The sequence below is a fragment of the Bradyrhizobium iriomotense genome, assembly GCF_018129405.1.
Taxonomy (GTDB): Bacteria; Pseudomonadota; Alphaproteobacteria; order Rhizobiales; family Xanthobacteraceae; genus Bradyrhizobium; species Bradyrhizobium iriomotense_B.
On sequence record NZ_JAFCLP010000023.1, the window covers coordinates 1 to 56,695 of the forward strand.

Below are 56,695 nucleotides of genomic sequence, written 5' to 3' on the forward strand. Positions count from 1 at the left end.
CACCGCAAGCCCGGCTCGCGAAAATGACGACCACATGATCGCCCCTCAAGGATGAGCCGGGATGGGCGACACATACGCTAAATCCGAATTTCGGTAAAGTGGAATATTTTTGCGGGAAGGGGTTGACGGGGTGGCGGGTGTTTTGCCCGACGGGATGGTCCAGCCCCAGAGTGAGACAACGGTGATCGCTGTAAGGTTAAGTCCACTGCCGTCTTCATTTGAAGTGAAGCCCCATCGAAGTCTTCCACCTTCCAAGATTCTCGCCTCATCTTTTCACTGTGTGATGCAGGTCACAGCAGAATCGAATGTTTCGCCTTACAAAGACCGAGCATGGCCGCAAACAAGGTAACGGCGGTACGCACGAGAGTGTCGAGCGATCGACAGCTACGGACTGTTCGAAGCCGCCAGCGTGAAAACCCGGCGGCTTTCTTCTCGCCCGCAAGGCCACGTGCGATTGGTAGCGGGGAAACGCTACCGCTTCTCCCCACGCCCGCCGAACGTGCGACACCTTCTTCAATTTTCCGCATGACACGATTGGATCAAAAGCATGAGCCCCGGACCGGGCCGGCGCGCACGCAGAAGCCACTCACGCCTCTCGACGACACCCCCTTCTAGATCACAAGGCAAAGTCCCGAAAACAGCAACAAGCCCAGGATAATTCGTTTGAAGGCTGCTTCGTTGACCCGACCGAACAGCAAGATACCTACAGCCGTTCCCGCAGCTAAGGCGGGCAGAGAAATGCCAAAGTCGATCAAGACCTTCAACGAGAGGCTTTGGTGCGAAAGCATGAGAGCGAGGGCGAAAAGTTGCATGACGCCTATGTAAGGCTGAACCAGACCGCGCTGCTGATTTTTCGGGAGACCGTGGATGTCGCACCAGATCGCAGGAAGTGCGCCGGGCATCGCTGTCAGGCCGCCGACCAGCCCGCCACCAAATCCGACCAGCGCGTTCCTGCTCCGGCTGTCCATCTGACGCAAGTAGGCAGCCGTCGGCCGCACCAGGGCATATGCTGCGTAAAGCGATACAAGCGTTCCAAATCCCAGTCTGAAAATGCCTGTATCCACGTTCTGCAGGAGATAGATCGCGATCGGAATGCCTAATAGTCCACCAGCGATGAAAACCAGGCTGGTTTTCCATTGCATGTTCTTGCGTAGCGCATACAGATTGGCCGCTTGTACGGTGATGCTGCAGGCCATCATCAATGGCACAGCTTCTATGGGCGGAAACACGTGCAGCAGGATGGCGCCGGCGACCGCCGAGAACGCAAACCCGGAAAGGCCGGAAACGAACGCACCTGCAAAAACCGCCCCGCTTAGCACAAGATAAACCGCTATGTCGGACATGACATCGCTTCCTGAAGATGGTGATCGTCGTCGGTGGCGGGACAGCGTGGGGTCGTCCGAACCCACTCAAGTGACAAACAACCAATCCATCTAGTCGCCGTGGATCGCCGCCATTGCCGTTTCGATCGGTCGAATACTCGGCGCCTGATGCAGCATGCATTCTCCGACGACGTGCAAAATGCCGAAGCCAACCAGGACAGCCATTGTCCACGCCTTGAGAGGTGGCGATGGTCGCCGGGCGTGGGAGCTATCGGCAATTGCCATATCCAAATTTCGCCTTGTGCGCGTTCGAAAATTCAACGAAGCGCAGTCCTTCGCAATCAAATGCCGGTATTCTCCGATTGCGTGCATCGCCCTAAGGCGCCGTGATACGTGAAGGGGGACGAGGAGATCTTTAAGGACGCTTCGCACCTTTCTGTCGAAAATTGATATTGAGGGAAATAGATCGCGCGATTGATGACAGATCGTCTGCTTCTCATATGGCGTCATGCTGTAAACTCGAAAATGGACTATCGCTGCTGGGCGAAATAGCACCGCTTCCCTGGCGACGGCGGCGATGACATCCACATGGATATCACTGGGGCAATCCGCGAGCGATACGGCAGATGTCGTATTTCGTGGTCGGCAAGAGGGGAAAGCCGAACGGCCTTTGTCGCCACAGGTAGCGGCGCCGTGGGCGTCCGCGCGGAGCTACAATCTCAACCGCGGCCGGTTGATCGCCAATTTTGGGGGCAGCTACACGTCCTTTGAGCAAGCACCAATGATTGATGCCTTTCCGTCAACACAGGCTGCAATGATCGCTTCGTGCAATTGCTCGCCGGTGATCGGCTTGTGAAGAATACGATGACCGCTGGCGGTGGCTTCCTTGATGCGCGCCGGCGAGGTATCGCCAGTCACGATAACGGCAGGCAAGGACCGGCCGATATAGGCGCAAAGAGCCTCGATTGCGTCCTGGCCGGTAGCGCCATCTCCGAGGCGATAGTCGGCGACGATCAGATCGACGGGCGCATCGCCGGCCGCGATCGCCTCCGCATGAATCTGTTGCACCTCGGCGGCAGATCGGCCGGCATAGACCCGATGCCCCTGCAGCGCGAGCAACTGCACCATGATATCGAGAACATCCTCCTCGTCTTCCACGACCATGATGCTGAAAGTGATGTCTGCAGGTGGTGCTCTTTGATCGGGCGGGGAAGGCGCCACTGCACTGGCTTGCGGAACCGTAACGGAAAACATCGAACCGCGGCCGACGACGGAGACCAGCCTCAGAGGATGTTGCAGCAGTGCGGCAGTGCGGCGAACGATGGCGAGGCCAAGGCCAAGGCCTTGCGTGCGATCCCTCGCCGGGTTCTGCAACTGCACGAATTCCTCGAAGATCATCGCTTGCTGATCTGCGGGGATGCCGGGCCCGGTATCCCATATCTGGATTTCCACCGAAGCACCGCGCCTGCGGCAACCGAGCAGGACGCCACCGGATCTCGTGTATCGAAAGGCGTTCGACAGCAGATTGCCCAGGACCCGTTTCAGCATCATGGGATCGCTGTCCACGTGGAGACGGCTTTCAACGACACGCCAGTCAAGGCCGCGATCCTTCGCCTCCGCGCCGAATTCGTTGCTGACCTGGTTGAAAAGCTGGGACAGGTTCACCGTCTCCTTCGCAACAGTGACGACGCCGGCATCGAGCCGGGAGATGTCGAGCAGTCCGTTCAGAAGGGCGCTGAGGTTTCCGACGATGGATTTTGCCTTGCCGGCGAGATCGCGCGCATCGCCGGATAGGACGGCGCCGCGGCGACCCAGCGTCGCGAGCGTGGCAATCAGCAGACTCAAGGCATGGATCGGCTGGCGCAAGTCGTGACTGGCGGCCGCGAGGAAACGCGTTTTCGCGTGATCGGCCGCTTGCGCGCGGTCGCGCTCTTCCTGGAGGTGACCAACCAGCTCGACGTTTTCCAAGCGCAGCCTGATGGTCTCACGCAGCATGCGGTGCGTCGTGCGGCAATAATAGAGGTTGATGGTCACAAGTCCCGTAAGCAGGGCGAGATATGCGCCGGAGGTATCACCTCCATTCATAACGGCGCGCACCATGACTGGCAGCACCGTTGCGATGATCGAGCCGACCAGCGCCGGCGGAAAGGCCGAAAGCGATGGAACCGTGCCGCAGACCAGGCCGGTCAAGGCAACAATGGTGAATAAAAAAACAACGGGCTGTTCGGGAATGAATCCGACCCAGCCGAGCATTCCCCACAGCAGGCCCGACACGCAGGAAAACGCAGCCGCGAGCCACGCCCATCGCGACACAGACGCTGGTTCTCGATTCCGGCTGAAGAACCGGCGCGCGGCCAGGACGCGTATGGCGGTGAGCAGATACAGCGCACCGAGCCATCCGACCAACCAGTTCGCCGGTACGGTGCTCCTCAGTACGTATGCCGCCGCCAGGGAGATGAGGACGTTGGAGGCCACTACTCCATAAGAATTGCGATACAGGAGCTCTACGAGCGCCTCGCGTATCTTGTCTTCTTGCATCGAGACCTCTCCGCGCGCCGGCAAGTGCAGCGGGAATTGCCGTTGCGCTACCCCGCTGGAAGGCCGAGACGGACCGCGTAAGCCGTCAGTTCCGCACCATTGTGCAGGTCGAGCTTCCGCATAAGATTCTCGCGATGTTTTCGGGCGGTAAGCAGGCTGATGCCGAGACGGCTGGCGATGTCGCGGTTGGTGACGCCGTGAGGGATCATCGCCAGGATTTGCCGCTCACGCCTCGTCAGCGTGACCGGAGATACGATCGCTGCCGAGGGCTCCGGGATTTCGCTCGGGCCGTCATGGTGGTCCACCGCAAAGCGGACCTCCTCCGCTACATAGGCATGGCCTTTTCTGATGGCATCGATCGCAGCGACGAGTTCGGATGGATCGCCGCTCTTGGTCAAATAGCCGTTTGCGCCCGCGGAAAAGGCTGCCCGAACGGAACGCGGCTCGACATTGGCGGTGAGGACAAGTACCCGCAGCTCCGGCCAAGCAGTTCTCAGGTGAGCTATGAATTGAAAGCCGCTCACACCCGGCATGCCGAGATCGAGGATGAGAAGATCGGCGGGGCCTTCGTTCAGCAGCCGATGAACAGCCTCTGCGTCCGCTGCTTCTCCGCTGACAATGAGTTCGTCCACGGTCGACAGAAGCTGCTTCAGACCTTCCCGCATAATCGCGTGATCGTCAGCAATGATCGTCCGCACCAGTCCGCACCTGTGTTGCCCGTCAGTAACAGTAGTAGGGTATCAATCAACTCCAATCAAGGATTGGGATCCACAAATCCATTTGCCGGATGTGGTCGCCTGGGCAATTTCGCGGTGACGCTCGCGTTCCGGCTTTCCAAGCGCGGGCTCATTGCTACCCCCGGTTGTGCGTGATATGCGAGGCGTGGTTGCCGGATTGCGCGACTGTGGCAGCCAACCGATTGCCCCCTTCGGAGGCTGATCTACTGGCGCGGCCGCTCCTCCTCGCCATGCTGCCGTAGAAGATCGAGCAGGCGCTTGCGCATGATCATGCCTGGACGGTCGGACGGCATGTGCATCTCGATCTTGCGGCCCATATCGACGATGGCATCCGGATCCGTCGATTCCAGCATGTCGCGATCTTCGGCAATGATCGCGGCATCCCAATCGATCAGCTCCTGCGTCGAGCAGTCCGCCTCGCTGTCGTTGCGGAACAGCAGCTGGACGACCTGGATCTGGCCATCCGAGATCGGCGTCGCGCAATTGAAGATGATGTGCCGGATGCCGGACGGATATTCCATGTCGAGACGCCGGCAGAACGGCATGAACCATTTGTTGCGCTGATGCCGCCTGGTCATCGGCTCTTTCGTTCCGGTGATCCTGTAGGCATTGGGCGGATTGCGAACCGTGATGATGGTCTCGGCATCGAAGCCGGCTTCGGTCTCGACGATCTCGTACTTCTCGGGCTTTGGTTGATTGATGTCGCCGAAGGTGCCCTTGTGAACAAAGGCGAAGTGGGCATTGTCGAACGAGTTTTCCATCAGCCGCAGCGCCGCCGTGTTCCATTTGTCGTAGAACTGGTTGATGCGGCGATAGCCGGGCATGCCGTCCTCGGGAATTTCGGGGATGTCGGCCAAGGGCTCGTCGAGCGCAACCCAGACATAACCGTAGCGGGCCTTGGCGCGGAAGGAGCGCGCTTTCGCATCAGGTACCGGCTGCTCGAATGGAAACTGCGGGATCATGACCAGCTTGCCGTCGCGGTCATACTCCCATCCATGATAGCCGCAGACGATGTTGCCGTTGTTGCACCAGCCCTTCGAGAGCTTCGCCGTGCGGTGGCAGCAACGGTCTTCCAGCGCGGCGGGCTGGCCCTCGGCGTCGAGGAACAGGACGATCGGCTCGCCGAGCAGCGTAAACGGCTTTGGTCCATCCTCGAGGTGATCGAGCGGCATCAGCGCGTACCAGAACCGGCGCAGCACGGGCTGTTTCGTGCTCAACATGATGATCCTCCGCGATCAGGCGGCCAGGCGCGTGACCACGCGCGCGGCGTCCGATTTGAGCTTTTGCAGGTCGAGGCCGGGAATGGCACCGTCTGCGACGACGATGCGGCCGCCTATCAGAAGATAACGAAGTTTCGCCGATCCGCCGCAGGTCACCGGCGCGATCAGGGGATCGTGCATGCCGAAATGCCTGATGTCGTCGAGCTTGAAGATGGCAATGTCCGCCTGCTGCCCCGGCGACAGCGTGCCGACGTGAGGCATACCGAGCACGCGCGCGCCGCCCGCGGTCGCCCAGTGCACGACATCCTCGGCCGTCACTGCGCTCGCGCCCTTCACGGCGCGATGGGTGTGCCAGGCACTGTGCATTTCGCAGAGCATGTCGGCCGCCTCGTTGGAAGCTGCCCCGTCCACGCCGAGTGAGACCGCGCCACCGAGGCGCGCCATTGCGTCGGCGGGCGCGATGCCGGAGCCGAGGCGGCAGTTGGATTGCGGGCAATGCGCCATGCCGGTCCCGGTGCTCGCGAGAATGCGTACCTCGTCGTCGTCGAGATGCACGAGGTGCGCGAACCAGACGTCCTCGCCCAGCCAGCCGTGATCGGCCAGCCAGTGCACCGGACGCCTCCCGTGTACCGACAGGCAGAACTCGACATAGTCGGCAGTCTCCGACAAATGGCTGTGCAGCCGCACGCCCATGCGGCGCGCCGCGGCAATGACCTCGCGCAGCTCGCCCGGATCGAGCGACCAGGTCGGCGTGGTTGGCGCCAACGCAACGCGCGACAGACCGTTCGGCGACGCATCGTGGAAACGCTGCGCGCAGGCCTCGACCGACTGCAACATACGATCGAGCGTTTCGACCGGCATGGCCGCAAACCTGTCGGTATCGACATGGCGCGCCGTGGTGCCGCCGCCGCGGCAAAACACCAGGCGGATGCCGAGGCTTCGCGCCACTTCAAATATCACCTGCGCCGGGTCGAAGCCGAACGTGTCGCTGAAGAGATAATGATGGTCGGCAACCGTCGTCGTTCCCGAAAGCAGCAGCTCGGCGAGCCCGATCCGGGCCGCGACGGCAAGCGCCTCCTCGTCGAATTTCGACCAGAACCTGTAAGGCACGGCGCGCAGCCAGCCGGCCAGCGGCAGGTCGATGCCGGACCGCACGCCCTTCAACACACTCTGGAACAGGTGATGATGGGTCGAGACCAGGCCGGGATAGATCACTCCGCCTTGGGCATCGAGGCGTTGCTCGCCCGGCTCTAGCTGCAGTGCGCCGATCTCGACAATGACGCCGTCACGAATGCGGATCTGGCCGGCGGCGCGCATGGCGGCTCCCGGCAGGCCGGTGAAGATGCCGGCGGCATTGTCGATCAGCATGGCGGTCATGCCTCGGCCTTGGTCTCGCTGTCGTGCCAATCCGACAAAGCCCACTGCGACAGCGCGACCATGGCCGCGAACAACAGAACTCCGGTCAAAGTGATCAGGAACAAAGCCGCGAACATGCGAGGAATGTCCAGCGTGAATCCCGCATCGAGAATTTCATAGGCAAGTCCCGATGAGCGCCCACCAGTACCTGCCACGAACTCGGCTACCACCGCACCGATCAAGGCCAGGCCGCTCGATATCCGCAAGCCGCCGAAGAAATAGGGCAGCGCTCCCGGAATGCGCAGCTTCACCAGCGTCTTGAAGCGGCTGGCACGATTCATCCGGAAAAAATTCGCAAGTCCCGGGTCGACGCTGCGCAAGCCCAACGTCGTGTTGGAGATGATGGGAAACAGCGCCACCAGGGTTGCGCAGATGGTCAGCGACAGCTGCGTGTTCTTCACCAGGATGATGATGAGAGGCGCAATCGCGACGACCGGCGTCACCTGGAGGAGCACCGCATAGGGAAACAGGCTGACCTCGATCGCCCGGCTCTGCACGAACATGAAGGCGATCAGCGTGCCCAGGATGACGGCTGCGACGAAGGCCTGCAAGGTGACGCGCAAGGTCACGAGGAGTGCGCGCAGGAGCGAGGGCCCATTATGCAGGAGGCTTGCGAAGATGTCCGTCGGCTTTGGAAACAGGTAGACGGGAACGGAGGCCAGCCGAAAGCCGATCTCCCACACCGCGAACAGGACGATGCCGACCGCAACCGGGGCGGCAATCCGCACGAAGGCTTCGGATTCGAACAACGGCTTCATGATCCGCCTCCGCCTACTGATTGCAGCGATGCCTCGGCAAGCCAAGTCGACAATTCGCGGCAATAGGCCGCAAATTTCGGGCTGTCGCGGAAACCCTGGTCGCGCGGCTGCGGCTGGTCGATGGTCATGACGCGAAAGATGCGACCGGGGTTCGCGGCCATGACGATGATCCGGGTCGAGAGGAACACGGCCTCGTAGATCGAATGCGTCACGAAGACCGTGGTCAGCTTGCGCTCCCACGACAGGTTGACGAGGTCGTCATCCAGCTTGTTGCGCGTGAACTCGTCGAGGGCCCCGAACGGCTCGTCCATCAGCAGAAGATTGGGATTGGTGACCAGGGCACGCGCGATGGAGACGCGCATCTTCATGCCGCCGGACAGCTGCCGCGGGAAGTGCCGGTTGAACTTGGAGAGACCGACACGCGCGATGGCATCCGCAACCTTCGGCTCCGCCGTGGCCCGCGGCATGTTGCCGAACTCCAGCGGCAAGCGGACGTTGGCCTCGACCCGGGCCCAGGGCATCAAGGTCGGCTCCTGGAATACGAAGGCAAGGCGCCGTCCCTCCTGCCCTACCTGCGCAAAGTCGCCGCGCCACCACAGCAATCGGCCGTCGGATGGCTCGATGAGATTGGCTATCAGCTTGAGCAGCGTGCTCTTGCCGCAGCCGGACGGACCGATCAGGGTCAGGAACTCGCCGTCGGCGATGGACAGATCGATCGGCGCCAGTCCGCGCGCGCCGTTGGCAAACACCTTCTCGGCGGACAGGACCTCGACGGCCGGCGCGCCATCGGCTGCAGCCGTGGTTTGCTTCGCCGTCTGGTCGAGCGGTTCAACGGGCAACAACACCCTCATCACGGCTCCTCACTTGACGCCGATCTTCAGATTCCTGACGAAGCGGTCGTCGAAGGCCTTGTGCCAGTCGACCTTCGGGCTGAGCAGGCCGTTCGTGACCAGGAAGTCGTAGGTCTTCTCGTAGCGCTCGGCCGTGATGATCCCGACGCCGAGCGTTGCCGCATCGCCACTGTCGATGGCCTTCATCGCCCGTAATCTCTCGAGTGCGAACGCGAGCTGTCCGTCCGTCATCTTGGCGTTGTCGGCCTTGATCAGGGCATTTGCCGGCGCCGGGTTCTTCACATAGTCGCGCCACCCTTCGAGCGAGGCCTTGACGAAGCGCGATACGAGCTCGGGCTTGTCCGCGATCATCTTCTCGGTCGTGACGATGGTCGAGCCGTAGGGCGGATAGCCGCCGTCGGCGAGCGGGAAGAATTTGACCTTCACGTTCTGCTGCTCGGCCTGATACGGCTCGGACGACGGATAGGCCTGCTGCGCCACCGTCTTGTCGGCGAAGAAGGGCTGCAGGTTGAAGGTGTAGGGACGGATCTGGTCGTCGGTGAAGCCGTATTTGGCTCGCAGCCACGGCCAGAATGTCGTGCGCGACGATCCCGCGATCAGGATCGGCCGGCCCTTGAGCGCAGCGAGATCGGCCACATCCTCATGCGTCATGATCCCCTGGAGGTCGAACTGAAACGACGATGCGACCGTCACCAGCGGCAGGTTCTGCTCACGGCCTTTGAGGACCTGGATGTCATAGCCCATCATGAAATCGGCATCGCCAGCCAGCAGAAGCTGGGAGCCATTCACCTGCGGGCCGCCCATCTTGATGGTGACGTCGAGACCGGCATTGTCATAGAGCCCGGTGGCTTTGGCCTGGTAGAAGCCGCCGTGCTCGGCCTGCGCAAACCAGCTGGTCATCAGCGTCACCTTGTCGGCGGCTCGGACCGGCGGGAGCGAGACAGCCAGGGCGACGCTTGCCGCAAGGCCGGCTACGAGCGTTCGGAACAGAGTTTTGATCGCCATGCGGGGGGCCTCTCGTGTATCGCGCCGGTCATTGCCGGCGACCTCTGCGCTGCGAGACGTTCCAAGCCTTGACGATGCACAGGCACAGTGTCGCCTTGAAGCATTTTTATTCGAGCGATCCGTTGCCTTTCGAGCAATGCCGATTTCATGGGCAATGAGCTGCCGACGACGCATGCAGAACGATGGCGATCGGCGGCGCTTGGCGTCATCGAGAGCCATATCAAGGCCTCTCGCTCACGAAGCTTCGCATTTTCCCGGGGTTAAGCAGGCCATGCGGATCGGCTTCATGCTTGAAGCCGAGCTGATCGGCATCGGCGCGCTTGTACCGGCTGCCGTCCTCGACCGTGAAGACATGCGGGTTGGCAATGAAGACACCGCGCTCTTCATGCAGCCGCATGATCTCGTTCAGCCGATCTGCATCGGTGTAGCGGATCACCGGCAGGCTGCTGCAGGTGACGCGGCCGCCGAAGCGGATGAATTCGAGGTGCTGCAGCACTTCGTCCGGAAACAGCTCCCGCATCTCGGCAACCTTCTCCAGGACGCGATCATGCGGATAGAGACATTGTAGGTACGTTACGGAACGATCGCTCTTCAGCACCTGGAGCGTGGTGTGGTTCCAGCAATATTCGTAGAGCGGGACCCGGCTGGGGCTCTCATCCGTCGGTGTCTCGAGCGTGATCGTGCCGCGACTGCCGAGCAGCGACTTGAAGCTGTCGAGAGAGGGCTCGGCGATCATCGCCATGAGCACGCTCTTTCCGTCGGGACAGGAGGGCTTCAGCGCACCGAAATAGGAAGGCAGCGGCCAGGTGATCGGCGAGAGCACCTTCTTCACGATCCCGTCGGCCAGGGCCGCCTCATAGCCGAATGTTGCGGCCTCGATGAAATCGTCGAAGGCCACCACGACGTCGATCCATTTCCATGCAGGCGCGAGCGGCATTTCGAGCGCTGTAATGATGCCGGTCGTGCCATAGGCGCGGTTGACCTTCTGCGCCGCATCGCCGCGCAATTCGATGATGCGCGGCTCTTCCTCGACCGTGACGACGCGCGCGGCCAGGATGTTCCCGGGATCCCGCAGGCCGCCATAGGTGATGGAGCCGATACCACCCGACCCGCCTGCGACGAAGCCGCCGATCGTCGCCATGCGCTTCGTTGATGGATGCATCCGCAGCTCCCACCCCTGCGCCTGCGCAGCCGCATCGATCGTGTGCATCTTGGCGCCGGCGCCGACGCGCATCGCGCCTGGCCTGATCCACTCGATGCTTTCGAGCCCCGAGATATCCAGCAGCACTCCGCCCTCGAGCGGCACGGCCTGGCCGTAATTGCCGGTGCCGCCGCCACGCACGGTGATCGGCATGCGATGACGCGCGCAGACGGACGCGATTCGGATCACGTCCTGCTCGTCGCGCGGCAACACGATCAGGTCGGCTGATTTGCCGTCGAGCTGTGCGTTGAGAATGGGGCTATACCAGAAGAAGTCGCGCGAGCGACGGCGCACGACCTTCTGCTCGGTCACCACCGGAATGTCGCCGAGATCGGCGACCAGCCGGTCCAGCGCATCAGATGCGAGGTCAGTCACGATTGGCCATCCTTCGGTGCACGATGCACGAGCTCCGCCGCGATCGCTTCGGAGCCGACGACGAAGCCGAAGCATTGGTTGACGTTGTAGACGGTGGCGGCCATGCAATAGTCGGGTGACGTCGTGGCCGTGCAATCCTCGAGGAGCAGGCAGTCGTAGCCGCGAAAGTTCGCGTCCTGCAGCGTGCAGAGCACGCACTGATCGGCGTTGACCCCCGCGAACATCAAGGTGTTTACGCCGAGATTGCGAAGAATGCTGTCGAGCTCGGTATCCTGAAAGCCCGACATCCGGTACTTCGCGACGTGGATATCCGTCGGCTCTGCCGAAAGCTCATCGACGATGGCCGCCGACCAGCTGCCCCGCTCCAGCACTTTCGCGCCCGAGCCCGGCAGTTCATCACCGAGGCCAATGCCGGCGCCGCTCGGATTGTACACATGCAGCAGCGACGGGCTGAGATTGAGCCGGTCGGGCCGGTTGCCCCAATTGAGCCAGATGATCGGCACGTCGCAGCCGCGCAGCAGCGGCAGCAATCGCCGCAACGGCGCGATCGGGCGCCGTGCCGGCGCGACGTCCACGCCGATATGCGCCAGCCACCCCCTGGGATGGCAGAAGTCGTTCTGCATATCGACGATGACGAGCGCGGTGCGCGCGAGGTCGAAGGTGACGAGCTTGCCCTGGGCCTGGACCGTCGCCGGTCGCGGCAGGATCGGCTGGCGCACCAGATTGGCCCGCCCCTCGGCGACCATCCAGCAATTCGCGCGGCTCGAGCCGAGCGGCAGCAGGTCTTCGTTCACGGCAGGATCGGGTGATGCGACGTCCATCGCCTAGAGCCCCTGCAGGACGCGCATGTCCTCGGCGTCGAGCTGGACGGGCTCACCGCTGCGGATCAGCTCGGAAAAGCCTTCGTTGGGCGTCATCACGGTGAGCGTGTAGAGCTTGCCCGGCCCGGTGTTCTCAATGACGTGCTCGGAGCCCGGGTGCAGCAGAAGCGAGTCGCCCTTCTTGATCGGCAGGGTCTTGCCGTCGCAGCGCGCGACACCGACGCCGTGCAGCACGTGAAAGAATTCGTGCGCCGCGGCGTGCTCGTTGGGTGGCGTAGCCCCGCCAGGCTGGAAGATTTCGATGACGAAGATGTTGCCGATCCGATCCGTCACCTGATCGAACAGGACTGCGAAATAGTTGGTGTCCTTCGGCGCGATGCGGAAGACTTTCGCATGCGTGAGATCGGCGACGCTGAACGACATGGGATCATTTTCCTCGAACGGTGCGCACTCTCGTCGTGACGGATGTCGCACGCCAAGGCATCGCCTCAAAGCGCTTTAATTCGACAGACCTGTTGCCTTTTCGGCAACGAGCCACCATCCTGCGGAAATCGATCGGGGCCAGAACTATGCTTCACAGCCGGCTGTTGAACTACATTGACGAGGTTGCCCGCACCGGCTCGATCCGCAAGGCGGCAGACCGTCTCAATGTCGCAGCGTCAGCAATCAGCCGCCAGATTCTCGCACTCGAAACGCAATTGGGAACGCCGATCTTCCAGCGTCTTCCGAAGAAGCTGATCCTGACCGCCGCGGGGGAAGTCCTGATCGGGCACGTTCGCCAGACGCTCAAGGAGCTGACCCGCACCCAGGTCAAGATCGAGGAGTTGAAGGGCCTGCGACGCGGCGAAATCACACTGGCGATGATGAGCGGCCTCGCCTCCAACCTCGTCCCGAACAAGGTGAAGGAGTTTCGAGCGGGCAATCCGCGCGTCAAGCTCAACCTGACGCTTTTCAATACCGGAGCGGAAATTCAGGTTGCTGTCGCCAGCGGCGAAGCCGATCTCGGCATCGGGTTCGATTTCGGCAAGGACACCAATCTGAAGGTCCTCGCGCGCGCCGTCGGCCGGCTCGGTGCGGTCATGACTCCAAACCATCCATTGGCAAAGCGAAGCAACGTCCGTCTCAGCGATTGCATCGACTACCCGCTCGTCATCGCCGACAGCACGAGTGCGATCCGGCCTTATCTGGAGGCAGCTTTCGCGCGGGTCGCGATCGACCTGCAGCCGGCGATCGAGACCAATTCGATCGAGATCATGCGACACGCGGTCATCCTGAATGATGGCATCACCTTCCTGACCCCCTTCGACGTGGAATCCGAGCGGCGTGCCGGGCGGCTTACCTACGTTCCCGTTCGCGAGCTTGCGCAGGATGCGCAGGCACTGATGCTGATCGGACATGTCCGGGGCACCAGCGCGATCGCGAGCGTGCTCGCGGAGATGCTGAAGGCAATGATCCGCGAGGTCGCCAGCTGAACCGGCGAGGACGGCAGCGACGATCATCGCCGCCGTTGTCACGGCCCGCCCGGACCGCGTTGCCAAAAGGGCAACACAACAGACGAAATTAAGCGCTTTTCATGCTTCCGCGGATGTCCAACAATGATTGGCAGGCCGCTGGGCGACGAAGCCTCGCCGGCTTGTCCGCCAATTCGAGCCAAGGCAACCGAGATGAAACTGAAGTCGCATTGGTGGTGGGACCTGTCGGCCGAGGATTTCCGTCAGCTTGATATGAGCAGGATCGTCGCCGTGCTGCCGGTCGGCGCTGTCGAGCAGCACGGACCGCATCTGCCGGTTCGCGTCGATACGGCGATCGTCGATGGCATCATCCAGCACGCAGTTGCGCAGATGCCCGACGATTTCCCGGCCCTCATCCTGCCAACGATGTCGATCGGCAAGTCGAATGAGCATTCTGCGTTCCCCGGCACGCTGACGCTCTCGGCGGAAACCCTGGGCCGCGTCTGGTACGAAGTCTGCGAAAGCGCCCACCGAGCGGGGATTCGCAAGGTCGTCTTCGTCAACTCCCATGGCGGCCAGCCGCAGGTCATGGAGATCGTCTGCCGCGAATTGCGCGTCAAGCTCGGCATGCTGGCCGTCTCCTCGCAATGGTCGCGCTTCACGGACCTGTCGGACCTTTTCAGTGCGGCCGAACGCAAGCATGGAATTCACGCCGGAGAAATCGAGACCAGCGTGATGCTCCATCTGCATCCTCGTCTCGTCGACATGGCGTTGGCAGAGGATTTCAGGGCGCTGTCTCAGACATTGGAGACGGAATGCGAGATCCTCATGCCGGAAGGCCCAGTTGGTTTCGGCTGGCAGATGCAGGACATCAACCCGAAGGGTGCCTGCGGCAATGCCGCTCTCGCTGACGCCGAGCGCGGCCGTACGTCCGTCGAACGCGCAGCCAGCCGCTTGATCAAGCTGATCACGGAGGTCGAACAGTATCCGATGTCACGGATCAGATCGGCAACGAATTAGCCGACCCCATAGTCGGGATTTTCGACACGCCGCGCCTTTGAACGCATAGATTCACGGTGAAGCTTCTGTAGATGTCAGCAAAATCACTTCGATTGCCCGTCTTGCCCCCGCAAATCGAGACCATGACGCTGAAGGATGGCACGCGGCTCGATGCCGACGTGTACCGTCCGGCGGCGCCGGGACCCTATCCGGTTCTGCTTCAGCGCCAAGCCTATAGCAGACGCATCGCATGCAGCATCTGCTACGCGCATCCTTCCTGGTACGCCTCACATGGCTATATCGTCGTGGTGCAGGACGTCAGAGGACGCGGCACATCGGAAGGGACATTCCGCCCCGGTGAAACCGAGGTCGAAGATGGCGCGGAGGCAATCGAATGGGCGGCCCGTCTCGATGGTGCGAACGGCGACGTCGGGATGTACGGCTTTTCCTATCAAGCCTACAACCAACTGCTTGCTGCTGCGGGAGACTGCCCGTCGCTGAAGGCCCTCGCGCCGGCGATGGGGCCGTGGAATCCCGCGCATTGGGCCTACGAGAACGACGCCCTCCAGATGAAGCACATGATCGGCTGGGGCATCCAGATCACGGCAGAGGCGGCGCGACGCGCTGGCGACGACGAGGCGTTCAGCGCCCTGCAAGCCGCCGGGACCAACCTGCCGCTTAGCGGCCCTATCGCGGCAATGCCACAGCTGCTGCAAAAATATCGGCATTATTCGCACGTCATGGACTGGCTCGAAACGCCCCCCGATTCTCCATACTGGGACAGCATTTCGCCTGCGACACACCTCGACGCCATTCGTACCCGCCGTTTGCCGATGCTGTTCGTCGGTGGCTGGTTCGACCCTTTCCTGCCGGCCACGATCGAGTCCTTCCGGGCGGTCGCAAGCAGCTGCGATGACACCAGGCTGATCGTCGGACCCTGGATCCATTTTCCGTGGACGCGGAAAGTAGGCTCGGTCGACTTCGGGCCAGAGGCGGACCGCAATGTCGACATCGATCACATCCGGTTCTTTGACCGCATCCTCAAGCATTCGTCGAGCCCGGCTAAAGACCAACGGATCGAGTTGTTCGATATGGGTTTGAAAAAATGGCGGCAGTATCAGGATCTGCCGGCAAACTCGCAGGAATTATTCCTCGGTGGCGCCGGTCGAGCATCGCTGGATGCTCACGACGGCACTCTCGGTCTTCGGCCGGGCCCGGAGATGGATGTCGAGCACATCGTGCACGATCCCTGGCGACCCGCGCCGACTGTCGGCGGCTACTATGGCGCTCCGACGGGGCCAGTCGACCGCCGGGTCGCCGATGAACGCGGCGACGTCTTGACCTTTACGACGGAGGCTCTCGAAGACGCCGTCGAGGTGGCCGGCGAGCCCGAAGTCGAACTCGAGCTGAGTTGCGACCGTCCGAGCTTCGATCTTTGCTGCATCCTTTCACTCGTTACTTCTGACGAACGGGTCCTTCAGATCTCGAGTGGATATGCGCATTACCGCGCAGCGACAGCCGGCCGACACAAGCTGAAGCTGGCTACCACGTGCGCGACGCTCAAGAAGGGTGAGCGGCTCCGCCTCTCGATCGCGGGTGCTGACTTCCCGGCCTACCCCGTCAATCCGGGCACGGGCGAAGACCCGGTGAGCACTCCAAAGACGCACGCCGTGGTTATTACCATTGGGGTCTGGCATGGACCGTCCTATCCATCGCTTCTCCGGTTGCCCGTCAGGCCCGGCTCCGAAATCGCTGTCGCGGGATCGTAGGCCTAGCCTCGTTTCACCACAGCAACGCCCCCACTTGGCAATCAAGACCGAACTTCCCAGGCGCGCTTAAGGCAACTCGTGCTTCGCGAGGCGATTGCGGCCTTATGCCGACCAAGCGGAATGCTAGGAGATCTCGGGCTGCAGATCGGGTAAGACAACCTCTGTCGCAGAAACTCGATCGCCGGTTGCCGTCATCGTACGTTAGCACGCCAAGGCTACCGACTCGCCGATAGGGCCGTCCGAAGTGGAGAGATCGTTCAGGGGCGCGAGCGTGGTACGACCTCTGTCACGCATCGAGAATGAGGTCGGTCAGAGGAATGGCCTGACAGGTTAGACAGTGCCCTTCTTCCAAATCAAGGCTGTCGATCAGATGACGGACGCGACCTTCCTTGATCGGCACGCAACAATTCTCACACTGACCGACGCGACATCCGCTCGGCAGCGAAAGACCTGATCGTTCCGCTGTGGCCAAAATGCCGCCTGCCGGGGTTTGAGGAAACCAAGTGACAGTTTTTCCCGAACGCGCAAAAGTGATCCGGCGGGGCGATGGATCTTCCGGCATTGCGGTGACGGGCGAGTGGAATCGTTCCGTAAAGATCTCGAAATCCGGTACGCCACGCGCTTTCAGGCCATCCCTGACGTCACGCATCATCAGGTCGGACGCGCAGATATAAAATCGCGCGCGCCGGCGCAGCAGATCCGGCTCGATGTCCGATACGGTGAAACGGCCCCGGCGATCAAAGCGATCACCTTCTGCGGGCTGGCTGAGATGGGTCATCAAAGTCAGATTTGGCAGCCGTTGCCGGAGTACCTCCAACCGTTCGCGGAACGGCTGGCTTGCTCCGTCACGGCAGCCATAATGCAGCCAGATCTCGGGCTCGCCGCTGCCGCCCTGCAGCGTTTCCAAATAGGACAGGAACGGCGTGATGCCGATGCCGCCGGCGATCAGCACGATCGGAAATTCATTGCGCAGCGGAAGAACGAATCCTCCTCTCGGCGCCTCCAGCTCAACATGGGCGCCGGGCGTCAGTCGATGTCGGATTGCTCCCGAGACCAATCCGCCTTCGATGTGCCGCACGGCAATGCGATAGGCGTCGGGCTCCGCGATGGCCGCGCCGGTCAGCGAATAAGACCTGCTGGCGCCATCCACGCGAAAGCCGACATATTGACCAGGCCGGAACGGCGCCAGCAAACCGCCGTCACTCGGCCGCAACGTCAACTCGACGACATCTTTGCTGATCTCGCGGCGCCCGGTGACCGCAAACGATCTCCAGCCGGCCCAGGCCCGGGTGTCGCAACGTTCCACGTCGCAGGCGAACGAACGGAGCGCCAAGGCTCCGCTGAGCGGATCACGATCGTCCTCGGAAATCACCGCGTTGAAACTCGATCCGACCGGACGCGTATCGTCAGGCAGATAGCCGGGCAAACCGAGATCCGGCGACGGCTGCCACCAACCGTAATCGCTGGCCACGACATCCTCAGCCAGGGCGTCGTTGAATGCCGCCCGCATCCTGATGCTGCCCTTGCGGGTCCGCACTGTCATCCAGGCGCCGGCGGCAATTCCCTTGCGGCGCGCGAGCTCGGGATGAATCTCCGCCGTCGGCTCCTCGCGCTTGCGCCGCAATGTGGTGATACCGCGATGCTGGCTGTGACAGAAATAGCCGCTATTGGCCGAAAACAGCGTGAGCGGGAAGCTGTCGTTGCGGCGCTCGGCAGGTTCGACGAAGCGCGGCACCGCCGGATAGCCGTGGCGGTGCAACAGCTCCGAATAGAGCTCGGCCTTGCCCGTTTGGGTCGCAAATCCGCTGCTGCGGTATTTTCGATGATCGTGCTGCAGCGGCACACGGATGCCTTCAGGCTTCGCGCGCAGGGCCTCGACCGTCAACCCCAGAGGCGCGAGCAGATGTGCAAAGCCCCTCTCGATGTCCCCATCGAAGAACAACTCTCCCATTTCCAGGCGCCGCGCGAGCTGGAACACGATCCACATGTCCGAGCGCGCATCGCCCTGGCGCGGAATCATTGGCGGCCGCAGTTGAACCAACTCCTGCGCCTCCGGCGAGATTTCGAACCCAAGCCGCAGCGCCTCGTGTTCCCACGGACTGGAGACCGGCAACACGATATCGGCCATTTCCGCGGTTGGATTGAGAAACAGATCGCAGTGAACCTGGAAATCGAGTGCCTTCAGCGCCTCACGGCCATGGTCGGGCGCCGGGTGCGATACCAGCAGGTTGGAACCGAAGGCAAACAGCGCCCGGATCCGATAAGGCTTGCCGATCAGGGCCGCATCATAGAAATCGGTCGACGTGATCCAGCCGTCAGCCGGCGGACCAAGCGGCCGCTCGGCAAGACCAAGTGCGCGCATGCGGGTCTCGGGCTTGATCATCGAGATCGAATGCAGCGCCGGAGCCGGCAGAGCCGGCATGCGGACATTGCCGCCCACCGCGTCGAAATGGCCTGTCAGCGCATAGAGCGTCGCGATCGCGCGCTCGGTCTGCGAGGCGTTGGTGTGCTGCCCGACACCGGTCCAACCATGGTAGCAGATCGATTTGGCGTCGGCGACGGCGCGAGCAAGCTGCTCCACCTCGGCTGCTGGAATTCCCGTGATGTGCTCGACCGTTGCCGGATCGTAGGCTAAGGTCGCGCCGAAATAATGATCGAATGCGGTCCGGCAGGCGATGGTCCGGTCGGCCGCCACGATCTCAAAACGGCCTTCGAGCGCGGCGTCATTGAGGCCGTCCTCGGCAGAGGCCAGCTGATCGGACCGCGACGACCAGACCAGATAGCCCTCACCTGACCGGCCGACATCGGCCGGGCGCAGAAACCGTCCATCATCCTCGCGCACCAGGAAAGCAGCGTTGGTCCAGTGGCGGACGAACTCGGCGTCATATGCGCGATTGACGATCAACCAACGGGCAAGCCCGAGGGCGAGCGCCGCATCGGTACCCGGTCGAATGCGCAGCCAGAGATCGGCATCGCGTGATGATCCGTTGCGCCGGGGATCGATCGCAACGAGCTTCGCACCCTTCTTCCTTGCTTCGGCGATCGCCTCGGCTTGCGCCAACCAAACGTTGGCGGGATTGTGCCCCCACAGCAGGATCAGATCCGAGTGCCGATAATCGGCAGGCGGCAAACCACAGCCGAATGTGAAGGCATGGGCGTGGTCCTTGTGCCAGTTACATATCTCGGTCGAGAAGACCGTATTAGGGCTTCCGAAACCACGGACGAAGCGCTGGATCCAGTCGAGACTATCCGAGGTCGACGAGGACGAGCCGGACGTAACGGCGAACGCGACCGATTCCGGTCCCGTCTCGGCGCGGTAGCGTGCAAGCTTATCGGCGATTTCCGTCAGCGCCTCGTCCCAGGTGATCGGCACGAAACCAGGATCCGCGGCTCCCTTCGGCGCCGTTCGTCGCAGCGGCGTTTTCAGCCGACGCGCCGAATGTGCAATCTCCGGCGCGGCCCGCCCTTTCGGGCACAACGCCTTGCCGGTCGGATGCGTGGGATCAGGCCTGACGGCGACGAGCCGATCGTTCTCGATGACGTTCACGGTGCCGCACCGCGATCGACACAACGTGCAGAAGCCCGGTTTTTCGATCGTCGGCATTGCCTTTCCCTTTCGAGCGACGCAGCTTACGACGAGGCTCCGCCCGCCACGGAATCCCATCCACCGACGAGCAGCGAGGCGGCGGCAAGATCCTCGGATGCAGCGCCGACCGACTTGAAGATCGTGATATCGCTTTCGTCGAGGCGTCCCGATCGCGCGCCACTGGTTAGTTCGTGCAGATCACCACAGATCCTGTCGGCGTGCCAGCGGCGCGCGGCGATCGGCTGGAGCAGATCGCCTGCCTCCGCGAGCGCGCCGCCATAGGTATCGACAAAGACGCGGCTACGGCAGATCGCATCGTCGTCGCTCTCGCGCATGTTCGGCGTGAACGCGCCGACGAGGTCAAGATGTGTCCCGGGCCGCAAGTAGCGCCCCAACACGATGGGTTCGCTCGATGTCGTGGCACAGCTCACGATGTCCGCCTGAGCCAAAGCCTCGGTCAGGTCGGCGACAGGTTCGGCGGCGAACCCCTGGTGACAGAACGTGCCTGCAAACACCCGCGCGCGCTCCGCATTGCGTCCCCAGACAAGCACCCGCTCGATCGGCCGCACGGCGCGATGCGCAGCCGGCAGGCAGGACGCGATGCGGCCGGTTCCGATGACCAGGAGCGTGTTGCTATTCCGTCGCGACAGATATCGCGACGCCAGCGCAGAGGCGGCCGCCGTCCGCCGGTTGGTCAGCGCTTCACCGTCAATCATGGCGCGAGGCTGGCCGGTTGCCCCGTCGAACAGCGTGTAGAGCGAGGAGACCGAGCCGATTCCGCGGGCGGCATTGGCGGGAAAGACCGTTACGAGCTTCACCCCGAGCGCCTTGCCGCGCTCCCAGGCCGGCATCGTCAGGAGATGCCCGGGCTTGTCCGGCGTTCCAAGCTCGTAGCTTTGTCGAACCGGCATGGCCTCGCCGCCGCGCCGAAAGGATTCGGCCAGAGCGTCGATCAGCCTGACATAGTCGAGGCCGGCTTCAACCTCGGCTGCCGTATAGTAACGCAACAAGACTTCCTCACTTCCTTTATTCGATCGACGCGATACCCGTGCAGGTCCAGATGATCTCTGCGTCCTCCCTGCTCAGGGATATGATCGCATGCCCCATCTTGCTGTCGAAATAAGCGCTGTCGCCGGCCTCGAGAATCACGGGCGCGTAGAACTCCGTGTGAAGCTGGATGCGGCCCGAGAGCACGCAGAGGAACTCCTCGCCCTGATGGCGCACCCAGTTTGGAAATTCGTCCAGGCTCCGCGCGACCACCCGCGACTTGAAGGGCAATATCTGCTTGTGCGCGAGATCGGTCGCGAGCAGTTCGTAGTGATAGGTCGCCGTCTGATGCGACCTGCCCTCGCCGCGCCGCGTGATGCTGCAGCGCCCGAATGGAGCGCTTTGCTGGCGCGTGTCGAACAGTTCGACGATGTCCAGTCCGGTGCCGCGAACGATCTTCTGCAGCACGTCGTATGTCGGCGACATCTGGCCATTCTCGATCTTGGAGAGCGTCGAACGCGATACACCGGTGCGCTGGCTGACGTCTTCCAACGTCCAGCCATTGTCGAAGCGCATGCGCTTCAAGCGCTGGCCGAGATCGACGGACGTGTCCTCCTTCGCCGGTCGTGGCGCGGAAAACCGGGCCGGCACCGGCGGCGAGAGCTGCGCCGCGGCGCTGGTGCGGGGTTTGATCGCTTTCTTGGCCACGGCCGTTCCTTCTCGGGACCGTCACGGGCGGCGCTGATTGCGCCGCCCGTGACGTGGTTCATTTCTTTACGAGCGAGCACTCGCTCTGGCTGAGTGGCAGGAATACCTGATCCCCCGGAACACTTGCCACAACATTATAATAGTCCCACGACCCCTTCGATTCGGAAGGCTTCTTAACCTGGACGAGCAGCATATCATGCACCATTCGCCCGTCCTCCCGGACCTTGCCGTTCTTGGCAAAGAAGTCGTTGACCGGCAGCTCGCGCATTTTGGCGGCAACGGCCTTGGCCTCGTCGGTCCCCGCCGCCTGCACCGCCTTCAGATAGTGCAGCACCTCCGAATAGACGCCGGCCTGCAGCGCGGTCGGCATGGTCTTGCGCGCCTCGAAGAAGCGCTTGGCGAAGGCGCGGGTTTCGTCGTTCTGATCCCAGTAGAAGCCCTCGAGGAACGACATTCCCTGCGCGCTGGAGAGACCGAGCGCATGAATGTCGGTCAGGAATACCACCGGAGCGCTGAGGATCTGGCCGCCCGCGGTGATGCCGAACTCGCTGGCCTGCTTGATGGCCGTCGTCAGATCCTTGCCCGCAGTCGCGAGCAGGATCACCTTGGCTTTCGAGGCCTGCGCCGGCAGAAGGAAGGCCGAGAGGTCGTTGGCGCCGAAGGGATGGCGTATGGAACCGACGAGCTTGCCGCCATTGGCCTTGATTGCGTCGGTCGCGATCTTCTCCAGCGAATGTCCGAACGCGAAGTCGGCAGTGACGATGAAGAAGGTGTCGTTGCCCTTCTCGATCAGGGTCCTGACCGGACCGACAACATTGGAGTAGTTGTCGTAGACCCATTGAAAGCCGGTCGGTGAGCAGGCCTTGCCGGTGAGATCGGTCGTGCCCGGCGAGGAAAACAGCGCGATCCTGTTGGTCTCTCGCGTCAGCTGCTGAACCGCCAGCGCAATGGCGCTGTTGGTGACGTCAACGATGGCGTCGACCTTCTCGCTTTCGATCCACTGCCGCGCAATGCCGAGGCCGACATCGGCCTTCTGCTGATGGTCTGCGCCGACCACCTCGACCGGCTTGCCGAGCACGGTCCCGCCGAAATCGGTGACGGCCATTCGCGCGGCAAGCAGCGAACCCGGGCCGTTCATGTCCGAATACTGGCCGGACATGTCCGTCAGCACGCCGAGCTTGACGATCTCGTCGCTGGCTTGCGCGAACGCCGTTCCCGCCTGACCGAAAGAACCGAGGATGGAGAGCGCTACAAGCCCCCGCATGAATCGCCGATGCATCTTCAATTGCCGCTCCTCTTCACTGCACCACTTCAAGCTCACTTGCCCGACGCAGCCTGCACGGGCGCCGGCACCGGACCCGCGCCATGCGGCTTGCGCCGGCGCCACCACGCCGCGGCCTCGCCGACGATACCGCGGCGGAACGCAAGAACGCAGACGGCGAAGATCAACCCGTGGATCACCGCGACCCATTGGCCGAGGCCGGCCAGATAATTCTGCATGGCTACGACCACGAACGCGCCGATCACCGGCCCCAGGAGCGTGCCGACACCGCCGAGAAACGTCATGAGCAGGACTTCGCCCGACATCGACCAATGCGCATCGGTGAGACTGGCGATCTGGGTGACGATCGCCTTGGTCGACCCGGCAAGGCCCGCCAGGGCAGCTGACAGCGTGAACGCGACGCATTTGTAGTGGTCGATCTCGAAGCCGAGTGACTGCGCGCGAGCCTCGTGATTGCTGATCGCCCTCAGCACGCGTCCGAACGGCGAATCGACCAGGCGCATGATCAGGACGAAGCCGCCGAGAAAGATCACCGTCACGAAGACGTACAGATTGACGGGGTTGGACAGATCGATCCAGCCGAACAGCATGCCGCGCGGAACGCCCTGCAAGCCGTTCTCGCCACCCGTGAAGGGCGCCTGCAACGCGACGAAATAGATCATCTGCGCAAAGGCAAGCGTCACCATGGCGAAGTAGATCCCGCTGCGGCGGATCGCGAGCCAGCCCGACACCAGTCCGAGCAGGGCCGCCGTCGCGGTCCCGGTCAGGATCGCGAGTTCCGGCGTCAATCCCCACACCTTGGCGGCGTGCCCGCAGACATAGCCGGCCGAGCCCAGAAACATCGCATGCCCGAAAGACACCAGGCGTCCATATCCGGCGATCAGATTGAAGGCGGAGGCAAACAGCGCGAAGATCATCGCCTTCATCATGAAGCCCGGATAGATCACAAGCGGCGCCACGATCAGGCTCGCGGCGAGCGTCACGACGAGGACCATCTGCGTGCGGGGCGATGACGACGGCGCCTCGGCGGGGGCCTCATGAGGCCCGCCCGCATTGTCCAGCCTGGAGCCGAACAATCCCGCCGGCCGCAGCATCAGCACCACGGCCATCACCAGAAAGACGACCGTGCTCGACAGCTCGGGATAGAACGCCTTGGTCAAGCCTTCGATCAGCCCCACCAGGAAGCCGGTCACGATCGACCCCATGATCGAGCCCATGCCGCCGATCACGACAACCGCGAACACCACGATCAGCAGATCGGCGCCCATGCTGGGGCTGACTTGATAGACCGGAGCCGCCAACACACCCGCCATCGCCGCGAGCGCGACACCGGCCCCGTAAGTCAGCATGATCATGCGCGGCACCCTGATACCGAAAGCTTGAACCAGCATCGGGTTCTCGGTCGCCGCGCGCAAATAGGCGCCAAGCCTGGTGCGCTCGACCACGTACCAGGTGCCCAGGCAGACGACGAGCGAGGCGGCGAGGACCCAGGCCCTGTAATTCGGCAGGAACATGAAGCCGAGATTGCGGCCACCGGCGAGCTCGGCGGGAATGGCATAAGGCTGACCGGATGAGCCGAACCAATTGCTGAGCGCGCCTTGGGCCATCAGGGCCAGCCCGAACGTCAGCAGCATTCCGTAGAGGTGATCGAGACCATAGAGCCGCCGCAGCAAGAACCGCTCGACGGCGATGCCCATCAATCCGACCGAAAGAGGGGCGATGACCAGTGCCGACCAGTAGCCGATGCCGAGAAAATTGAACAGCAGCCATGCCAGCATCGCTCCCATCATGTACTGCGCGCCATGGGCGAAGTTCACGATGTTCATCATGCCGAAGATGACCGCGAGCCCCAGGCTGAGCATGGCGTAGAAGGCGCCATTGACGAGGCCGAGCAACAATTGCCCGAACAGCACCGCCGAAGGGACGCCGAAGATTGTCGTCATGCCACTGCGTCCTTCATCAGGCTGTCTCAGAGTCCGAGATAGTTGTTGACCGATTCGAGTCGCCGCTCGAACTCGTCACCGGCGATCTCGTCGACGACGCGCCCCGTTTCGACCACGTAGTGCCGGTCGGCCAGCCCGCAGACGAAGCCCGCGTTTTGTTCGACGAGGAGGATCGTGAAGCCAAGCGACTTCAAATGCGAAAGCATGCGGCCGATCTGCTGGATGATGACCGGCGCGAGTCCCTCGGTCGGCTCGTCGAGCAGGAGGACGCGTGCACCGGTGCGCAGGATGCGCGCAAGCGCCAGCATCTGCTGCTCACCGCCGGAGAGCTTCGAGCCCTGGCTGTCGAGCCGTTCCTTCAGATTTGGAAAGAGGTTCAAGACCTCGTCGAGAGCGATGCCGCCCTCGGCGATCTTCGGCGGCAGCAGCAGGTTTTCCCGAACGCTGAGGCTGGCGAAGATGCCGCGCTCTTCCGGACAGAAAGCAATGCCCTTGCGTGCGACGTCGAAGGGCGCCGCGCCAATGATCTCCTCACCATCGAGGCGGATCGAACCTGTCCGCCTCTGCAGCAGCCCCATGATCGCCTTCAGGGTGGTGGTCTTGCCCGCGCCGTTGCGACCGAGAAGCGCCACCACCTCGCCCTCACCGACGGAGAAATCCATGCCGTGCACGACCTTGGATTCGCCGTACCAGGCCTCGAGCCGGCGGACGCTCAGCGCCTCAGCCATGCGCACGCCCCGTATAGGCCGCGATCACATCCGGATTGGCGGCAACCTCGTCATAAGGCCCTTCCGCCAGGATCTCACCCCGCACCATCACGGTGATCGTATCGGCAAGCTGCGCTACGACATTCATGTTGTGCTCGACCAGCAGCACCGTGCGGCCCTGCCGCGCCTCCTGGATCAGCGCGGTGACGCGGCCGATGTCCTCTCGTCCCAACCCCGCCATCGGCTCGTCGAGCAGGAGAACCTTCGGCTCCAGCGCCAGGGTCGTAGCGAGCTCCAGCACGCGCTTGCGTCCATAGGAGAGGTTGCCGGCCATCGTCGCCGCGTGCTCGGCAAGACCGAAGCGACGTAACAACGCGGCCGCGCGCTCGGTGACGCCGGACCGCTTCGATATGCGACCGAGCACACTCCATGCGATGCCGCTGCTGCGCAGCAGCGCAACCTCGACGTTCTCCTGCACGGTCAGGCCGGCGAACACCGCCGAGATCTGGAAGGAGCGCACGACACCGCGCTTGGCCATAGCCGGCATTTTCAGGCGCGTGACGTCCTCGCCCTCATGCAGGATCGCCCCGTCGGTCGGGGCCAGATGCTTGGTCAGAAGATTGAACAGCGTCGTCTTGCCGGCGCCGTTGGGGCCGATGACCGCGTGCACGCTGTCGCGGGCAAGCCGGAAATTGACGTTCTTCACGGCGAAGAAGCCGTCGAACTGTCGCGTGAGATTCCGCGTTTGCAGAACGAACCGGGGATCTTTGATGTGCTCGGCAATCTCGGCCATTGCGCAAGCCTGGAACAAAAGTTTCCTATCGTCAACAAATTCTACGATGCTGCTTGCGGATATTCTCGGCAGTCGCCGGCCTAAAGAGGCAGCAACCGGGGCTGGCGCCGCAGCTGCGCTGGGTATTCAGTGACGCGACCCGCGCGCAGGCCGACGCCGACCAGGCGCAGGAATGCGCCCGGCCCGACTGCCGCGAGCGGCAGCGCGGAACGACTGATCAGAGCCGCGATTCAGTCAAATGAACGAGCTGGGAGCCTGCGCGGTACAGCGCTTCCTGCGCGGCGCGCCATCGCGGTGCCTCGACCGCTCCGACCGGCAGCGGGAGATCCTTGTCGCTGACATCGCCGAGCACATAGGAAGCCAGCGCGCGCCCAAACACCGTGCCCGGCGCGATGCCTCTGCCATTGTATCCGCTGAAGGCAATCACGTTCCGGCTGAGCTTGTGAAAACGCGGCAAATTGTCGGAAGTCATGCCAATCATACCGTACCAGGCGGCTTCGAACTCGACCCCAGCGAGTTGCGGAAACATGCGCCGCAAGGTGCGGATGGCCCACGCCTGGTGGATCGCCGCACCGCTCCCCTCGAGTGCGCCGACGCTGCCGAAAACGAGGCGGCCTGCGCGGTCGAAGCGAAACGAGGAGAGCACCTGCCGCGTGTCCCAGGCGCCCTGCCGTTCCGGCAGGATCGATGCCTTCAGATTGTCCGACAGCGGCCTGGTCGCGAAGTTGAAGTAAGGCAGATGCACCTGCTCCTTCCGAAGCTCGGACCAGGGCCCTCGCGCATAAGCATCGGTCGCCACGATCACCCAATCTGCGCGAACGATTCCCGCTTTGGTGTCGACCTGCCATCGGGAGCCGGCATCGCTTGCGGCGAGAACGGGACTCTGGGTGAAGATCTCGGCACCAGCCGCAAGCGCGGCTCGTGCCAGGCCGCGGACATAGGCCAGCGGCTGAATGGTGCCGGCCCGCTTGTCGAGCAACGCACCGGCATAGTTGCCGCCGCCGATCTTTCGGCGCGTTTCTTCGGCATTGAGCACTTCGACCGGCGCACCGCGGCGTTGCCACTGCTTTGCGCGCGTCTCGATCTCTTCCAATCCCCTGCGACCGACCGCGCAATGCAGTGTGCCCGCATGCACCGGCTCGCAGTCGATGCCGTGCCTGGCGATGAGATCGAACACTTCGCTCGGCCCATGCCCCAACAGCTCGATCAGGCGCTCGCCGAAGGTCTGCCCCAACGTCGATACCAGGACGTCGGGCATGACCCACATGCCCGCGTTGACGAGACCGACGTTGCGGCCGGAGCCGCCGAAGCCGATCTCGGAGGCCTCCAACACGACGACACGGACGCCTTTCTGGGCGAGGTGAAGAGCCGCGGACAAACCCGTATAGCCGCCACCGATGATGGCGACGTCGACCTCCATCTCACCCGCCAATGAACGGGTCTGAGGCGCCGGCGGCGCCGTCAGCTCCCACAGTCCGTGCGATTTCGCATCGCCCTCCATCAGGCAGGCTCCTTCAGCCGCAATGCATCTGCCGCCTCGGCAATTCGCCGACAGGCCTCCTCGAGTTCCGAGGTCGACGTGGCGTAGGAAATCCGGAAGTAGGGCGCAAGTCCGAATGCGGATCCGGGCACGACGGCGACGCCGGCCGTTTTCAGAAGATAGGTGGCGAAGTCGACATCGCTGCTGATCAGCTCATCTGACGGCGTGGTGCTGCCGATGATCCCTGCGCAGCTCGCGAAGGTATAGAACGCCCCCTCGGGGCGACGGCAGCTTATACCGCCGATCTGGTTCAACGCCGCCACGACGTGATCACGGCGCGCCTGAAACGACCGGCATCGCTGGCGCACGATCTCCATCGGACCATCGAGCGCTGCGATCGCGGCAGCCTGGCTGATCGACGACGGACAGGATGTCGACTGGCTCTGCACGATGGCCATGGCGCGGATCAGCGCACTTGGTCCGCCGGCATAGCCAATGCGCCAGCCCGTCATCGCATAGGCTTTTGAAATGCCGTTGACGGTCAGGGTTCGCGCGCGCAACTCGGGCTCGATCGCCACAGGCGTGACAAAGCGAAAATCGTCATAAACGATGTGCTCGTAGATATCGTCCACCATCAACCAGACGTGCGGCTGCGCGATCAGCACGTCCAGGATGGGGCGGTAGTCGGCCTCGGAATAGGCCGCGCCGGACGGGTTGGACGGCGAGTTCAGCATCAACCAGCGTGTCCGCGGCGTGATTGCGCGCGCAAGATCGTCCGCCGCCAGGCGGAAGCCGTTGGCTTCCTGGCATGGTACCAGCACGGGCCTGCCGCCTGCGATCAGCACGATGTCGGCATAGGTGACCCAATAGGGCGTCGGGATGATCACTTCGTCGCCCGGCTCGAGCGATGCCATCATCGCGTTGAAGAGGATCTGCTTGGCGCCCGCTGCGACCGTGATCTCGTCCAGCGCGAAATCGAGGCCGTTGTCGCGCCGGAATTTGGCGCGTATCGCGGCCTTCAGCTCGGGCGTGCCATCGAGCGCGGTGTATTTCGTCGCGCCGGCCTGCATCGCGCGCGCGGCCGCGTCCTTGACGTGCTCGGGCGTATCGAAGTCAGGCTCGCCCGTACCGAGGATGATGACGTCCCTGCCCTGCCGCTTCAGATCCGCGGCAAGCCCCGTGATCTTCAGAATCTCGGACACCCCGATCCCCGCCAGACGGCTCGACGATCGAAACTGTTGCGACCGGGCTTGCACGGGCGCATTCACGCCGGCTCCTCCTCACACCACATCGAACTTGACGCCTTGGGCGAGCGGAAGCGTGCGGCCATAGTTGATGGTGTTGGTCGCACGGCGCATATAGGCCTTCCAGGCGTCGGATCCTGACTCGCGGCCGCCGCCCGTCTCCTTCTCGCCGCCGAACGCACCGCCGATCTCCGCGCCCGACGGACCGATATTGACGTTGGCGATGCCGCAATCGGAGCCGCCAGCCGAGAGGAAGGTTTCGGCCTCGCGCAGATCATTGGTGAAGATCGACGAGGACAGGCCTTGCGGAACGGCATTGTGCAGTTCGAGCACGGAGGCGAAGTCGCGATACTTCATCACGTAGAGGATCGGTGCGAAGGTCTCGTGCTCGACCGGTCCGGTCTGTGCCGCCATCTCGACAAGGGCCGGGCGGACATAGTGGGCGTCGGGGGCGCCTTCGACAGCGACCCGTTCACCACCGTGGACCTTTCCACCAGCCGTCTTGGCTGCCTCGAGCGCGCTCTGCATGGCGCGATAGGCGCCTGCATCGATCAACGGCCCGACCAGCGTGCCGGTCTCCAGAGGTGAGCCGACGGTGACGGAAGCATAGGCCTGCTTCAGGCGCGGGACGAAGCTTTCATAGACGCTGTCATGGACGAAGAGACGGCGCAGCGTCGTGCAGCGCTGTCCTGCCGTTCCCATTGCGGCAAAGGCAACGCCGCGCAGCGTAAGATCGAGATCCGCGGTCGGCGCGACGATAGCCGCGTTGTTGCCGCCGAGTTCCAGCAACGCACGAGCGAACCGCTTGGCGAGCCGCGGGCCGACGGCGCGTCCCATCGCCGTGGAGCCCGTGGCCGACACCAGCGGAACCTTGGCATGGTCGACGAGCACTTCGCCGATCTCGCGGCCACCGAACAGCACCACTGCCAGCCCTTCCGGCGCGCAGCCTCCCTCCCGATTGAACCGCGCCAAGGCGCGGTCAAACAGAGCCTGGGTCGCAAGCGCAGTCAGCGGCGTCTTCTCCGACGGCTTCCAGACCAGGCTGTTGCCGCAGACTAGCGCCAGAGCCGCATTCCAGGCCCACACGGCGACCGGGAAGTTGAACGCCGAGATGATGCCTGTGACGCCGAGTGGATGCCAGCTTTCCATCATGCGATGCTCGCCACGCTCGGTCGCGATCGTCAGACCGTAGAGCTGCCGGGACAGACCGACCGCGAAATCGCAGATATCGATCATTTCCTGGACCTCTCCGAGGCCTTCAGAGGAGATCTTGCCAACCTCGATCGACACGAGTCGGCCCAGAGCCTGCTTGTTGGCCCGCAGCTCGTCACCGAACAAACGCACCAGCTCGCCGCGCTTGGGCGCCGGCACCAGCCGCCAGGCCAGGAAAGCCGTGTGGGCCTTCTCGATCAAGGCGAACGCTTCACTCGCGCTGTTCTCCGTAACCCGTCCGATGATCTGCCCGGTGATCGGAGTATGGACGGCGAGCGTGCCGGCGGTGTAGCTCGCTCGATTGACGCCGAGCCCGGCGAGGAGCTTGTCGGCATCGGCGGCGAGACCGGAGTTGCTTGCTTGCGGGTTCAGAGCTGATGTGACTGACATGGCCATTTTTCCGAAGGTCGACCCTGATTGTATCTCGTACGGCTGCGACGACGCGCTTGCGGCAACACTTGATCAGACCGAAATGACGCCGCGGTCAATGGTTATTCTCGTCCGGCCGTTGCCCGGAGCGGGCGCGACCCGAGCTGGCTCAATGCCCGGTCGAGCGAGGCCCTTTGGGCGTGGGCGTAAAGCTCGAATTCGCCGTGAACGGCAGCGCCGAGAGCGGCCTCGAACGCGGCACGGTTTAACCGTTCGGCATAGTCCTTCTGCTCGTCGGTACCGAGATTGGACTGGAAGATGCCGGCAGCGCTGACCGGAAGAAAATCCTCGTACACGATCGGATCGAAACGCAGGAAACCTCGCTCGATCAACTGGTCGACCGTCAACCCCGCGGCGTTTCCGTTCGATGCTATTCCGCCTTCCGTCGTCGAATAGCGAAAGTAGGCGAGGCCCCTGGCATGCAGCTGGGTCCAGTCATCCGGAAATGATGCAAAGCGCGCCGATAGCGCGGCGGCATAGTCGACTGCGTTAACGCCATCCGCCGCGACTTGAACATCACGACGGGCGGACGCGAGCAGATCGTCATAGAGCCCGCGGCCCTCAGGCGTCAGTGCGGCGCCGCGTTGTTCGATCTCGCCGAAACGCGCCGTATGCGTGCCGGCTGCGCCTTCGCCGTCACCTTCTGTGAAGACGATCGACTCCTGCAACGCCTTGAAGCTGGTCTGACGCAACAGGATCGGACATTGGCGCCGCGGCGGTCCCTCGATCACTGCCTTGGGCGCGATTCCATGTACCGGCATGGCAGCCTGCACGGCGTCGATATCGAGAGTACGCGGCGTCAGATGGTTGATGTGCGGCCCCCTGAAACTCACGACATCAGCAATCAGACGATGCGCGCGATGGAGCTTCTGGTACGTTGCGAGACTGACCGTCGCCTCGCTGTGCCAGCGGAACGTCTCCAAGATCTCGCGAACGAATTCGGCGGCTTCCTCCGCACGCAGTCCATTCTCGACCTCGCACAAGGCCACCAGCTCCAACGCGCGTGGCGTGAAGATTCGCCGCGCGGCGAGGATGCCCTCGGCCTCGGCGCGAAGGGCGGGATCGTCGATGAGATCAAGCCGCAGCAGCGAGGTAAACACCCGGAACGGATTGTGACGAAGAGCCTCGTCATCGATCGGGCGAAAGGCGGTCGAATGAACCGGAACGCCGGCGACCGACAAGTCGTAGTAACCGACCGGGTGCATCGCCATCACCGCGAAGACGCGACGAATATCGAACAGCTCCCGGGCCGTGCCAAGCCGGATGGCCCCGTGACGCTCGATGCCAAGTCGCTGGGCGTCGCCGCTTTGCGCAAGGCTCACCCGCAAATCAGGATCGCTTTGCAGCCGCTCGGCATTGGTCTCGGCGACCAGTCCCAGGAGTGTCCCATATTGCGGGACCTCCGCGCGGTACATCTCCGACATCGCGCGCGAAAACATGGTGCGGATGTCGTCAGGGGGAACGAACCGAGCTGCCATCGAGACCTTCCTCGCCGCTACCGCGGCCGCTTGACCGACTCGGCGGCCAATCATGCGCTTTGAACATGACAGCCTAGAATTATGATTGCATTTTCAAGCATTCAAACGAAGAATACTCAAGACATCATTCCAATTCGGAATATCTATGCAGCCGCCTCGCCGCTTTTTGCCGTCAACTGCCCTGCTCGCAGCGTTCGAAGCCGCGGCGCGGACAGGCAGCGTCACATTGGCGGCCCGCGAGCTTAGCCTCACCCAGAGCGCCGTCAGCCGGCAAATCAGGTTGCTGGAGGAGCAGCTCGAGGTCGAGTTGTTCGCCCGCGAGCGCCAGACGATCCGCCTGACGGCGGCGGGCGAAGCCTATGTGCGCGAAATCCGCGAGGCCCTGCGCAAGATCGGTACCGCATCGTTCAATCTGCGCGCCAACCCCAGAGGCGGCACGCTCAACCTTGCGATCCTGCCTACGTTTGGAACGCGGTGGCTTGCACCGCGGCTCCCCAAATTCCTCGCACTCAATCCGGGTGTCACCATCAATCTCGCGACACGCCTGTCGTATTTCGATTTCCGGACCGATACGCTGGATGCGGCAATCCACTTCGGACGACAGGACTGGCCCGGCGCAGAGATGGTCCTGTTGCGCTCGGAAGAGGTCATTCCCGCATGCAGCCCCGAGTTGGGAAAGCAACGCGGCTTTCGCTCAGCTGAAGATCTCAAGGCCACGACACTGCTCAGCATATCGACGCGGCCGACCGCCTGGGACCAGTGGTTCCTGGCGCAAGGCGTGCAGGCCGGATCGGGGCAAATCATGTATTTCGACCAGTTCGCAACGGTTGCCCAGGCGGCAATGGTCGGCATCGGCGTCGCGCTTCTTCCGACCTTTCTGATCGAGGATGAATTGGCCAGCGGCCGGCTCGTTCGCGCGCTCGACCTGCCGATGGAGAGCCCTGAACGGTATTATCTCGCGTGGCCGCCGGAGCGCTCGACCCATCCGCCCCTTGTCGCATTTCGAGACTGGCTGCTGGCTGAAACCGCCGACTATCGCGACATATGAGGAGAGTTATCCGGTCTACGTCTCGGCGCGAGCGAAGCCCCGCGACGATCCGGCGAAGATCGCAAGAGATCGTAGATTTGTGCCAGAAGCCGCGGTGCTTGAGAGCGGCGGCGGGGCGCAATGGCACTTCCGGACCGACCCCTCCAATACCAAGGCGTCGACCCGCGACGACCTCAACAACCTCGGCAGATACAGAGGTCTCCTTGTGGTCTCACCTTCCGACGCCTCAGCGGACGAAATGATCGCCGGCGATCTCAAGACTGCTGAGGATTTCGGCGCGAACGTCGTCGAGGTGGTGACGGCTGTCAAAGGCTGATCACCGGACGTGTGGTGGACATGCAGACATCGATCCGTCGATTTCTGCGCACCGGCGATTACGACGTACTGTCTCCCAACAAGGCGATTTCGAACGCAATGCGCGAGTTGCACCTACAGCTACTGCAATCCCCGCAGGACTGAGAGGCAGCGGTGTATCGCCGCCGCGCGGCCGCGAAAATCAAAATCACGCACGGGTGTTCGCCCCAGTGGTGACCATGAGAATCGATCAGAGGCCGTTCCGGATGTCTCAATGAGCCATCCCTCGCGTCGAAATTTCTATCGGCCACGTCTAGGAAATCAAAGGATTACGCTGGATATGGTAGCGGGGGAGGGACTCCCTACCAATAGTCAAAATTCCTGAGCAAAATCAATCAAAACGCATCATATGGCGCGGACTGTATCGTGTGTCGGTGGTACAGAAACAGCAGGATGGACGCAAGCTCTGCAGGCCAGCCAAAGGCGGTCAGGCTAAGAGCATTTGTCATTGTCCTCAGCCTTCGCCGTTGCGGCACACGAAGCGGCAACGGCGAGAACGGCACACGGAACATGGGGTGCGCGCGCGCAGCCGGTCCGTCCCTTTGGCTGTGGCGAACCGGCATGATCTCGCAGAATTGACGATCAGTCTGCTGGAGGACAACATGCCTCTTCCGAATCCGGCACGCCTTCTGGGGTTGTCGCTATCTTCCATTCAACTCGGCGACTATACCGAGCCGCAACTGGATTTCGGAATTTAAGGCGCGTCTTCAGACATCCGATCCTAGTTCACGCTGCCGAGATGTCTCCTGTATGCCTAAGAGCAGCTACATCGACCATCATTCGAGGTCCGCGTTGGGCCAAGTTCATAACCTGCCAGCTGCGACGGCTCATGTGCAAAATGGACGAGCGCAAATCCGCCTGCCATTCCATCGCAGGACCCAATAAACGAGCCGCCTCATTGAAAATCTCGCAGCAATCTTTCACCCCCGGATCCCTCGTTCACAACCTACGTTATTTTGGAGCGATCCAGAGCCGCAAGGCGAGCGAAATCAGCGCCACCGTGCCGACGCCACCGAGCCAGAGTGCTACGAACCACAACAGGCGTTGCGCGAGCGGGCGCGGATTCCGATCGGGTGGCATCAATGATACCCGCTTTCAGGCCGTACCTTGCCACGAAACACCCAATAGGCCCACGCGGTATAACCGAGGATCAGCGGGATCAGCACGGAGACGCCGAACAGCAAGAAGATCTGGCTATTCGGCGGCGCGGCCGCCTGCCAGATCGTGATGCTCTGCGGCACGATGAAGGGATACATGCTGATGCCAAGCCCGGCATAGGACAGCGCGAACAGTGCAAGCGACAGAAAGAATGGCTGGTAATCGTATTTGTTCGTGAGCGCGCGGAGCAGCAGTGCGGTGACAGCAGCGACCGCGATCGGCACTGGCGCGGTGAAGATGATATTCGGCCAGGTGAACCAGCGATGCGTGTATTGCAAATGCAGGAATGGCGTTGCGATGCTGACCGCAACGATCGCCCCCAACATCGCGATCAACAATAGCCAGCTCAGACGATAAGCGCGGTCGCGCAAGCTCCCCTCGGTCTTCATCACGAGCCAGGTCGCGCCGAGCAGCGCATAGCCGATCAGGAGCGACACGCCGGTGAGGATCGAGAACGGCGTCAGCCAATCCCACCAGCCGCCCGCATAATGTCGCGCCTCGACATGCACGCCCTGCAGGATGGCCCCGAGCGCGATGCCCTGCGCCAGCGCCGCAAGCCACGATCCGCCGGCAAAGGCGAGGTCCCAGGGATTACGTTCTCGTTGCGTGCGCCAGCGGAATTCGAAGGCGACGCCGCGGAAGACGAGCGCGATCAGCATCGCGATCATGGGCGTATAGAGCGCGGGCAGCAGCACGGAGTAGGCGAGCGGAAATGCCGCCATCACGCCGCCGCCGCCGAGCACGAGCCAGGTTTCATTGCCGTCCCATACCGGCGCCACGCTGATCATAATCACGTCGCGGTCGGCTTTCGCCGGAAACAGCGGAAACAGGATGCCGAGCCCGAGGTCAAAGCCGTCCATCACCACATAGACGAACACGGCAAAGGCGATGATGAACGCCCAAATTGTTGCGAGGTCGATGGCGAGGCTCATTGGGTCACCCCTTCGATCGCAGGCGTGATGCCCGCCGTACGTGTCGGCACCTCGTGGGGCGGTCCCGCTTCACCGGCGTGCGGGGGCTGCGACATCAGCCGCAACAGATAGGTCACGCCGGCGGCATACACGACGAAATAGACGATGACAAAGGCGAGCAGTGAGGAGCCGATGGCAGGGGCCGCCAGAGGTGAGGCGGATTCAGCAGTCCGTAGCAGATTGTACACCGTGAAAGGTTGCCGCCCGGTCTCGGTGGTGATCCAGCCCGCGAGCACGGCGATGAAGCCGGCCGGTCCCATCAGAACCGCAAAGACATGCAACAGCCGCGAGTCGAACAACGTGCCACGCCAGCGGCACCAGAGGCTGAACAGGCCGAGGCCGAACATCAGGAAGCCCATGCCGACCATGATGCGGAACGACCAGAAGGTGATCGGCACCGGTGGCCAGTTTTCACGTGGCACGGTGTCGAGGCCGGGCATCGGCGCATTCGGCGAATGTTTCAGGATCAGCGAGCCCATCTTGGGAATCTCGAGGGCGTACTTGACCCTGCCTTGCCGCTGGTCGGGCAGGCCGAACAGGATCAGCGGCGCGCCGTCAGGATGGCTTTGGTAATGGCCTTCCATACCCATGATCTTCACGGGCTGGTGCTCAAGCGTGTTGAGGCCGTGCTGGTCGCCAGCGAGAATCTGGATCGGCGCCACCAAGGCGGCCATCCACATTGCCATGGAGAACATCACGCGGGGGCCAGCGATATGTGGGTCGCGCAGAAGATGAAACGCGCCCACGGCGCCGACCACCAGCGCCATGGTGAGGTAGGCCGCCAGCACCATATGCACGAGGCGATATGGAAACGACGGATTGAAGATCACCTCGAGCCAATCAGTTGGAATGAACTGGCCGTCGGCGTTCACCGCATAGCCAGTTGGGGTCTGCATCCAGGAATTGGAGGAGAGGATCCAGAACGCCGAGATCAGCGTGCCGATCGCGACCATCAGTGTCGCCAGGAAATGCAGCCGGGGGCCGACGAGCTTGAGGCCGAACAGCATCACGCCGAGGAAGCCGGCCTCGAGAAAGAATGCGGTGAGCACCTCGTAGGCCATCAGCGGACCGATCACAGGGCCAGTCTTGTCGGCGAAGGCCGACCAGTTGGTCCCGAACTGGTAGGCCATCACGATGCCCGACACGACGCCCATACCGAAGGCGACCGCAAAGATTTTGAGCCAGTAGTTGAACAGGTTGAGGAAGACCTCGCGTCCGGTCAAAAGCCACCGCGCTTCCAGCACCGCGAGGTAACTTGCGAGCCCGATCGAGAACGCGGGGAACACGATGTGGAACGACATCGTGAAAGCAAATTGTGCGCGGGCGAGCGCGACCGCATCCCATCCTTCGAACATGACGCACCTCTATCTTCGACCCTGCACGTTCCCTTTCGGAATCTCGAACACAACGCACGTTGTCGTCGCATGCGCGATCAGCCGGTCTTTTACATCGGTGATGCCACGCGTCATGCCGGACCCGATGCACTTATCATTCTTCAGAAAGGGGGTTGCCGGGTCAAGCCCGGCAACGACAAATGCAACTACGCTCGCTTGGCTTCGGATCGTCCGCGCTACTCGGCCGCGACCTTGTGCGGGGAGACCGTCTTCCGACGGTTGTTGCGGAGTTCGAGGAGACCGAGCAGAATCTCGTCCCGCTCCGCCTCCAGCTCCTCGATGCTGCGCGATCCGACCTCGGCATGAACGCCGTCGATCAGCTTCTTCTGGACCCCGGGAGTGAGCGCGGGCGAGCCGAGGGTCTTCCACGATGCGCTCAACGGACCGGCAAACTGGTGAAGGAAATGCTCGATGCCGCCCTGGCCGCCGCCGAGATGGTTGAGCATCATGTTGCCCATGATGCCCCAGCGCAGGCCTGGGCCCCAGGACAAGGCGTCGTCGACGTCGGCAGCGCTCAGCACATCCTCGGCAATAAGGTAGTAGACTTCTCGCGCCAGTGCGCCCTGCAGGCGATTGGCGACATGGCCCGGCATTTCCTTGTTGAGCCGTACCGCCTTCTTGCCGATCGACTTGTAGAAGGCGATCGCACGCTGGATCGTCTGCTCCGAGGTCCTGGTCCCGCCGACGACCTCGACCAGAGGGATCAGGTGCGGCGGATTGAAGGGGTGACCGATGACGCAACGCTCCGGATGCAGTGTCGCGCCCGACTGGATGTCGCTCATCTTGATCCCAGATGAGCTCGACGCGATGATCACGTCCGGCGGCAGCAGCTCGTCGAGCTGCTTGTACAGTTTCTGCTTGAACTCCAGCCGCTCGGGTCCGTTCTCCTGGACGAGGTCGACACCGGTGACCGCTTCGGCCATGTCGGCCGTGAACTTCAGCTTCGCCTGCGATGCGCCAGGGGACAGGCCCAGCCGTTCGAGCGCCGGCCAGGCCGACTTCACGAACTTCCGCAGCGCGGACTCTGCATCGGGCGCGATGTCCGTCGCGACGACTTCGAGTCCCTTGGCGAGGTACTGCGCGGCCCAGCTCGCGCCGATCACGCCGGTGCCGATGATTGCGACGCGACGAATGGGTTTGATATTGGTCATGGGTATGCTCCAATGCTGGTTGTCAGACTTCGACGTATGCGACGCCGGTGAGATTTCCCTGGGCGGCGAGAAGCATCCGCTTCCCGGTCCCGTCGAGCTTCGCCGCATAGAGCGAGCCGGCGAAATCGGTCACGAACATGCGGTTGCCCGGAACATCCAGCGCGATGCCAATCCCTTCCATCAGGTCCGAGACCACGATCTGCGGCACGTTCTGCGCGGGCTTCGCGTCGATGGGCGCACGGTTCACCGTGTTGCCGCGCGGGGGATTGCCGCGGTCGGTCCAGTAAAGGACGCGATGGTCCAGATCGATTTCGAGATCGATCGGCTCGGGAAGCCCGTTGAAGAACACCTCGATGTCGCTGCGGTCAGCCGCCGTCTCGCCCTTCGGGATCTCGATCCCGGCGCGCAAGATTCGTCCGACTTCGGCGTTATCGCCGCCCTTCTGTGTCCAGTAGATCTGCCGCCGTTCGACGTCGACGGCGATCCCAACGCACCATCTGGACTGATCGCGGCGGTCGTTTTCGCCCTGGCCGGTCTCGACGAGCGTCTCGATCCGCGAGCCGTCGAGATTGGCGCGCATGACTCGCATGCCCTCGCGGTCGGACCAGTACAGCTTGCCGTTCGCCTCATCGAGATGCAGCTGCTTCGGCGTAAATGTGCCGCCAGGCGCGACGATGAACCTGCGATTGCTGCCATCGAGGTCGGCGCGTTCGATCGAGCCGTCGTTCCGGCTGGGAACGCCCATATTGGTCCAATAGACGTGACCGGCTGCCACGTTGACGACGATCCCGTCGGGATGCGGACAGTCGGCCGCGATGACGTGGGGATGCGAGCCGTCCGGATTCATCGACAGGACCCGCCCGCCGCTCAAGTCGAGGAGAAACAAGCGGCCGGATCGGGTCGCGCCCGATACGCCTTTTGTCTGCGTGGCATGGAGTACGGTCATGGTCTGTCCTTTTGTGTCGCTTCGCCGGCGCCGTGCCAGAGCACGACGCGGATGTCCTCGTCCTTGTCGGCTTCCCTGAAGATGCCGGTGAGGCTCGTGTACATGCCGGCCGTCATCGCGTTTTTCTGCGCTGGGCGATTGAGCTCGACCCGCAAGATGCCGCCGGAACGCTCGGTGATGATGGCGCTCATTGCGTGCTTCCTTTTCGATGGTCTGTCGGCTGTCAGACCGCGTTTTCCTGCTTGCGCGGTGGCGCCGCCTTCGCGATGGCGCCGTTTTCGCGCAGGTTGATGATACTGTTGGCGTCGAAGCCGAGTTCGCGAAGGATCTGCTCAGTATGCTCGCCGAGGTCGGGCGCGCGCTGGGCCGGAGCCTTGGTGACGCCATGCACCGTGATCGGGCTCGAGATCGTCGAGGTCAGCTTGCCGCCGGCGCCGTTGAGCGGAACGACGATATCGTTGGCCGCGAGCTGCGGGTCGTTGACGACTTCCTGCGGCCCGCGCACTTCGCCGAAAGTGACGTTCACGCCGGAAAACACTTCATGCCAGTGCGCCATCGGCTTGGCGCCGAAAACCTCGTCGAAGATTGCCGTCAGTTGCGGCATGTTCGCGACCAGCTGCGCAGGATCGGAAAAGCGCGAGTCGGTCAGCAGGTCGTGCCGGCCCATTGCATTCACGACGGGAACAACCTTGTCCGGCGTCACGATGAGGACGAACCACGTGCCGTCGGCGGAACGATAGACGTTCGCCGCAGCATTGGCCGGATGCGTGCGATCGTGCATCGGCGGAAACTTGGCGCCGGCGAGAGCTGCCTGAATGGAAACGCTCGCAGACCACACGCCTTGGGCCAGCAGCGACGTCGTGACATAGGAGCCTTTGCCGGTACGCTCGCGCCGGTACAGGGCGGTGACGATCGCCGCGTAGAGACCGACGGCCGTGGCATTGTCGCCGCTGCCACCCACCGGCCAGGTCGGCGGCGCGCCGGCATCGCGCGTCATCGACAAAAGGCCGCTGCGCGCCCAGTACGAGGTGATGTCGAAACCCGGCAGTTCGGCGTCCGGCCCGTGCTCGCCGAAGCCCGTGAGGTCGGCATAGATCAGGCGCGGATTCCATCCCGCCACGTCATCATATTCGAGCTTCAGCTTCTTCCGTGCATGGTGCGGCGTGTTGACGATGAAGACGTCGGCCCAGTTGGCGAGCTCGAAGATGATCTGCTGCGCGCCCTGTGACTTGAGATCCAGCGCGAGGCTGCGCTTGTTGCGGTTGGCGAGATGCCACTGATACGGATCGTGGGCGTTCGGCTGGAATGGCACCTTGTGCCCATTGCGCCAGGGGTCGCCGTGCGGCGGCTCGACCTTGATGACATCTGCGCCGAAGTCGGAGAGGATCACGGCCGCACCCGGTGCGGCGACGAAGCTCGAGAAGTCAACGACTTTCAAGCCCGAGAAGATGTTGTCGTTTACCATTGGTCGCTCCTGCGTTCGATCTGGTTTGCTGGATTGCAATCTCAGCGGCCGTGAAATTGCGGCGCGCGCTTCTCGAGGAAGGCCGACGTGCCTTCCTTCTTGTCCTCCGTGCCCGCGCACAGCCCGAAATAGGACGCTTCGAGGGCGAGGCCTTCGCTCTGGCTGGTCTCCATTCCCTTGTTGGTGGCATCCAGCGCGAACTTGACGGCGAGCGGCGCGTTGGCGGCGATCTCGCTCAGGATCGCTTCTGCGCGCGGGATCAGGTCGGACGCGGGGACGATCTCGTTGACCAGCCCGACGCGGTAAGCCTCCTGCGCACTGATCAGTCCGCCTGTCAGAATGAGCTGGAGAGCCCGGCCCTTGCCGACGAGACGCGGCAGCCGCTGCGTGCCGCCACCACCCGGAAGCAATCCGCGCTTCACCTCCGGCTGGCCAAACTTCGCGTGCTCCGCCGCGATGCGGATGGTGCAGGCCATCGCGGTCTCGCAGCCGCCGCCGAGCGCAAAGCCGTTGATCGCCGCGATCACCGGCTTGCCGAGATTCTCGATGAGATCGAGGACCTGCTGTCCGAAGCGGCTGGACCGCTCGGCCTCGATCGCAGTCGCTTGCGCCAAACCGCTGATATCGGCGCCGGCGATGAAGGCTTTGTCGCCTGCTCCGGTCAGGATGACGCCGCGCACGGTCGGGTCGCTTTTTGCATTCTCGAATGCGGTCGACAGGTCCTGCCAGGTTGCTACGTTGAGAGCGTTGAGCACCTTGGGTCGATTGACCGTTACATAGGCGATCACGCCCCGTGTCTCGTAGAGGACATTCGCAAGCGGCGGCGCGGCAACTGCTGATGCTGACATGTTGATCGATCCTGGCTGAGGGATGGGCCGGCAGCCGAGTGCCGGCCCGTTCGTGACATCAGACGAAAGCACTGAACCCGGTGATCGCCTTGCCGACGATCAGGTTCTGCATCTGGTAGGTGCCTTCGTAGGAATAGATCGCTTCGGTGTCGGCAAAGAAGCGCGCGACGTTGTAGTCGACCACGATCCCGTTGCCGCCCAGCACCTCGCGGGCCCAGGCGACCGTTTCCCGCGCCTTGCTCGTGCAGAACGCCTTGACGATTGCTGCCTGCGCGTCCGTCAGCTTGCCTTGGCTTTCCAGCTGCACCGCACGGGCCAGCATGGATTGACAGGCCACGATGTTGCCCAGCATCTTCGCCAGCAGCTCCTGGATGAGCTGGAACGAGGCAATCGGCTTGCCAAACTGCAGGCGCTCCTGCGCGTATTTGAGGGCATTCTCGTAGGCCCCCATCTGGGCCCCGGTGATCTCCCAGCCGACGCCATGCCGTGTGCCGCGCAGCACCAGCGCGGGATCGCGGAACGTCCCCTTGCCGCCCTGCAGACGGTTCGCATCGGGCACGCGGCAGTCGGTGAGCGTGATCTGGCCGTTCTGCACGACCTTCAGCGCAATCTTGTTCCCGATCTTCTCGACGCTGAAACCGGGCGTCGTCTTGTTCTCGACGATGAAACCCTTGACCTGGTTGTCGGCCACGTCGCGTGCCCAGACGATCGAGATGTCGCACCAAGGCGCGTTGCCGATCCAGCGCTTCTGGCCGTTGAGGATCCAGGTGTCGCCGTCACGCTTCGCCGTGGTCAGGAGACCGGCACCGGCGCCTGAGCCCACCAGCGGCTCGGTCAGCGCGAAGCAGCCGACCTTTTCCATGCGCGCCATCGGCGGCAGCCATTTCTGCTTCTGCTCCTCGCTACCCGCGAGGTAAATGGATTCCATGGCGAGCCCGGTGTGAACACCATGGAAGGTGCAGAACGAAACGTCGGTGCGCGCGATCTCCAGGGCGACCAGGGCGACCAGCAGCGGGCTTCCGCCCGGGCAGCCGTAACCGTTGATGCCGATCCCGGCGATGTTCAGATCCTTGTATGACGGGAGCAGCTCGAACGGGAATGAGTCCTCGACCCAGTGCTTGTTGATGATGGGAGCGACCTTCGTCTCCATGTAGGCGCGCACCTTCTTGACGATCGCCCTCTCCTCGTCGCCCAGCGTGTCAGCGAATTGAAAGAAGTCGGCGTTCGGCGGAGGAAGCTGTTTCGGTCCCGAAGGTTTCAGTGCAGCAGCGGTGGCCATTTCGATCTCCATTTCGATGTGGGGCCTGCGACTGCAGCAGGCGTCTCGTTCCAACGCATCGAACATAGGGAAGCGGCCCGCAGGCGGCTTTGCATCGCGTGCTGTCGTTTTGTCATTTGTTGCTGGCGAGCGAGGCGGCAGACGCAGATGCGGGATAATGGCCGCGCCCTACTCAAGACGATCTGAGGTGATGGCTGGGTTTGGAAAATGCCGAACGTGCCGCGCGACCATGGCGTATTTCAATTATTCAGATCACCAAGCAGGACGGCTAGTCTCAGTGACCGTGGTATTACGATCGGAATACCTGACGAAACTGACCGGGCGCATGGCCTGTTGCTTGCCGGAATGCGCGCGTGAAGCTGGCTTGGTCGGAAAAGCTGAGCGCCAGCGCAATATCCGCCAACGATCGCTCACCCTGCGTCAACAAGGCTTTCGCACGATCAAGGCGTCTGGCGCTGACGTAACGATGAGGAGGTTGCCCGACGGCTTGCTTGAAGGCACGGGAAAAATGGTATCGGCTCAGGCAAGCAATGGATGCCATGAGATCGAGGGTGAGATCCCCTTCCAGGTTCGTTTCGATGTAATCCAGCACACGCTGGAGTCTGCGTCGATCGAGCGCTCCCCTTGCCAGAGGGAAAATGGCCTGGCCGGTCGAATGCCTGATGTGTTTTTGCACCAACCTCGCCGCCAGACTGGATGCGAGGCCTTCGATGAGCAGGCTCCCGGCAGAGGTTTCAGCCTCCAGCTCCGATGCGACTGCACATCCGATCTCGGCCAGCAACGGATCTTCGAAAGCACTTTCGTAGCCTAACGCTCCGACTACCGACCGATCGATGTTGATATCGAGGTTGCCCGGAGAGAAGTGGCTGAGTGGAAGATAGATGTGCAACACTCCGCTCATATCTTCGGCGATATCAATCGAACCTTCCTGCAAGCCGGCAGGAGAGAGCCAAACTGTGCCTCGCCTTACGACGATCCGGCTTTCGATGCCTGGGGCCCGCCGCTCGATGAACGATTTATTGCCGCGGACATCGACGCACATCCTGATCTCGGATTGCGGGGTCTTCCAAGGGAACACCGCTTTACCGACGCTGCACAATTGGGCCGACAGGCCCGACCAGCCTCGGTTGCTTGAGGTTGAAGCCAGATTGACGGGACCATGCTTCCCCCAAAAATCGTGGTACGGCCACGACTCATTGCGGCCCGCGTCAGCCTGTTGCTCCTGTCGAATTTCCACGACGCGCTCCTGCAAAGTTGACCTCAACGTTGCTCGCCCTCTGGGATCCGGGAGATCGCCGCCGTCAGACAGGCGACATTTCTATTCTTGCCTGATGTTCGCTTTGCAGGTCGATTTTCGCTCACGCCGCGATTTTGCACAGAACAACAAGCTTGGCCTTTTGAATCAGAACAACGTCGCCGCGTTGGTTCACCGTCCGGCTGAGAAGGACGATCGTTCCGCGGTCGGGCCTCGAGCGTGACGGCGTGACTTCAACGACTTCGCTTTCGACATGGAGCACGTCGCCGGGACGGACCGGTGCCGCCCAGCTCACCTCGCCCCCGGCGCCGACGAAGCCGCCGGCGAGTGGCGGACCGCTCTCGACGTTCAGACGCATCGTGATCGCGGCGGTGTGCCAACCGCTCGCCGCCAGGCCCTTGAAGAACGTCCGCTCGGCGGCGTGCTCGTCCGTATGGAAGGGTTGCGGATCGAACTGAAGAGCGAATGCCTTGATCTGCGCTTCGTCGAGCCGGTACGTTCCGGTGGTGAAGCGTTGTCCGACGTGAAGGTCGTCGAGATAGAGCTGATCTGCTGGGATTTGGCTTGCAGACTCGCGGCTCGCTTGGACCATGGTCATGTCGGCCTCCTCAGGCTGCGATGCTGAAGGCGATGAAGATGGATGGTGGACATGTGCAGTTTCCCTGGCTGCGCTCCGCTTAGTGAGCGCAGCCGTTCGAGTCGAAGTTCAGTTCGAGGCTGTGTTCGATTTGCGAACCAGCACGCTGTCACCTTCCCGGCTGATCTCGATCACGCCCGCCGGCTGCGGCGTCGAGAGGAGCAGGCGCTGACCAGGCGTGAGAAGAGATACGACGCGGACCGGTGTTCCTGTCTCGCCTTGCGCCAGAGTGGCGACCACGCGAAATCCATCGCGCTCGACAGTGTAGTAGGCGACCCCCGATATCCCGCCGAGGTTGATGCTCTTGGCCTCGATGGGACGCAGCCCTTCTGCGTGGGCGGCCGTCAGAGAAGCGATACCGAATGCGGCGGCGAAAAGCGTGTTGCGGATTGACATGACGATTTCTCCTAATGATTGACGATCGAACACCGCGAAGTCGTTGATCACGACAACGGTTCGCCGCCCCGATGAATCCAGGTTCCGTTGATGACGATTGGTGCGTTGTCGGGCTGCCCGCTGACAGGATCGGCCGGCGGGAACACACTCTCGTAGATCGCGCGGGCTTCTCGTATCAGGCGGAGCCGTTCGCGCTCGGCCTTCGGGATAAATTGGATAACTTCACCCATATTCGCCTCCAGTTCGTGACGCCGTTATCAGGCAGGTCGTGACTGGGAGGTGGGGCGAAAGGCCTGGGCCAACAGGCGGGGAAATCGGGAGTCATCCTTCCGGAATTTGGAAGCCCGACGGCGGAGCTCGCATTTTCGCGGTCTACTCCGCGAAAACCCGCTTCAGCCGCGGCGCCGCAAAGTCCAGGAACGCTCTGACTTTGATCGGCAGAAACCTGTTGGCCGTGTAGACGAGATTAACCGGCATTGACGGTGGCTGGAATTCATCCAGCAAGGTCGTCAATGTTCCTGCTTCCGGACCGGCCTCGAGTTGGTAAGCAAAGGCGATGGAAATTCCCACGCCTGCGCGGGCTGCCGTACAAGCCGCTTCCGCGCTGCCGACGGTGAGCCGCGTATGCACCGGCGCCGCGATGGTCCCCTTGCCTTTGACGAATGTCCAGACATCGGGGGGCGCGAAGCCGGGATAGCTGATGCAATCGTGTCCGGCCAAATCTTCCGGCGTGCGCGGCGTTCCGCGAGCCGCCAGGTAGGCGGGACTGGCGCACACCACGCGGCGCGTCCTGCCGAGCCGTAGCGCGACCAGGCTCGAATCCGGCAACTCGCCGATGCGCACCGCGACATCGATTTGCTCCTGGGCCAGGCTCAGCTTCTGATCGGTGGGGATCATCCTGACCTTGATGTCCGGATAGGCCTTGAGGAAGTCCGCGACGATCGGCATCAGAATGATACGCCCAAGGCTCAGCGGAGTCGTCACCGCCAGCTCGCCTGTCGGCGTGGTATACTCACCGGAGGCGGTACGCTCCGCTTCGAGCACATCGGTGAGAATGCGTTTGCAAGCCGCAACGTAGGACGTGCCCGCATCCGTCAGCACCAGCTGCCGGCTCGATCGGTTGAAGAGCTTCGTCCGCAGGTGAGCCTCGAGCTCGGATACGTTGCGACTGACTGTTGTGAGTGGCGTTTTCAATCGCCGCGCCGCCGCGGACAAGCTGCCCTGCTCGACCACGGTCAGAAAGGTCGACATCGCTTCCAGGCGATCCATCGAATCCCCTTCCATAATTCGGGAGGATACCTTCCGATTTTGCCATATCGCCCCGGTCGGCGGAAGACGACATCGCTTGGTGACCGGTTGCCCATATCGAGCGAACCTTCCGCTGCCTGGAAGGACCCTTTCCACCTATGGCCCTTCCTCAGGCGGGCTCTCCAATCGATCTCCTTGGATGATGGCGTGAGAAGCGCCGTCCTCAACACTGACAAGGAGAGTTCAATGACAACGCATCTCGAATCCTATCGGTACGAAATCCAGTACAGCGACGACGCCGACTTCGTCACGTATCAGCGCAGGTCGAGCGACGGCGTCTGGCAGACGGTTTCGACGTGGATGATTCCAAATTCGGCGGATGAATGCCTGCGATAGTCTCGACGATCATCCTTCCTGCTGCCATCAAGGGGGCCGGGATCGCGTTTCGGCTGCTTGCCGGCGCTTGCGCGAGGTTCGCGGACTACCTCGGCCGGCGGACCGCCATTGCCTGCCTTCACGATCTCGACGACCGCGCCCTGCGGGACATCGGCATCCGCCGTTTTCAGATCGAGGCCGCCGTCGACGGTCTCATCACATTCTCTGCGCAAGCGGACGAAGAGATGCTGACCGCCGCGGCGGTCACGATTTCACGCGAGCGCCGGCGCGCGCCAACCCTGGAGCCGGCGCCATGGAGCTGACCGTCGCCACGATCCTGGTCACTTTTGCCGGCGTATTCCTCATCTGCTTCATGAAGGGCGCGTTTGGCGGCGGATTCTCGATTGTGGGCATTCCGCTGTTGTCGCTCGTGATGGATCCGGTCACCGCCGGCGGCCTTCTCGCGCCATTGTTCATCGCGATGGACGTGTTCGCCCTTCGCTACTGGAAGCCGTCGACCTGGTCGAAGCCGGATCTTCTGCTGCTGTTACCGGGTCTCGTGACCGGCATTGGATTCGGATATCTGCTGTTCCGCTTCCTGGATCACCGCGCCATCGCGATCGCGATGGCCGCGATCACCTTGATCTTTGTCGCTCTGTGGCTTGTTGCAGGCGCGGAGGTGACGGCAAGTCCACGCTCAACGCCGAAGGCGATCACTGCAGGTTTGGCCTCGGGAGTCACGACGATGGTAGCGCATTCGGGCGGACCGCCGCTCGCGATGTATCTGCTGCCCCTCGGCCTCAGCAAGGAGGTCTACGCAGGAACGACCAGCCTGTTCTTCACTGTCGGCAACGCGACCAAGGCCGTGCCGTGGCTCTTGCTGGTGAAGCCGACAGCAAAGGTCTGGACGTTGATGGCGATTTGCCTGCTCGCCATTCCCGCTGGCGTGTGGTCGGGTTGGCGGCTTCACGGAAGCCTGGACCAACGTCAGATCTATCGGGTCTGCTACGGATTGTTGGTCGTGACGGCGCTGAAATTATTATGGGATGGAGTTTCCGGCTACCTCATGTGAACCAGTTGTTGGCGCTGTCTGGTGTGGGACTCGCAAACCCTAACAGCCTCTAACAACCGATAACGAGCAAATTGCGCCGCCTGTGCCAAGTTAGCTTCGCAACAATGATGAATGCGATCCTGGAGCGCCAGATGGAGATGCAATCAGAGCAGCCGGCCGCCGCAGGCCACTATGAGCAGTGGCCGCACCGCGGCGTTTGGGAGCAGGATTGTCCAGGCAAGCTGCTGCAATCTTCGGCGGATCGAGGCTGGTCCGGCCTGACGGCCGAATTGTGCACTGCTAAAAGAGGGGTTGGCCCGTGGAGGACCCCACAATCCGAAATCCGGATTTGCGTCGCCACCCGGAGCAATCAAACGATTCTCACGCGGCGGGCGCCAGGCATCGAAAGTCAAATAGTCGCCGGGCGAGGTACGGTTTGGCTCTCTCCTCCCGGCTTGCAGGAGGGTGTAGTCGATTTCGCTGAAGATCTGCCGGAATTCTTGCACATCTATCTTCCGCTAAGCCACTTCTCGTCGAGCAATTTCGATAACGAGACCGATGAATCCGCAATCGGCGCGCTGAGCTACGAAACGGCTTTCGAAGATCCGCTGCTGGCCGAGATCGGATTTGCCGTCGCCTCCGAGCTAAAGATTGAAACTTCCGCCGGCAATCTGCTCGTCGAAGCCCTCGCATCCAGTCTGGCGGCGAGGTTACTTCAAAGGCGGCCCAGCACATCGCACACTCAGCTTTTTCCTCGCCGCACGCACCACGGGCTCGATCGGCGCAGACTCATTCGTGTGCTGGACTACATTGATGCGAACCTGGAAGGCGATCTCAGCCTCGAATGTATGGCAACGATCGCGTGTCTAAGCAGATACCATTTTGCGCGAGCCTTTCGACAAGCCGTCGGAGAATCTCCCCATCGCTACGTCAGTGCCAAGCGCCTGGAGCGCGCGAAAGCCCTGTTGATACGTAGCGATCGGCCCTTGGTGGACATCGCGTTGGCGCTCAACTTTTCCAGCCAAGCCAATTTCACGCGAGCCTTCAAGCAGGCAACCGGGCAGGCGCCAGGTCAATATCGTCAAACGGCGGGATCACAAGCATCCAAATCCTCTCTGACGAATGTCAGGCAGTCGCTTTCGATTTTTGCCTGAACCTGCTTATCGCTTGCGCGCCAGCCGGCAGCAACAAATGACAAGACGAGAGCACGCGATGCAAAGCACGCGGGACGTCGTCCGACTATCTTCGCCATGGTAAGTCGCTGAGAGACCGCTTGCCATGCCGATACGTCAGTACTTCGTGTGGGTCGGATGCGCCCTGCTCCTGTCGCTGTTTGCAGCCGATTGGTTTCTTCCAACGCCTCCTGCTCATTCGCATTCCACGATCGCTCCCAGCGAACAGGCCAATTTGCGCATCCGTTCGGATCACAAATGGCCGGAACGGGTGGTGTTCGACACCGCGCATGCGGCGGTGTCGCTCGCTGCCGGGTCCGGCCCGGAGCCGAACGTCGTTCACGAAGACCCTCCTCTGACCGCGCAGCGCAGTCCACTCGATGCGTTCGCGGAAGAGGCTCCGGCCACCGTGCCGACAGCAACAAATGAAAACGGATCGGCAATCCGGGCAAAGCCGCGGCGGCCCAGAACTCGTATGACCAGTGCAGCCAAAACCGATTGATCGGGAGCTGACATGAAAGACGTTCTGTGCCTCGCCGTGTTCGCTGGCAAGATTCTGTGCCTCGTGATGTTCGTGAACGTCGTGAAACCCGACGTCATCGGCATCCTCCAGACGTCGGCGGATTCTGTTGACTGCAGGGAACGTTCAGGACTGCGGGAATGCGCCTCGAACCTGTTTGCAACAGCTTCGCTGCCCGACGCGAAGTCATGCATCGACCATAGAAACTTCGCTCACTGCTGACGCAACGGTCCGCCGATGCCGCAATTGCCATGACCCAAGGTGCCTCATTCCGGGACCGACATGCCGCCCTCATCTTCGCGCTGCGGACCTTTGCAGCGGCGATGCTGGCGTTCTCGATCGCGCTGCTGCTGGACATGCCGCGTCCCTATTGGGCCATGGCGTCGGTCTACATCACTTCCAACCTGTTCACGGGAGCGACCACCTCCAAGGCCGTCTACCGCATTCTGGGCACACTGATTGGCGGGGCAGGAACCATCGTGCTGGTTCCGAACCTCGTCAATGCGCCGGAGCTGCTCAGCCTCTGCATCGCGCTGTGGGTCGGCATCTGCCTGTATCTTTCGCTGATCGACGGCACGCCACGCAGCTACGTCTTCATGCTGGCCGGCTACACCGTGGCGCTGCTCGGATTTCCCATCGTCTCGACGCCCCAGGCGGCCTTCGATATCGTGGTTTCCCGCGTGCAGGAGATCACGCTCGGAATCGTCTGCGCGAGCGTCGTCGCGATGCTCGTGCTGCCGCGCAGCGTGGCCTCCGCAGTCACCACACAAACCGATGCATGGCTCGCCGGCGCGCGCCGGCTCGCCGCGGACGTCCTGACGGGCCGCGGCAGCGATCAGGAGCGTGACAGCGAACGCATGCGTCTTGCCGCTGCGGCCTCCGAAATCGACCAGCTTGGGCGCCGTCTCGGCTATGAGGCGACCGCTTCTGCAAATACCGGGCGAGCGCTGCAGCGCCTCCGGCAGCATATGCTATCGCTGCTGCCGCTGCTCGGATCGATCGAAGACCGCAAGCTGTCTCTCAACTGGCATGAAGAGGCGGCTGCACGCGTTGCCTCCATGTGCACGAGAATAGCGGCATGGCTCAACGCGGGCGGGCGCGATGGGCAGGAAGCCGATGCGTTGCGCACGGCGCTCGATGAAATACGACCGGTGCTGGGCGCAGATGCCGACTGGTCCGACATTGCGATCTCTGGTCTCGTTGTCCGGCTTCGCAACCTTGTCGACGTCATGCAGGATTGCCGGCTCCTGCGCGAGGCCATCTCCGAGGGGCGCAATCCCGAATCGCTTCCACTCGCCTTCTCTCCTGGCGGATTGGCTGTTGCCATCCCGCATCGCGACTACTGGTCCGCGCTCCTGGCGGCCGGGTCCGTGGCCCTTGCGGTACTGTCCTGCAGTTGCTTGTCCATTGCGACTGGTTGGTCGGACGGGGTTGCGGCTCCGCTCTTCGCCGCCGTCGTCGGCAGCTTTCTGGCGGGCGTGGACGATCCGCTTCCGGCGTTCCGCAATTTCTACGGCGTGTTCCTCGTCGTTATCGCCGTCCATGGCATCTACCTGTTTGGCGTGTTGCCGCGGATTACGACTCTCGAGGTGCTCATTGTCGCTTTGATGCCGACTTTCCTTTTATTCGGCTGGATGGCTGCGCGGCCCGCGACCGCACGCCTCGGCGCCATACTTGCCATCTATCTCTCGGTGCAACTGGCGTTGACCGAGACCTATTCGGCGGACTTTACCTCCTATGCCAACTCCAGCATTGCGCTGATGCTGGGCGTGGCGCTGACCGGCGTGACCTGCGGCATCGTTCGCCTGGTCGGGGCTGACTGGATCGCTAACCGATTGCTGCGAAGCAATTGGACCACGCTTGCATCAGTCGCCGAGCGCAGGTCGGATCAAGATCCCTTTGCGCTTGCCAGTCTCATGCAGCATCGCCTCGCCCTGCTTGCTGCGCGTATCACCGTCGTTCCTGCCGATGCAAGGAGCGGCGCAGCCAATCTTCGCCAGCTGCGGACGGCGCTCAACATTGTCGGCGTGAGGCGCGCAAGCTTGGGCCTGTCACGCTGCACAAGAGCGGCCGTCGAAGCCTTTTTCGCCCGCCTTGCCCCGATTTGCAGGACCCATACGGCGGGGCCGCTTCCAGATGGCCTCATCGGACAGCTCGATAGCACCATCGCACTGACGTTGCAGGAACCCTCCAGCGAAGCCCGCGATCACGTGCTGATCGGCCTCACCGGCGTTCGGTCCGGGCTCTTTCCGGAGTCGCCGGCCTATCAACCACAGCAAATCGAACCTGGGACGATCGCCGCATGAATTACCAACTTGACCTTTTCGGCGTGCTCGTTCCGACGCTCCTGCTCTGGAGCGTGGTTGCCTACGTGCTTGCGCGCCTCGTCAGCAAGCTGATTGCTCGTATCGGCCTCTATCGATGGATTTGGCATCCCGCACTCTTCGATTTCGCGCTTTTCATCTGCCTGGTCACAGGCCTGGTCCTCGGCTCCACGGAGTTATTCTCATGACAGCACCCGTTTCGTTCCAGAAAGCGTTATGGCACGGGTTCAGGATGAAGTGCCCGAACTGCGGCCAGGGCCGTCTGTTCGGCCGCTTTCTCAAGGTGGTCGGCAACTGCGAGGTTTGTGGCGAAGATTACACGCCGCAACGCGCAGACGACCTTCCAGCCTATCTGGTGATCGCTGTCGTCGGCCACCTCGTCGTCCCGGCGCTTCTTGCCGTCGAGATGGCCTATTCACCTCCGGCCTGGCTTCAATTGCTGATCTGGCTCCCCGTCACCGGGCTTTCGGCGTTCTTTCTGCTGCAGCCCGTGAAGGGGACAATTGTTGGCCTGCAATGGCAGACCGGCATGCACGACTTCGAGGCCGCCAAACGCCGCCGGGATCGAGATGCCCCTGATGGCGTCACGCCCGTTCCTCACCTCGCCTCCAAGGAGTTGGTGTCATGAAAGCCCTTGTCAATTCGCTGCGTCCTTTCGCGCTGACGGGTCTCATCGTGCTGGTCGCGCTTTGGGCCGGTTACAAGCTGTGGGATTACTACTTTGATGCGCCATGGACCCGTGACGGACATGTGCGGGCCGACGTGGTGCCCGTGGCTCCCGATGTTTCCGGCTTTGTGAGCGAGGTTCTGGTTCGGGACAATCAGCAAGTACAAAAGGGCGACGTGCTCTTCCGGATCGACCGGGCGCGCTATGAAATCGCGCTCAAGCAGGCAGAGGCGGTACAGGAAGGCAAGCGCGCAACGCTCGACAATGCCAATGCCGATCTGAAGCGCTACAGTGCGCTGACGCCCGGCCTCGTGGTTTCCACGCAGCGGATGGACCAGGTCGTCGCCATCCAAGGCTCGGCCCAGGCGGCCTATGACCAGGCCGTCGCGGACGTTGCCCTCGCGAAGCTCAACATCGAACGCAGCGAGGTGCGGGCTTCGGTCGGCGGCATTGTCACCAACAACGAGCTGCGGCCGGGCGCCTACCTCACCCCCGGAAAGGGCGTGATGGCGCTGCTCGATACCGACACCCTGCACGTCCAGGGCTACTTCGAGGAAACCAAGCTGCAGCGCATCCATGTCGGCGATCCCGTCAACGTGCGGCTGATGGGAAGCAGCCGTGCGTTGCTGGGCAAGGTCGAGAGCGTTGCAGCCGGTATCGAAGACCGCGACCGCAGCAACGGCTCGACCCTGCTTGCCAACGTCAACCCGACCTTCAACTGGGTGCGGCTGGCGCAACGTGTCCCGGTCCGGATCGCGCTGGACGGCTCCGAGCGAAACGAACTCGTTGCGGGCGCCACCGCGACCGTCGAGGTGCTCGGCTCCGGATCACGCAGCTATGCGACCGCAGCCAAAAACGAACGCAGGACGACACAGCCCTCCAGCTGCCACATGGCGCGAACCGCGATCGCGGTCGTCCCCTCGTGCGGCTGAAAGCTGATCAGATAAAGGCTCTATCAAGATGTTGGTAGCGTTTCTTGCAATGCTGAGCACGGGCATCTTCGCGGCCCATATTCTCGAGGCGCTGCACACGAGCCTGTCATCGGTGCACACACGCCGTAATCGGAACGCGATAACCCACCGAGGTAGCTTCTGATGCGCACTCACCGGACCAGCTATCGATCCTGGTTGTCGCTCGGCGCCACCGCCGGTTACTTCGCGTGGATTTTGTTGGTGGCCATCATGGGCGATGCGGCGCACGCCGGAGTCGCCCTCGAAGAACGCAAATTACCGATGAGATTCAGCTGGGTTGCTTGTCAGCCAAATTGCCGAGGCTGGGTCAGCGCAGTCGGCGTCGTCACCGCCCGCACCCCAGGGGATTTCGATGATTTCGCGCGCGATCGTCGGCTCAGGGGTGAAACCGTCGTGCTGAATTCCAGCGGCGGGTCAGTCAACGATTCGATTGCGCTCGGGCGGCGGTTCCGGGCGCTCGGAATGTTGACGACCGTTGGGGTGAGCATGCTTGCCGACAGCGCACGTGGAGAGAGCGCTCACGTGTCACCTGAGGCTTATTGCGAGTCCATGTGCGTTTTTCTGCTGCTATCGGGCAAGTCACGCCACGTACCGGAACAGTCGCATGTCCGCGTGCATCAGATCTGGATGGGTGATCGCGCTGACGATGCGCGAGCCGCCAGCTATAGCGCAGATGATCTCATGATCGTGGAGCGCGATGTCGGACGTCTTGCCCAATACACTTTCGAAATGGGCGGCACAGGCGATCTGTTGGCGCTGTCGCTGAGCGTACCGCCCTGGGAAGATCTACATGAACTGTCTCGAGAGGAATTGCGGCTGACCAATCTCGTCACAGCTGAGATAAGTGCTGAGCTGGGCAGTCCCCAACCTCCGCTCAATCGCTTCGCAAGCTCTGCGACCTCAGCTTCTCATGGGCGAGAGTAGCGCGGCCGAAACCGGTCTGTGGATTTCGATCGAATGCCAGCCCCTCTTTGCGAAGGCCGCGTCTGCTTCCTTTCAGCGTAACGGCCCCAGGGAGCATTGAGGGCCGCATGCCTAACGGTTCGCCTTGAACGCCTCGGCCCGCGCCTCCCGCTCCCGGCGATATTTGGGAGACTGCTCCGCCACCATATTCGTCCGGCTGAGGGGCCTGCCGCAGGATTCGCAGGTCGGACCGAGGCCCGCCGGCTTACCGCAGATCAGGTGCGTATAGTTCACCGCGCGAGCTTCCCTTGGCGACTTGATCCAGGTCTCTCCCCAGGCCCGCAGTGCCAGGATCACCGGATGAAAGGCTTCGCCCTTCTCCGTCAGCAGATATTGGTAGCGTAGCGGGCGCTTGCTGTAGGCGCGCCGCTTCACCAGGCCGGCAGCCTCCAAATTCTTCAGCCGCGCAGCGATCATCTGCGGCGTCCCCTCCGTTTGCGCCTGGATCTCCTCGAAGCGGTGCATCCCCATGAACAGCTCGCGCAGGATCAGGACCGTCCAGCGGTCGCCGACGACCGTCTCGGCGCGGGCTATTGGGCAGAGTGTTTGGTCAGACAGGTTGTCCTTCATCATCTTCATCACGTTTTCTTCATCTCACTTGTGCCTATGAATTTCATAGCAACATGGGACGGCATCAGTTCGAATGCAATGGGCCGCCTTCGGTGCCCGGTTCATCAGCAAAGGGCGCCCGGCGACCCAAAGGAGACGACAATGACCGAGACTACCTATCCACACGGCAGAACCGCCCTGCTCTTCGTCGATCCCTACAACGATTTCCTGTCCGAGGGCGGCAAGGTCTATCCGCGCATCAAGCCGATCGCCGACGAGGTCGGGCTGCTCGACAATTTGCGCCGGCTCGACGCCGCGGTCCGCGCGGCCGGCATCCAGAAGGTGATCGTCCCGCACCGCCGCTGGGAGCCGGGCGACTACGAGACCTGGGACCATCCCAACCCGACCCAGCGGTCGATCATGCATCGCCACAGTTTCGCGCGCGGTGAATGGGGCGGTGAATGGCATCCCGATTTTGCACCGAAGCCGGGCGACCTGATCGCGCATGAGCACTGGGGCCAAAGCGGCTTCGCCAACACCGACCTTGACATGCTGCTGAAGCAAAAGGGCATCACGCATGTGATCGTCGTCGGGCTGCTCGCCAATACGTGCATCGAATCCACCGCCCGCTACGCCATGGAGCTCGGCTACCACGTCACGCTGGTGCGCGACGCCACGGCGGCCTTCACCCACGAAATGATGCATGCCGCCCACGAACTGAACGGTCCCACCTACGCTCATTCCATCCTGACAACCGCCGAGGTGATCGCGGCCCTGCCGATTGGCGGCTCAACCTGAGGAGATCGTCAAATGACCACGCAGACCGGGAAGTCGATTGCAATTGCGGCGACACAGCCGAGACAGCAAAGCATCGATCACGACAGGCGCAGGCTGATCACAGCCGCTGCCATGGGAGTTGCCGCCGCTGGCGCAAACCTCTTCCCGATACGACTGGCGCAGGCCGCCACGAACCACGAGATCCGTCCGTTCCACATCAACATTCCCGAAGCCGACCTCCTCGACCTTCGTCAGCGCCTTGCAGCGACCCGATGGCCGGACAACGAGACCGTGGCCGACGATTCCCAGGGCGTGCCGCTGGCGATGCTGCAGGACCTCGTCCGCTACTGGCAGACCGCCTACGACTGGCGCAGGGTCGAGGCACGGCTGAACGCCTTGCCGCAGTTCGTCACCGAAATCGACGGGCTCGGCATCCATTTCATCCATGTCCGCTCGAAGTACCAAAACGCATTACCGATGATCGTCACCCATGGGTGGTATTAATCAATTGCCGTTCCGACGTCGAACCGAGCGCTGGCTCGCAGTAAAGGATGACCAAATGAGTGACCGCCAAATCGTTGATTCCAGCTTCACCGCCATCATCAACGCCCCGATCGACAAGATCGACATTCCGGCCTGGTGCTTCAATCTCTCGGAGAGCGACTATCAGGGCTGCTCACCCGCTCACATCGCCGTAGGCTTCACCACGGCGCCCGACGGCAGGCGCATGTCAATCAACGTCGAGACGATCGGCGGCAGCACGATGGTGCAGCACTATGTCGAGACCCTGGGACAGAAGGACCATTTAGTACTCGATTCCGATTCCGATGTCTTCACGCCGACCGGCCGGACGAAGATCCACGT

General features: G+C 62.4%; 56 protein-coding genes and 2 pseudogenes (1 of these 58 cut by a window edge). 19 read left to right on the forward strand and 39 right to left on the reverse strand.

Annotated features, from left to right (window positions below; translation table 11 throughout):
• Nucleotides 1-611 precede the first annotated feature (611 nt).
• The 12 genes from JQ592_RS32305 to JQ592_RS32360 all read right to left on the reverse strand — a co-directional run bounded on the left by JQ592_RS32305 (nt 612) and on the right by JQ592_RS32360 (nt 12,667).
• A complete protein-coding gene (locus JQ592_RS32305; protein ID WP_211406771.1) occupies nt 612-1,343 on the reverse strand; it encodes a sulfite exporter TauE/SafE family protein in 732 nt (243 codons plus the stop codon).
• A gap of 90 nt (nt 1,344-1,433) precedes the next feature.
• Nucleotides 1,434-1,910, reverse strand: coding sequence for a hypothetical protein (locus JQ592_RS32310; protein WP_211406772.1), 477 nt, complete (start codon nt 1,908-1,910; stop codon nt 1,434-1,436).
• A 168-nt stretch (nt 1,911-2,078) separates the two neighbouring features.
• The gene (locus JQ592_RS32315; RefSeq protein WP_211406773.1) at nt 2,079-3,860 is read right to left on the reverse strand and encodes an ATP-binding protein; all 1,782 of its coding nucleotides are present in this window, start codon (nt 3,858-3,860) and stop codon (nt 2,079-2,081) included.
• A 47-nt stretch (nt 3,861-3,907) separates the two neighbouring features.
• Nucleotides 3,908-4,558 carry a response regulator transcription factor gene (locus JQ592_RS32320; RefSeq protein ID WP_349630512.1) on the reverse strand — a complete coding sequence of 217 codons (651 nt, stop codon included), beginning with the start codon at nt 4,556-4,558 and terminating at the stop codon, nt 3,908-3,910.
• Nucleotides 4,559-4,800: 242 nt separating this feature from the next.
• The gene (locus tag JQ592_RS32325) at nt 4,801-5,817 is read right to left on the reverse strand and encodes an aromatic ring-hydroxylating oxygenase subunit alpha (protein WP_211406774.1); all 1,017 of its coding nucleotides are present in this window, start codon (nt 5,815-5,817) and stop codon (nt 4,801-4,803) included.
• 15 nt (nt 5,818-5,832) lie between these two features.
• On the reverse strand, nt 5,833-7,194 hold the full coding sequence (locus JQ592_RS32330; protein ID WP_211406775.1) for an amidohydrolase family protein: 1,362 nt from the start codon (nt 7,192-7,194) through the stop codon (nt 5,833-5,835).
• The gene (locus tag JQ592_RS32335) at nt 7,191-7,994 is read right to left on the reverse strand and encodes an ABC transporter permease (protein ID WP_433996445.1); all 804 of its coding nucleotides are present in this window, start codon (nt 7,992-7,994) and stop codon (nt 7,191-7,193) included. Before JQ592_RS32335 ends, JQ592_RS32330 begins: the two co-directional genes overlap by 4 nt.
• Complete coding sequence (locus JQ592_RS32340) at nt 7,988-8,842, reverse strand: ABC transporter ATP-binding protein (protein WP_211406777.1); 855 nt, start codon at nt 8,840-8,842, stop codon at nt 7,988-7,990. Before JQ592_RS32340 ends, JQ592_RS32335 begins: the two co-directional genes overlap by 7 nt.
• A gap of 9 nt (nt 8,843-8,851) precedes the next feature.
• Nucleotides 8,852-9,847, reverse strand: a complete 996-nt coding sequence (locus JQ592_RS32345) for an ABC transporter substrate-binding protein (RefSeq protein ID WP_211406778.1) — start codon at nt 9,845-9,847, stop codon at nt 8,852-8,854.
• A 220-nt stretch (nt 9,848-10,067) separates the two neighbouring features.
• Entirely contained in the window at nt 10,068-11,423 is a 1,356-nt protein-coding gene (locus JQ592_RS32350; protein ID WP_211406779.1) for an FAD-binding oxidoreductase, read from the reverse strand.
• On the reverse strand, nt 11,420-12,244 hold the full coding sequence (locus JQ592_RS32355; RefSeq protein WP_211406780.1) for a cysteine hydrolase family protein: 825 nt from the start codon (nt 12,242-12,244) through the stop codon (nt 11,420-11,422). The genes JQ592_RS32350 and JQ592_RS32355 overlap by 4 nt, the downstream gene beginning before the upstream one ends.
• Before the next feature lie 3 nt (nt 12,245-12,247).
• Nucleotides 12,248-12,667: a cupin domain-containing protein gene (locus JQ592_RS32360; protein WP_211406781.1), complete on the reverse strand. Its 420-nt coding sequence runs from the start codon at nt 12,665-12,667 to the stop codon at nt 12,248-12,250.
• Nucleotides 12,668-12,813: 146 nt separating this feature from the next.
• Here JQ592_RS32360 and JQ592_RS32365 point away from each other — a divergent pair, with 146 nt between their 5' ends.
• The 3 genes from JQ592_RS32365 (at nt 12,814) to JQ592_RS32375 (ending at nt 16,463) form a co-directional block, all read left to right on the forward strand.
• A complete protein-coding gene (locus JQ592_RS32365) occupies nt 12,814-13,716 on the forward strand; it encodes a LysR family transcriptional regulator (protein ID WP_211406782.1) in 903 nt (300 codons plus the stop codon).
• 192 nt (nt 13,717-13,908) lie between these two features.
• The gene (locus JQ592_RS32370) at nt 13,909-14,715 is read left to right on the forward strand and encodes a creatininase family protein (RefSeq protein WP_211406783.1); all 807 of its coding nucleotides are present in this window, start codon (nt 13,909-13,911) and stop codon (nt 14,713-14,715) included.
• Nucleotides 14,716-14,786: 71 nt separating this feature from the next.
• The gene (locus JQ592_RS32375) at nt 14,787-16,463 is read left to right on the forward strand and encodes a CocE/NonD family hydrolase (protein ID WP_211406784.1); all 1,677 of its coding nucleotides are present in this window, start codon (nt 14,787-14,789) and stop codon (nt 16,461-16,463) included.
• Nucleotides 16,464-16,749: 286 nt separating this feature from the next.
• Here the strand turns inward: JQ592_RS32375 and JQ592_RS32380 are convergent, their stop codons facing one another.
• From JQ592_RS32380 to hglS, 12 genes and pseudogenes are all read right to left on the reverse strand, one after another.
• On the reverse strand, nt 16,750-20,067 hold the full coding sequence (locus JQ592_RS32380) for a molybdopterin-dependent oxidoreductase (protein ID WP_211406785.1): 3,318 nt from the start codon (nt 20,065-20,067) through the stop codon (nt 16,750-16,752).
• 26 nt (nt 20,068-20,093) lie between these two features.
• Entirely contained in the window at nt 20,094-21,059 is a 966-nt protein-coding gene (locus tag JQ592_RS32385) for an ornithine cyclodeaminase family protein (RefSeq protein ID WP_211406786.1), read from the reverse strand.
• A gap of 16 nt (nt 21,060-21,075) precedes the next feature.
• Nucleotides 21,076-21,744 carry a helix-turn-helix domain-containing protein gene (locus tag JQ592_RS38800; protein ID WP_211406787.1) on the reverse strand — a complete coding sequence of 223 codons (669 nt, stop codon included), beginning with the start codon at nt 21,742-21,744 and terminating at the stop codon, nt 21,076-21,078.
• Nucleotides 21,745-21,802: 58 nt separating this feature from the next.
• On the reverse strand, nt 21,803-23,023 hold the full coding sequence (locus tag JQ592_RS32395) for an ABC transporter substrate-binding protein (protein WP_211406788.1): 1,221 nt from the start codon (nt 23,021-23,023) through the stop codon (nt 21,803-21,805).
• A gap of 38 nt (nt 23,024-23,061) precedes the next feature.
• Nucleotides 23,062-24,120: a branched-chain amino acid ABC transporter permease gene (locus tag JQ592_RS38415; protein WP_349630515.1), complete on the reverse strand. Its 1,059-nt coding sequence runs from the start codon at nt 24,118-24,120 to the stop codon at nt 23,062-23,064.
• Nucleotides 24,094-24,969: pseudogene (locus tag JQ592_RS38420) on the reverse strand (branched-chain amino acid ABC transporter permease); the annotation flags it as partial. The gene JQ592_RS38415 and the pseudogene JQ592_RS38420, both read right to left, overlap by 27 nt.
• A 26-nt stretch (nt 24,970-24,995) precedes the next feature.
• Nucleotides 24,996-25,697, reverse strand: a complete 702-nt coding sequence (locus JQ592_RS32405) for an ABC transporter ATP-binding protein (protein WP_211406790.1) — start codon at nt 25,695-25,697, stop codon at nt 24,996-24,998.
• Nucleotides 25,690-26,469, reverse strand: a complete 780-nt coding sequence (locus JQ592_RS32410) for an ABC transporter ATP-binding protein (protein WP_211406791.1) — start codon at nt 26,467-26,469, stop codon at nt 25,690-25,692. The genes JQ592_RS32405 and JQ592_RS32410 overlap by 8 nt, the downstream gene beginning before the upstream one ends.
• 217 nt (nt 26,470-26,686) lie before the next feature.
• Nucleotides 26,687-27,970, reverse strand: coding sequence for an NAD(P)/FAD-dependent oxidoreductase (locus tag JQ592_RS32415; RefSeq protein WP_211406792.1), 1,284 nt, complete (start codon nt 27,968-27,970; stop codon nt 26,687-26,689).
• On the reverse strand, nt 27,970-29,217 hold the full coding sequence (locus JQ592_RS32420; protein ID WP_211406793.1) for a pyridoxal phosphate-dependent aminotransferase: 1,248 nt from the start codon (nt 29,215-29,217) through the stop codon (nt 27,970-27,972). The genes JQ592_RS32415 and JQ592_RS32420 overlap by 1 nt, the downstream gene beginning before the upstream one ends.
• A gap of 12 nt (nt 29,218-29,229) precedes the next feature.
• Nucleotides 29,230-30,795 (reverse strand): L-piperidine-6-carboxylate dehydrogenase, encoded by a 1,566-nt coding sequence (gene amaB, locus JQ592_RS32425; RefSeq protein ID WP_211406794.1) that lies wholly within the window; start codon nt 30,793-30,795, stop codon nt 29,230-29,232.
• Nucleotides 30,796-30,896: 101 nt separating this feature from the next.
• A complete protein-coding gene (gene hglS / locus JQ592_RS32430; protein WP_211406795.1) occupies nt 30,897-32,312 on the reverse strand; it encodes a 2-oxoadipate dioxygenase/decarboxylase HglS in 1,416 nt (471 codons plus the stop codon).
• Between the two features lie 145 nt (nt 32,313-32,457).
• Here hglS and JQ592_RS32435 point away from each other — a divergent pair, with 145 nt between their 5' ends.
• Both JQ592_RS32435 and JQ592_RS32440 read left to right on the forward strand, forming a co-directional pair.
• Entirely contained in the window at nt 32,458-33,360 is a 903-nt protein-coding gene (locus JQ592_RS32435) for a LysR substrate-binding domain-containing protein (RefSeq protein ID WP_211406900.1), read from the forward strand.
• A gap of 79 nt (nt 33,361-33,439) precedes the next feature.
• Nucleotides 33,440-33,676 carry a hypothetical protein gene (locus JQ592_RS32440; protein ID WP_211406796.1) on the forward strand — a complete coding sequence of 79 codons (237 nt, stop codon included), beginning with the start codon at nt 33,440-33,442 and terminating at the stop codon, nt 33,674-33,676.
• A gap of 989 nt (nt 33,677-34,665) precedes the next feature.
• On the opposite strand, the gene JQ592_RS38430 is transcribed toward JQ592_RS32440, so the two are convergent.
• The 14 genes from JQ592_RS38430 to JQ592_RS32505 form a co-directional block, all read right to left on the reverse strand.
• Nucleotides 34,666-34,794, reverse strand: coding sequence for a DUF2474 domain-containing protein (locus JQ592_RS38430; protein ID WP_128936325.1), 129 nt, complete (start codon nt 34,792-34,794; stop codon nt 34,666-34,668).
• Nucleotides 34,794-35,804, reverse strand: coding sequence for a cytochrome d ubiquinol oxidase subunit II (cydB, locus tag JQ592_RS32445; RefSeq protein WP_211406797.1), 1,011 nt, complete (start codon nt 35,802-35,804; stop codon nt 34,794-34,796). Before cydB ends, JQ592_RS38430 begins: the two co-directional genes overlap by 1 nt.
• Entirely contained in the window at nt 35,801-37,198 is a 1,398-nt protein-coding gene (locus tag JQ592_RS32450; protein WP_211406798.1) for a cytochrome ubiquinol oxidase subunit I, read from the reverse strand. The genes cydB and JQ592_RS32450 overlap by 4 nt, the downstream gene beginning before the upstream one ends.
• Before the next feature lie 215 nt (nt 37,199-37,413).
• Nucleotides 37,414-38,388, reverse strand: coding sequence for a 3-hydroxyacyl-CoA dehydrogenase NAD-binding domain-containing protein (locus JQ592_RS32455; protein WP_211406799.1), 975 nt, complete (start codon nt 38,386-38,388; stop codon nt 37,414-37,416).
• Between the two features lie 22 nt (nt 38,389-38,410).
• Nucleotides 38,411-39,334 carry a 3-hydroxyacyl-CoA dehydrogenase gene (locus tag JQ592_RS32460; RefSeq protein ID WP_211406800.1) on the reverse strand — a complete coding sequence of 308 codons (924 nt, stop codon included), beginning with the start codon at nt 39,332-39,334 and terminating at the stop codon, nt 38,411-38,413.
• Nucleotides 39,331-39,525: an enoyl-CoA hydratase/isomerase family protein gene (locus tag JQ592_RS32465; RefSeq protein ID WP_211406801.1), complete on the reverse strand. Its 195-nt coding sequence runs from the start codon at nt 39,523-39,525 to the stop codon at nt 39,331-39,333. The genes JQ592_RS32460 and JQ592_RS32465 overlap by 4 nt, the downstream gene beginning before the upstream one ends.
• Nucleotides 39,526-39,557: 32 nt before the next feature.
• On the reverse strand, nt 39,558-40,799 hold the full coding sequence (locus JQ592_RS32470) for a CaiB/BaiF CoA transferase family protein (protein ID WP_211406802.1): 1,242 nt from the start codon (nt 40,797-40,799) through the stop codon (nt 39,558-39,560).
• A gap of 41 nt (nt 40,800-40,840) precedes the next feature.
• On the reverse strand, nt 40,841-41,647 hold the full coding sequence (locus JQ592_RS32475; RefSeq protein WP_211406803.1) for an enoyl-CoA hydratase-related protein: 807 nt from the start codon (nt 41,645-41,647) through the stop codon (nt 40,841-40,843).
• A 58-nt stretch (nt 41,648-41,705) separates the two neighbouring features.
• Complete coding sequence (locus tag JQ592_RS32480) at nt 41,706-42,926, reverse strand: acyl-CoA dehydrogenase family protein (RefSeq protein WP_211406804.1); 1,221 nt, start codon at nt 42,924-42,926, stop codon at nt 41,706-41,708.
• Between the two features lie 289 nt (nt 42,927-43,215).
• On the reverse strand, nt 43,216-44,163 hold the full coding sequence (locus JQ592_RS38805) for an AraC family transcriptional regulator (protein WP_349630513.1): 948 nt from the start codon (nt 44,161-44,163) through the stop codon (nt 43,216-43,218).
• A gap of 121 nt (nt 44,164-44,284) precedes the next feature.
• Nucleotides 44,285-44,779 carry a MaoC family dehydratase gene (locus tag JQ592_RS32490; RefSeq protein WP_211406805.1) on the reverse strand — a complete coding sequence of 165 codons (495 nt, stop codon included), beginning with the start codon at nt 44,777-44,779 and terminating at the stop codon, nt 44,285-44,287.
• A gap of 108 nt (nt 44,780-44,887) precedes the next feature.
• Nucleotides 44,888-45,265, reverse strand: coding sequence for a hypothetical protein (locus tag JQ592_RS32495; RefSeq protein ID WP_349630514.1), 378 nt, complete (start codon nt 45,263-45,265; stop codon nt 44,888-44,890).
• On the reverse strand, nt 45,262-45,444 hold the full coding sequence (locus tag JQ592_RS32500; protein ID WP_211406806.1) for a hypothetical protein: 183 nt from the start codon (nt 45,442-45,444) through the stop codon (nt 45,262-45,264). Before JQ592_RS32500 ends, JQ592_RS32495 begins: the two co-directional genes overlap by 4 nt.
• A gap of 142 nt (nt 45,445-45,586) precedes the next feature.
• Nucleotides 45,587-46,483 (reverse strand): LysR family transcriptional regulator, encoded by an 897-nt coding sequence (locus JQ592_RS32505; RefSeq protein WP_211406807.1) that lies wholly within the window; start codon nt 46,481-46,483, stop codon nt 45,587-45,589.
• A gap of 225 nt (nt 46,484-46,708) precedes the next feature.
• Between JQ592_RS32505 and JQ592_RS32510 the strand changes: the two genes are divergently transcribed.
• From JQ592_RS32510 to JQ592_RS32560, 11 genes are all read left to right on the forward strand, one after another.
• Nucleotides 46,709-46,858: a hypothetical protein gene (locus JQ592_RS32510; RefSeq protein WP_211406808.1), complete on the forward strand. Its 150-nt coding sequence runs from the start codon at nt 46,709-46,711 to the stop codon at nt 46,856-46,858.
• Nucleotides 46,846-47,160, forward strand: coding sequence for a DUF1127 domain-containing protein (locus JQ592_RS32515; RefSeq protein WP_211406809.1), 315 nt, complete (start codon nt 46,846-46,848; stop codon nt 47,158-47,160). The genes JQ592_RS32510 and JQ592_RS32515 overlap by 13 nt, the downstream gene beginning before the upstream one ends.
• Nucleotides 47,151-47,909, forward strand: a complete 759-nt coding sequence (locus JQ592_RS32520; protein ID WP_211406810.1) for a sulfite exporter TauE/SafE family protein — start codon at nt 47,151-47,153, stop codon at nt 47,907-47,909. The genes JQ592_RS32515 and JQ592_RS32520 overlap by 10 nt, the downstream gene beginning before the upstream one ends.
• Nucleotides 47,910-48,013: 104 nt before the next feature.
• A complete protein-coding gene (locus JQ592_RS38440; protein WP_246820835.1) occupies nt 48,014-49,042 on the forward strand; it encodes a helix-turn-helix domain-containing protein in 1,029 nt (342 codons plus the stop codon).
• A gap of 124 nt (nt 49,043-49,166) precedes the next feature.
• Nucleotides 49,167-49,562 carry a hypothetical protein gene (locus tag JQ592_RS32530; RefSeq protein WP_211406811.1) on the forward strand — a complete coding sequence of 132 codons (396 nt, stop codon included), beginning with the start codon at nt 49,167-49,169 and terminating at the stop codon, nt 49,560-49,562.
• A 12-nt stretch (nt 49,563-49,574) separates the two neighbouring features.
• Nucleotides 49,575-49,802, forward strand: a complete 228-nt coding sequence (locus JQ592_RS32535) for a hypothetical protein (protein WP_211406812.1) — start codon at nt 49,575-49,577, stop codon at nt 49,800-49,802.
• Between the two features lie 29 nt (nt 49,803-49,831).
• A complete protein-coding gene (locus JQ592_RS32540; RefSeq protein ID WP_211406813.1) occupies nt 49,832-51,886 on the forward strand; it encodes an FUSC family protein in 2,055 nt (684 codons plus the stop codon).
• On the forward strand, nt 51,883-52,092 hold the full coding sequence (locus tag JQ592_RS32545; RefSeq protein WP_211406814.1) for a DUF1656 domain-containing protein: 210 nt from the start codon (nt 51,883-51,885) through the stop codon (nt 52,090-52,092). Before JQ592_RS32540 ends, JQ592_RS32545 begins: the two co-directional genes overlap by 4 nt.
• On the forward strand, nt 52,089-52,532 hold the full coding sequence (locus JQ592_RS32550) for a DUF983 domain-containing protein (RefSeq protein WP_211406815.1): 444 nt from the start codon (nt 52,089-52,091) through the stop codon (nt 52,530-52,532). Before JQ592_RS32545 ends, JQ592_RS32550 begins: the two co-directional genes overlap by 4 nt.
• Nucleotides 52,529-53,503 (forward strand): efflux RND transporter periplasmic adaptor subunit, encoded by a 975-nt coding sequence (locus JQ592_RS32555; RefSeq protein ID WP_211406816.1) that lies wholly within the window; start codon nt 52,529-52,531, stop codon nt 53,501-53,503. Before JQ592_RS32550 ends, JQ592_RS32555 begins: the two co-directional genes overlap by 4 nt.
• Before the next feature lie 162 nt (nt 53,504-53,665).
• Entirely contained in the window at nt 53,666-54,466 is an 801-nt protein-coding gene (locus JQ592_RS32560) for a hypothetical protein (protein ID WP_433996444.1), read from the forward strand.
• 111 nt (nt 54,467-54,577) lie between these two features.
• Here the strand turns inward: JQ592_RS32560 and JQ592_RS32565 are convergent, their stop codons facing one another.
• On the reverse strand, nt 54,578-55,078 hold the full coding sequence (locus JQ592_RS32565; RefSeq protein ID WP_211406904.1) for a winged helix-turn-helix transcriptional regulator: 501 nt from the start codon (nt 55,076-55,078) through the stop codon (nt 54,578-54,580).
• Between the two features lie 138 nt (nt 55,079-55,216).
• Between JQ592_RS32565 and JQ592_RS32570 the strand changes: the two genes are divergently transcribed.
• The 3 genes and pseudogenes from JQ592_RS32570 to JQ592_RS32580 form a co-directional block, all read left to right on the forward strand.
• Nucleotides 55,217-55,852 carry an isochorismatase family cysteine hydrolase gene (locus JQ592_RS32570; protein ID WP_211406817.1) on the forward strand — a complete coding sequence of 212 codons (636 nt, stop codon included), beginning with the start codon at nt 55,217-55,219 and terminating at the stop codon, nt 55,850-55,852.
• Between the two features lie 12 nt (nt 55,853-55,864).
• Nucleotides 55,865-56,329: pseudogene (locus JQ592_RS32575) on the forward strand (epoxide hydrolase N-terminal domain-containing protein); the annotation flags it as partial.
• A 61-nt stretch (nt 56,330-56,390) separates the two neighbouring features.
• A protein-coding gene (locus JQ592_RS32580; RefSeq protein ID WP_211406819.1) for a hypothetical protein crosses the window boundary here: on the forward strand, nt 56,391-56,695 show its 5' portion. 220 nt of this gene lie beyond the right edge of the window; 305 of the gene's 525 nt are visible here — the first part of the coding sequence; it begins with the start codon at nt 56,391-56,393; the stop codon falls past the right edge of the window.

Bases quoted from the DNA above. Each gene is read 5' to 3' on its own strand.
- JQ592_RS32305 (WP_211406771.1), bottom strand. From the start codon at position 1,343: ATGTCCGACATAGCGGTTTATCTTGTGCTAAGCGGGGCGGTTTTTGCA.
- JQ592_RS32315 (WP_211406773.1), bottom strand. From the start codon at position 3,860: ATGCAAGAAGACAAGATACGCGAGGCGCTCGTAGAGCTCCTGTATCGC.
- JQ592_RS32325 (WP_211406774.1), bottom strand. From the start codon at position 5,817: ATGTTGAGCACGAAACAGCCCGTGCTGCGCCGGTTCTGGTACGCGCTG.
- JQ592_RS32330 (WP_211406775.1), bottom strand. From the start codon at position 7,194: ATGACCGCCATGCTGATCGACAATGCCGCCGGCATCTTCACCGGCCTG.
- JQ592_RS32340 (WP_211406777.1), bottom strand. From the start codon at position 8,842: ATGAGGGTGTTGTTGCCCGTTGAACCGCTCGACCAGACGGCGAAGCAA.
- JQ592_RS32345 (WP_211406778.1), bottom strand. From the start codon at position 9,847: ATGGCGATCAAAACTCTGTTCCGAACGCTCGTAGCCGGCCTTGCGGCA.
- JQ592_RS32355 (WP_211406780.1), bottom strand. From the start codon at position 12,244: ATGGACGTCGCATCACCCGATCCTGCCGTGAACGAAGACCTGCTGCCG.
- JQ592_RS32360 (WP_211406781.1), bottom strand. From the start codon at position 12,667: ATGTCGTTCAGCGTCGCCGATCTCACGCATGCGAAAGTCTTCCGCATC.
- JQ592_RS32365 (WP_211406782.1), top strand. From the start codon at position 12,814: ATGCTTCACAGCCGGCTGTTGAACTACATTGACGAGGTTGCCCGCACC.
- JQ592_RS32370 (WP_211406783.1), top strand. From the start codon at position 13,909: ATGAAACTGAAGTCGCATTGGTGGTGGGACCTGTCGGCCGAGGATTTC.
- JQ592_RS32375 (WP_211406784.1), top strand. From the start codon at position 14,787: ATGTCAGCAAAATCACTTCGATTGCCCGTCTTGCCCCCGCAAATCGAG.
- JQ592_RS32380 (WP_211406785.1), bottom strand. From the start codon at position 20,067: ATGCCGACGATCGAAAAACCGGGCTTCTGCACGTTGTGTCGATCGCGG.
- JQ592_RS32395 (WP_211406788.1), bottom strand. From the start codon at position 23,023: ATGCATCGGCGATTCATGCGGGGGCTTGTAGCGCTCTCCATCCTCGGT.
- JQ592_RS38415 (WP_349630515.1), bottom strand. From the start codon at position 24,120: ATGCTGCGGCCGGCGGGATTGTTCGGCTCCAGGCTGGACAATGCGGGC.
- JQ592_RS32405 (WP_211406790.1), bottom strand. From the start codon at position 25,697: ATGGCTGAGGCGCTGAGCGTCCGCCGGCTCGAGGCCTGGTACGGCGAA.
- JQ592_RS32410 (WP_211406791.1), bottom strand. From the start codon at position 26,469: ATGGCCGAGATTGCCGAGCACATCAAAGATCCCCGGTTCGTTCTGCAA.
- JQ592_RS32415 (WP_211406792.1), bottom strand. From the start codon at position 27,970: ATGGAGGGCGATGCGAAATCGCACGGACTGTGGGAGCTGACGGCGCCG.
- amaB (WP_211406794.1), bottom strand. From the start codon at position 30,795: ATGTCAGTCACATCAGCTCTGAACCCGCAAGCAAGCAACTCCGGTCTC.
- hglS (WP_211406795.1), bottom strand. From the start codon at position 32,312: ATGGCAGCTCGGTTCGTTCCCCCTGACGACATCCGCACCATGTTTTCG.
- JQ592_RS32435 (WP_211406900.1), top strand. From the start codon at position 32,458: ATGCAGCCGCCTCGCCGCTTTTTGCCGTCAACTGCCCTGCTCGCAGCG.
- JQ592_RS38430 (WP_128936325.1), bottom strand. From the start codon at position 34,794: ATGCCACCCGATCGGAATCCGCGCCCGCTCGCGCAACGCCTGTTGTGG.
- cydB (WP_211406797.1), bottom strand. From the start codon at position 35,804: ATGAGCCTCGCCATCGACCTCGCAACAATTTGGGCGTTCATCATCGCC.
- JQ592_RS32450 (WP_211406798.1), bottom strand. From the start codon at position 37,198: ATGTTCGAAGGATGGGATGCGGTCGCGCTCGCCCGCGCACAATTTGCT.
- JQ592_RS32455 (WP_211406799.1), bottom strand. From the start codon at position 38,388: ATGACCAATATCAAACCCATTCGTCGCGTCGCAATCATCGGCACCGGC.
- JQ592_RS32460 (WP_211406800.1), bottom strand. From the start codon at position 39,334: ATGACCGTACTCCATGCCACGCAGACAAAAGGCGTATCGGGCGCGACC.
- JQ592_RS32465 (WP_211406801.1), bottom strand. From the start codon at position 39,525: ATGAGCGCCATCATCACCGAGCGTTCCGGCGGCATCTTGCGGGTCGAG.
- JQ592_RS32470 (WP_211406802.1), bottom strand. From the start codon at position 40,799: ATGGTAAACGACAACATCTTCTCGGGCTTGAAAGTCGTTGACTTCTCG.
- JQ592_RS32475 (WP_211406803.1), bottom strand. From the start codon at position 41,647: ATGTCAGCATCAGCAGTTGCCGCGCCGCCGCTTGCGAATGTCCTCTAC.
- JQ592_RS32480 (WP_211406804.1), bottom strand. From the start codon at position 42,926: ATGGCCACCGCTGCTGCACTGAAACCTTCGGGACCGAAACAGCTTCCT.
- JQ592_RS32490 (WP_211406805.1), bottom strand. From the start codon at position 44,779: ATGACCATGGTCCAAGCGAGCCGCGAGTCTGCAAGCCAAATCCCAGCA.
- JQ592_RS32500 (WP_211406806.1), bottom strand. From the start codon at position 45,444: ATGGGTGAAGTTATCCAATTTATCCCGAAGGCCGAGCGCGAACGGCTC.
- JQ592_RS32505 (WP_211406807.1), bottom strand. From the start codon at position 46,483: ATGGATCGCCTGGAAGCGATGTCGACCTTTCTGACCGTGGTCGAGCAG.
- JQ592_RS32510 (WP_211406808.1), top strand. From the start codon at position 46,709: ATGACAACGCATCTCGAATCCTATCGGTACGAAATCCAGTACAGCGAC.
- JQ592_RS32515 (WP_211406809.1), top strand. From the start codon at position 46,846: ATGCCTGCGATAGTCTCGACGATCATCCTTCCTGCTGCCATCAAGGGG.
- JQ592_RS32520 (WP_211406810.1), top strand. From the start codon at position 47,151: ATGGAGCTGACCGTCGCCACGATCCTGGTCACTTTTGCCGGCGTATTC.
- JQ592_RS38440 (WP_246820835.1), top strand. From the start codon at position 48,014: ATGATGAATGCGATCCTGGAGCGCCAGATGGAGATGCAATCAGAGCAG.
- JQ592_RS32530 (WP_211406811.1), top strand. From the start codon at position 49,167: ATGCCGATACGTCAGTACTTCGTGTGGGTCGGATGCGCCCTGCTCCTG.
- JQ592_RS32535 (WP_211406812.1), top strand. From the start codon at position 49,575: ATGAAAGACGTTCTGTGCCTCGCCGTGTTCGCTGGCAAGATTCTGTGC.
- JQ592_RS32540 (WP_211406813.1), top strand. From the start codon at position 49,832: ATGACCCAAGGTGCCTCATTCCGGGACCGACATGCCGCCCTCATCTTC.
- JQ592_RS32545 (WP_211406814.1), top strand. From the start codon at position 51,883: ATGAATTACCAACTTGACCTTTTCGGCGTGCTCGTTCCGACGCTCCTG.
- JQ592_RS32550 (WP_211406815.1), top strand. From the start codon at position 52,089: ATGACAGCACCCGTTTCGTTCCAGAAAGCGTTATGGCACGGGTTCAGG.
- JQ592_RS32555 (WP_211406816.1), top strand. From the start codon at position 52,529: ATGAAAGCCCTTGTCAATTCGCTGCGTCCTTTCGCGCTGACGGGTCTC.
- JQ592_RS32560 (WP_433996444.1), top strand. From the start codon at position 53,666: ATGCGCACTCACCGGACCAGCTATCGATCCTGGTTGTCGCTCGGCGCC.
- JQ592_RS32565 (WP_211406904.1), bottom strand. From the start codon at position 55,078: ATGATGAAGGACAACCTGTCTGACCAAACACTCTGCCCAATAGCCCGC.
- JQ592_RS32570 (WP_211406817.1), top strand. From the start codon at position 55,217: ATGACCGAGACTACCTATCCACACGGCAGAACCGCCCTGCTCTTCGTC.